The sequence below is a fragment of the Pseudomonas sp. WSY_20 genome, from assembly GCF_043104335.1.
In the GTDB taxonomy this organism is placed as follows: Bacteria; Pseudomonadota; Gammaproteobacteria; order Pseudomonadales; family Pseudomonadaceae; genus Aquipseudomonas; species Aquipseudomonas parafulva_B.
This window is the reverse complement of record NZ_JBICKP010000041.1, coordinates 1-57,671: the sequence shown is the minus strand read 5'-3', so window position 1 is coordinate 57,671 and position 57,671 is coordinate 1. Positions and strand designations below refer to the sequence as shown.

Genomic DNA, 57,671 nt, shown 5'->3' with positions numbered 1-57,671 from the left:
ATACTTCCGGCACACGCCTGGGCCTGGATGCGCAAGTCGTTGCTCAGCAAGGCGAAGGGTTGCTCGCCCGCCTGGCGGTTGAGCCACTGTTGCTGCGGTGAATGGGCCTGGGAGGCGTCATAACCAATGTACCGGCGTGCCGAACCGCTAGCTTGGTAATCGGCACTGGCATACAAACGATAGTCCAGGTGCCCGAGCAGGCTGACCACCAGGGTCGGCTCGGTGGGCCGTGACAGGACGATGCTGATGTCGGCCTCGCGCCTGGCCAGGGATGCCCGAGATTTGCTGCCCACCAGCCGCAGGCGCAGTTGGGGGTAGTGCTTGTAAAGGTCCCCCAGGCGCCTTGCGATGATGCTGCCCAGCAAGGCGGGCGGTGCCGAGATGATCACTTCACCTTCTACCGTTTGTTGACCGGCGCTGGCAAAGTGTTCGAGGGCGAAGGACGATGCGGCCATCTGACCGGCCAACTCGCCTACGCGCTCGCCATCCTCGGTGAGCACATAGGCCCGTGCGCGGCGGTCGACCAGCTTCAGGTTGAGCGAAGCCTCGAGGGATGCGATCCGCCGAGCGACGGTAGCGTGGTCGACTAACAGTACCCTGGCGGCGGCAGACAGCGACCCGGTCGCGCAGAAGGTCGAGAAATGGCGTAAGTCTTCCCAATCGAACATGAGCGGGCTCGGCAGTTATAGGTCTGAGAGGGCCAGACACCGTCTTGGATACCAGCCCGTGCGGGAATGTAGCCTTGGCTCAAGCGCCGCCTTTCATGCGCCGTGCGACAACATAGAGCCCCAGCCCCAGCAGCGCCATGGCAGCGCCGATGTAACCTGTACTGGTCCAGCCCAACCCCGCCGTGATCGCCATGCCTCCCAACCATGGGCCCAGGGCGTTGGCCAAGTTGAAGGCGGCATGGTTCGAGGCCGCTGCAAGGCTTGGGGCTTCGTGAGCGATGTCCATCAGGCGGATTTGCAAGGGCGCTGCCAGGGCGATCATGGTACCCACCAGGCCGATGCCCAGCAGCAGGCTCCACAGGTTCGCGGCGGCAAAGGTGAAGAACAGCAGGACCAACACCGACCACGCCAGCACCAGCCCCACGGCGCGGAACTGCAAGCGGTCGAACAATTTGCCGCCGACGATATTGCCGACAATGCCGCCCACGCCGAAGGCTGCCAGGCCGAACGGAATCCACTGCGGCGCCACGCGGGTCACTTCGAGCATGGTCGGGGCCAGGTAGCTGAACACGCAGAACATCCCGGCAAAGCCGATGGACGCAATGCCCAGCGCCATCCAGACCTGGGGCAAGGTGAAGGCCTTGAGCTCCTTGCGCGGGTCACTGCGCACCTCATCATGACGCTGGGGCACGAAGCGCCACACCATGGCGATGGTGCACACGGCAATCAGCCCGACCAGCACGAACGCCGAACGCCAGCCAAAGTACTGGCCCAGAAAGGTGGCGATCGGGTTGCCCAGCAACATGGCCAAGGTAAGCCCCATCATGACCCGAGCCACGGCGCCTGCGCGCTGGTTGTTGGCCACCATGCTCGAGGCCACGACTGCGGCAATGCCAAAGTACGCGCCGTGGGGCAGGCCGCTGATGAAGCGAAACGCGATCAGCCCGCCAAATGAAGGTGCGAAGGCGGTGGCCAAGTTACCCAGCGCATACAGGCCCATCAGCAACAGCAGCATGTGCTTGCGCAAAATCTTGGCGCCAAGGATGGCCAAGGTGGGTGCGCCCACCATGACCCCCAGCGCGTAGGCGCTGATGGCATGTCCGACCTGAGGTTCGCTCAGGTTCAGGTTACTGGCGATATCCGGCATCAGGCCCATGATGGCGAACTCACCGGTGCCAATGGCGAAGCTGCCCAGCGCCATGGCGGCTTCCATTTTTACGACCGTGCTTTTGCTGGGCAACGGGGAGGGTTCTAAAACTGACATCTGGCTCCTTGAAACATGCTGAAACGTTCAAGGGATGATAATGGCAACGCGAACGGTGCGTCGAGCCGCGCCGACTCGCTCGCCGACGCAACCAGCGGTCTTCTAACGGGCGCAAAAGTAGGGCGAATGCGAGGTGGAGTACAGATGTACTCCATAGCATTAGCGATCTAGATATTGACTCTGTCCGGCAAAGTCGATGAAGCGCTGGCTGGCCAGCGACAGGTACTCACCCGACCGCCAGCACAGCCGGAAACTCATCTGCTGGGCAGGCTCGAACGGCACACCGACGATACCTGGCGTTCGTAATTGCACGGAGCGCAGCAATGTGGCCACGCCCATGTTGTCCAGTGCAGCCTGGACCACCAACGAAACGAAATTGCTCTGCAATGCCACTTGGTAGGTAATGCCGTGTTCGGCAAAGAAGGCGTCGAGCAACTGGCGCTGCACGAATGTACGGTCGAACACCACCATGTCGGTGCTGCGCAGGTCTTCGGCAGTCAGGCTTGCCTTGCCGGCGTAGGGGTGATCCGGGTGCATGCAGGCCAGCATCTCGTCGCTGCCCAACAGGATCGATTCCTTATCCGCGGGCACGCGGCGGGACTCGAGCAGCGCCAGGTCGATTTCTCGTTGCTCTAGGCGCTGGCCAATGTCTTCGGCGCTGCCCTCGAACACGGTCATGGCGATGCCGGGATAAAGCCTGCGAAAGGCGTTCATCAACCCGGGCACATAGTGCAGGCCGAACATGGGCGGGATCCCCAGCCGCACTTCGCCGCGCTTGAGGTCGGCCATGTCACGCAGTGCCTGGCGGGCCACGTCCATCTCCCGCAAGGCTGATGCGATGCGGGGCAGAAATTGCTCGCCTTCCACGGTCAGTACCACCTTGCGCGTGGTGCGGTTGAACAAACTGACGCCCAGTTCTTCTTCAAGGCGGGTCACGGCCATGCTCAGCGCAGGCTGGGCGATATGCAGGTGCTGAGCGGCCTTGGTGAAGCTGCCTTGGCGGACGATTTCGACGCAACAACGCAGCGCCTTGAGATTCATTTAGGGCATTCCAGAATTGATAACGTTTTGTGATGCTCAGCATCATAACAATATATTTACTATTATTAACGCCAAGGCCTACGATGCGCGGCACTGAGACATCCTGCAACATCTCAGTCACGCAGCCAGCTGGCTGCATCCTCCCTGGATCTTGAGGTAGTACATTAAATGGCCAAGGCCGCCGATGTCGTTGTGCAATGCCTGGAAAACGAAGGTGTCGAGTATGTGTTCGGCATTCCCGGTGAAGAAAACCTCGACCTGCTCGAATCCCTGCGCAAGTCGAAGATCAAGCTGGTACTGACCCGCCATGAACAGTCTGCAGGCTTCATGGCTGCCACCTACGGTCGCCTGACCGGCAAGACCGGCGTCAGCCTCTCCACCCTGGGCCCTGGCGCCACCAACCTGGTCACCGCCAGCGCCTATGCCTACCTGGGCGGCATGCCGATGATGATGATCACCGGGCAGAAGCCGATCAAGAAGTCCAAGCAGGGCCGTTTCCAGATCATCGACGTGTGCGGCATGATGGACCCCATCACCAAGTACACCCACCAGTTCGCCTCGGCCGACAACATCCCGGCCCGCATGCGCGAAGCCTTCCGCCTGGCCGAGGAAGAAAAGCCGGGTGCCGTGCACCTGGAACTGCCTGAAGACATCGCCGCCGAGCAGACCGACGCCCTGCCTATTCCGCGCAGCCTGCACCGTCGTCCGCTGGCCGAGCACGTGGCCATCGAAGCGGCTGTGGAAAAACTGCAAAAGGCTCGCAGCCCGATTCTGGTGATCGGTGCCGGTGCCAACCGCAAGATGACGGCCAAGGTGCTCAAGCAGCTGATCGACAAGACCGGCATCCCGTTCATCACCACCCAGATGGGCAAGGGCGTGGTCGACGAGCGTCACCCGCGCTTCCTGGGCAACGCGGCGTTGTCGTCCGGTGATTTCGTGCACCGTGCGATCGAAGCGGCCGACCTGATCATCAACATCGGCCACGACGTGATCGAGAAGCCGCCGTTCTTCATGGTCCGTGGCGGCACCGAAGTCATCCACATCAGCTTCCGCTCCGCCGAAGTCGATGCCGTGTACTTCCCTCAGGTGGAAGTGATCGGCGACATCGCCAACGCCGTGTGGCAGATCAGCGAACAACTGACCGACACCGCGCACTGGGACTTCACCCGCCTGATGGCCATTCGTGAAGCCAACGAGGCGCAGATTGCCGAAGGCGGCGACGACGACCGCTTCCCGGTCTATCCACAGCGCCTGGTGGCCGATATCCGCCGTGTACTGCCTTCCGAGGGCATCGTGGCCCTGGACAACGGCATCTACAAGATCTGGTTTGCCCGCAACTACAAGGCGCACAAGCCCAACACCGTGCTGCTGGACAACGCCCTGGCGACCATGGGTGCCGGCTTGCCGTCGGCCATGGCCTCGCACCTGGTCTATCCGGACCGCCCGGTGATTTCGGTGTGCGGCGACGGCGGCTTCATGATGAACAGCCAGGAACTGGAAACCGCAGTGCGCCTGGGCATGCACATCACCGTGGTGATTCTGCGTGACGATGGCTACGGCATGATCCGCTGGAAGCAGGCCAACATGGGCTTCACCGACTTCGGCCTGGACTATGGCAACCCAGACTTCGTCAAGTACGCCGAAGCCTACGGCGCCACCGGCCACCGTGTCGAAAGCGCTGAGGGCCTGTTGCCACTGCTGGAGCACTGCATCACTACCCCAGGCGTTCATGTGATCGACTGCCCGGTCGACTACAGCGAAAACGACCGCATTCTCAACAGCGAGCTGCGTGAGCGAGCGCTGGCGATCTGAAGCGTACCCACACGCTGTGGCTGATCGCTGAGTCGTTCATCCTGTTGCATCGACCAGATGCAACAGGCGGTGAAGATGTAATCTCCCGCTGTATGCGGCGGCCGCAATGGCCGCCGTGCTTTGAGCGTCTTCAGTCCTGGGGTTCAAGCAGGCCACGAAGGCTCATCACGATGGTACTCATGTCATAGGGTTTGCGCGTGACCGGAATGTGCTTCAAGTGCGCGGGAATACTGATGCCATCGCCATAACCGGTTGCGAACAGGAAAGGGATGCGCCGACGTACCAATGCCTCGGCCACGGCAATGGACGTACCTCTTCCCAGGTTCACATCGAGAATGGCGGCGTCGGGTGAGTGCCGCTCCAATATCTGCAAGGCTTCCTGTTCGGAACTGGCCGTGATGACGTGCTCGATTTGGGCATCGTTGAGTATTTGCTCGAGGCCGATGGCAATGACCAACTGATCCTCCAGAATCATCACGCTCAGGCCAGGTCGTGCGGCGAATGCCTCTGTCGAATCGATCAGGGGCGAGGCAGCAGCAGGCGCAGGCTCGGATTCCGCGACCGCCAGGTGCCGGGCTGGCAGCGTGAACAAGCCCTGAACCCCTTCAGGGTAGTATTCCACGCTACTGGTACCGCCCAGATCGAACGGGATGCTGCGCTCGATGAGGACCGACCCGAAACCTCGACGCCTGGGCACCTGCACCGGCGGGCCACCGCTTTCCTGCCAGATAATGGCGCAGGCGCCCGCAGCGTCGATTGCCCAGCTGACGCACAGCCGCCCCCCTGGGCATGACAGCGCACCGTACTTGGCGGCGTTGGTCGCCAGTTCGTGCAGCACCAGGGCCATTACCGAGTAGGCCCTGGCATCGAGAATCACGTTGAGCCCTTGCATGACGATGTCGGCAATCGCCGTGCGATAAGGCGACAACTCGGCATCGAGCAACATCGCCAGGCGCCCACCACCGTCACCCCGCACGACCTGGTCGTGGGCCAGCGACAGGGCCTGGATGCGGCCTTGCAGGGTGTTCACGTAACCCTTGAGCGTCTGGCCCTCGGCCGTGGGATGGGCGACCAGTGCACCAATCAGTGACAGGATATTCTTGACCCTGTGGTTGAGCTCCTCATTGAGTACTCGCTGGCGAACCTCGGCCTTGGAGCGCTCGCTGGCCAGCAGTTCGCTGTTGTGCAGCAACACCTCGACGATGGCAGTCCGAATGGCGTCTCCGAACTGCCGATCCTGCTCCGACCAGGGCGCAGATTGCTGGTGCACGGTCTGTTTCCATATGGAAAAACTCGTGCGCGGCGTCAGCCGGTCGCCCATCGCGCCACTGGTATAGGTCTTGTTGGGGTCGCCCGCCCAGTCGAGGGTCTGCACCACTTCCTTGCGAAAGAACATGATGTAGTCCTGCGGGCGCTGCGAAATGGGGATGAGCAGCACGCCCGATACGTCGCTGAAGTAGGCCTGGGCCGCCGGATGGGCCTGGGACAGGCTATTCGATGCCCATGTTCTGGCCTCGGCCACGCTCTCGGCAAAGCGCAACAATTCAGGCACGCAGGTTCGGGGCGGAACGCTACCGGCACTCGACCAACGCCCTTGCAGCGAGATGCCGATGCCATCGCACGGGATCAGCGACATCAGCCTTGGCAGCCGGTCTTCGAAGAAGCTGTGCATGTCGGCGGCATGGTTGGCATCGCGCAGCATGAGGTCGAGCGTGTCGTGCACCTGCACGGCCGCTTCGAGTTGTTGCCGGCTGCGCAATGTTTCGATGTGCAGGGCAAAGAACTCGCCGAACATCTCGGCCGCCACTCGCCGGCCCATGGTCAGGTTGCGCGGTGAATAGTGGTGGCAGGCAATCAACCCCCACAGCGCGCCATTGACAATGATCGAGATGGACATGGTGGCACCCACGCCCATGTTCTGCAGGTATTCGCAGTGGATTGGGGAGACGCTGCGCAGGTGCGCATAGGACAGGTCCAATGGCTCGCCCGAAGGGTCCAGCACAGGCTCCAGGGCAACTGCCTCGAACTGCACGTCCGGGATGACCCGGATCGGGTTGCGCAGGTACAAGGCGCGTGCCTGCTGCGGGATGTCCGAAGCGGGAAAATACTGCCCCAGGAAGCTCTCCAGCGTACTGCGCTTGGCCTCGGCAATCACTTTGCCGGCGCCATCGGTGCCCAGTTGGTAGATCATCACCCGGTCGTAGCCCAGTACTGCACGGACAAACCGTGCGGCATCGCGGAACAGGCGGTCGGTCTGGTCGATTTCACGCAACTGCGCGATCAATGTGCGGGCGAGCTCGATGGGTTCCGCAACGTTTTGGCCGGCAGGCTCGAATTCCAGGATGGTGCTGCCCTTGAAGCGGTGCGCCGATACATCCACACGCCTGCCATCGGGCAGGGCGACTGCAAAGCTCAACGCCGGGCGCGAGCCTTCGCGTACCCGGGCCAGGGCATTGCGCAAGGTATGGGCGAGCTCCCCGCCAATCACGTCATCGAGTTTAAGGCCATTGAGTGGCAGCGCCGCCCCCAGTAACTGCGGCGCATTGACCGAGTGGCGCAAGATCACGGTTGCGGTGGCGTCGCAGGCCAGCAAGCAGCCATGGGGCTGGATGCTGCCAGGAATCTGAATGGGTTCGCGGTCGCAATTACTCAGGTTTACCTGTGGGTCGAGGGTCATTAGCCATGCCTGTAGATGATGTAGAGGCTGCCTGCGCGGCCGCCGCCGTCAGCCTAGCAGTACACCCGCGTACGGCAAAGCCGGTGAGTGCCCCGGATAGCAGTTTTGTGGGTGCCGGTCGTCTGCACCAGGTGCCCGCCCTTGTGCATGACAGGCTTCGGTGGTTTCATGCGCCCCATGATTGTGAAGGTAAACGCGCATGAGTCGTCCGCTTTTCATCGCTATGGATGGCCCCAAGGGCACTGGCAAGACCACGCTGCTCGAAGCACTGACCCAGGCGTTGCGAGCCCAGGGCAACAAGGTGGTCAGGCTGTGTGAGCGCAACAATGATCCACAGCGCGCGCAGACCATGGCGTTGGTCAATCAGCTGGCCAGGCAGCCTTCGCCAGCACTTGAGTGGCAGGTCTGCGAACAACTGGCCGAAAGTCGCGCCTGGATCACCCGGCACGTACTGCCGCGTCAACCTGGCGACAGCATTGTTCTGATCGACCGTTGGTACCCCTCGGACGCAGCGTTTCGCCGAACCGTGCCGTTCGATCAGGTTTTGCGGTTGAACATCGAACACGGCGTGCAGGTGCCTGACCTGAACATTGCGGTGCTCACCACAGCGCAAACGTCCTGGGCGAGGGCGGCGGCACGCCGCCGGGGCCTGGGCAGCACGGTGATGCATACCTTGCAGGAGCAGATCGCAAGCACCCAGGCGTTCAGCCGTGCTGCAAACAAGCACGGCTGGCTGCTCTGTCAGAATGACGGCACCGTGACGGCTGCAGTCGACCAGTTGATGGAGTCCATCACGCCGCTGTTGCACGCCTGAACGCGACCCTCGAGCCGCCGTGCTCAGAAGCCTTCCAACACAATCTTGCCCTTGGCCTTGCCGCTCTCGATGACCGCGTGCGCCCGTTTCAGGTTGCTCGCATTGATCGTCCCGAAGTGTTCACCCAACGTTGTCTTGAGCACACCGCTGTCGACCATCTCGCTGATACGACTGAGCAGTTGGTGCTGCTTGATCATGTCGGGCGTCTGATAGAGCGAGCGGGTGAACATCAGCTCCCAGTGCAGCGACAAGGATTTGCGCTTGAGTGGGACCACATCCAGCTGCGCCGGGTCATCGATCAAGGCAAGCTGCCCTTGCGGGCGCAGGACCTCGATCAGTTGCTCAAGGTAGGTGTCGGTATGGGTCAGGCTGATGACGTGATCGACCGCTTCAACACCGTGTGCGCTGAGCTGGGTGGCCAGCGGGGACGAGTGGTCGATGACCAGGTGTGCGCCCAGGTCCTTCACCCAGGCTTGGGTGTGGGCCCTGGATGCGGTAGCGATCACGGTCAACCCGGTCAATTGGCGAGCCAATTGCACCAGGATTGAACCCACCCCACCGGCAGCGCCGATGATCAGCAGGTGCTGACCCTGACCGCCGTTTTCTTCGAGGCGCAAGCGGTCGAACAGCAGCTCCCACGCCGTGATGGACGTCAGTGGCAGCGCGGCGGCGCTGGCAGCATCCAGGCTGGACGGCTTGCGCCCGACGATGCGCTCGTCTACCAGATGGAATTCGCTGTAGCAGCCGGGGCGGTCGATGGCGCCGGCGTAGAACACCTCATCCCCTGGCTGGAACAGCGTCACCTGCTCGCCCACCTCGCGGACAATACCGACCGCATCCCAGCCCAGCACTTGTGGCTGGTCACCGCCACGGCTGGCGCGAATCTTGGTATCGACCGGGTTGACTGCGATGGCCTTGACTTCGACCAGCAGGTCTCGCGCACCGGGGGACGGTTTGGGCAGGTCTGCATCATAGAGCGATTGAGGGTCTTGCAGCGGCAAGCCGGGCTGCGAGTAAACGACAGATTTCATGGGGCAGGGCCTTGAGTGAAAAGGTACCTGCCTAGGCTATTCCTATCGTTTGTGAAGAAAAACAGGCTTAGAGGATTAATACTTTCTTTTCAGGAGTGAAAACGGGAGGGTAGTCGATGCGCGAAGATTCAAACCTGAGGCCTGCATTGGCTCTAAGTTGTGAGGGGCCCGGCCTGACGGCGACGGGCTGCGAAGCAGCCCTGAAGCGGTGCATGGCACAACGCTTGCCGTAGGGGGCGGCAGGTCGTGCGACCTGCGCGGTCAGAAATCGACCGACGCACTTAGAGACAGCGTACGTGGCGCACCGAGTACCAGATAGTTCGAGCCTGGATACCCACCAGCGGAAGCCCAATAGTCACGACCGGCCACGTTGTCCAGACGCGCACGCAGGGTGACATCCTTCTCGTCGACCTTGAAGCCGTAGCGGGCCCCCAGGTCCAGCCGCGTCCATGAAGGGATCTCGAGGTTATTGGCATTGTTGATGTACTGACGGCCGGTGTAGACCACTCGGCTGGTCAGTGTCAGGCCGTTCACACCTGGCACGTCCCATTCGCCACCGATGTTGGCCTGGGTCTTGGGCACGCCGATGGCCTGGTTGCCGTCGTCCTGACCGTTCTGGGTCTTGGTGAGCTCAGCATCGAGGAGGGTGACGCCGCCAAGCAGACGCACGCCGGGCGTCGGCTCGCCGAACACCGACAACTCGATCCCGCGGTTGCGTTGTTCGCCGCCTTCTTTGAAGACGAGGTCCTCGACGATGCCGACAGGCTTGCGGGTTTCAAAGACTGCCAAGCTACCACCTAGACCACCGCCGTCGTATTTCACGCCTAGTTCCGTCTGCTTGGCAACGTAGGGCGCAAGGGAAGCTCCCGGATTGGATATTACGCCCTCGGAGCCATCGGGGAGTGTCGTCTTGGTGCCTGCAGTATCGCCTTTAGTCAAACCTTCAATGTAGTTGGCATAGATCGAGATCTGCTCATTCAGCTGGTAGACGATGCCAGCCACAGGAGTAGTCTCATAACGATTGTATTTTGACGTCTTATCGCCAGAATCATAGTCGTAACCCGTCACGTTTATCCCCTGACGACGTGCGCCAAGGGTGACCAACAACTGGTCATTGAAGAAGCCTAGCGTGTCGGCAATGGCCAGACTTTGGGTACGAGTCCTCGCAGTCACGTGCGGGTCGGACATATCGCCGCTGAACTGGTCGTTTTCGGGCTTGGCGATGTAGACCGGCTCATAGAGATCGCTGTTCAAACTACCGAAATTACTCGCCCAGGCATTGCGGTCCTTGTTGTCGAACATCGAGCCGGACAGCACCCACTGATGCGAGACCGGACCTGTTTGCAGGGTGTAGCGCATGCCCACCTCACCGGTGGACACGGTCTCTTCCCGGTAGTTGTCGAAGCGCGTCGAACGGGTCCCGCCATTGGCGTCGGAATAGGGGGTAGCCAGCACGTTCTTTTCCTCACCTTTGCGCATGCCGATGGCAGCCCAGGTGGTGAGTGCATCGGAGAGGTCATACTCGGCACGGAAGGTGCCGAATGTTTGCTTCTCCTTGGAGTACGTCCAGGGCAGGCCGTAGTTTTTGTCGGCGTCCGGTGGGCTGGGTGCGCGGCCTGTAGGGTATACGCTGGGCAGCGGGTTATCGATGAAATGGTACTGGTGGCCGATGTCGGCCGAAAGCCGCAGACGCTCGCCTTGGTAGTCCAGGCCCAGGGCGAACATGTCCAGGGAGCGGTCCTGGTCCTGTACCGCCGTCTCCCCGTCGCGCTTGGCCACGTTCACGCGAACGCCAAAACGGTCTTGCTCCCCGAAGCGCCGCGCCACGTCGGCCGAAACGGTACCGAAGCCCCGGTTTTCAACGCCAGCGGTCAGCCGGGTGAGGGGCTCGTTCGGGGCACGCTTGGGCAGGATGTTGATGGCGCCGCCGATGCCGGTGCCGCCGGGGGCAGCGCCGTTGAGGAAGGCATTGGCCCCGCGGAATACCTCGACCCGCTCGATGAACTCCGCCGCCACATATTGACGCGGCAGCAGGCCATAGAGGCCGTTGTAGGCGATGTCATCGGAATACAGCGGGAAGCCGCGCATGACATAGAGTTCCTGGAAGTTGCCGAAGCCACGGGCGACTCTCACGGAAGGATCGTTCTGCAGAATATCCGCGACGCTGTGCGCCTGCTGGTCCTGGATCAGTTGATTGGTATAGGAGGTGGATGTGAAGGGCGTCTCCATGTAGTCCTTGTTGCCCAGGATACCAACACGCCCACCGCGGGCTACTTGGCCCCCTTCATATTCAGGTACCAAGCCATCCCTGGAGGCGTCGGCGCTGGCCGAGACTGCGGTTTCTTCAAGCTCAAGAACCGTACCGGTGGTGCCGGCCGCATTGACGGGCTGTGCGACCGGCACCGGGATTTCCAGTGTGTTCTGGGCAAGTGTGAGCGGTGACGCCACGCTTGCGACCAACCCCAGGGGCAACCAGACGACAGTGTGCAACGCAGGCTTGCGGGCAAAATTTGGGAAGGGCATGTGAGAACCTGATGAAGGAATTGGAACGACAGGAAATGGCCTTGCAGCAAGGTGCAGAATTATAGCGAGTGGGAATCGTTATCGCTAAGCTTTTGTTTGCATCGCCGGGCCCAAGTTGTAACTCGATGGTTGCTTACGGGTCTCGTGGGTGCCGGCCACTAGCGGGTGCGGGTGGTCATCAGGGCGGGTGACCAACTGCGATGGCCACAGCGCGGGCAGGCAATGACGTCATGAAGTTGATGCTGTACCGGCAGACCACAACTGACGCAGCAATACAGGCCTGCTGCAGGTGGGGCGTCGTATTCCAGGCGGTGTTCAGGTGGCAGCACTGACAGTCCCGGCTGAGTGTCTTCGGCTTCGTAGAAGTAGAGGCTCAGTTCGCCGTCGGTCTCAAGCAAACCCAACCGCACCTGGCCCAGGTGCTCAACCCCTTGCTGGCGCAGCTCCATGAACAACTCGTTCGAGGAGATATTCAGGTTGCGCAACGAGTGGATTTCGTACTGCCCGTCCTTGACGACAGTGATCGGGAGGCCGTCGATCCAGGCTTCGCACGTCTTACTCCGGCGCATCAGGTAGATCGTACCGCGATACAGGAGCAGTAGCGTGACGAACACCAGGGCCACCGGCAGCAATGGCACATCTTCGTAGAAGGTCACATCGCCGGCGGCCGAACCCAGGGTGAGGATAACGACCAGTTCGAAGCGCGAAAGCTGCTTGATGCCACGCCGGCCGCTGAACTTCAGAAACAGAAACACGGCGAGAAAGGCCGCAACCACGCGCATCATCACTTCCATCAGAAACGTGACGGGCAAGTCACCCAGCAGCATCCTTTGCAGATCGAATGACTCCATCAAGCGCCCCCCATCGCCACCTTGTGATCAATTGACCTGAGGGTAATACCCACGGTTCAGCGTGGGCGTCGCCATGGGCTGAGCAAAGGAGGGTGGCATTTAAAGGAAGGGGATTTTCGAGCGGGCAAAAGAAAGCCCGCTGCTAGTCGGGCTTAAGTCTTTCTCATGGGGATGAGTTGATAATCCACTTGGCAACGTGAAAATTCGGTGAAATAAAAGTCCCCATTGTGTAGAGCGCTAATTTGAGCGGTAAAGCCGATGAACGGTCAGATTGTGAGATGACCCTTAAGGCAGTTGCGCCCGTGGCCATTCCAGATTCTGGACCAACGCCCGCAATCGCTGCCTGTCCTCATCCAACGGCAATGCCTGCTCGGCCCGCTTGAGCAACAAATCCACGTGCGCGATGCACGCTTGGCCAAAACGATCAGGCGCGATGTGCGCCAGGCTCGCCAGGGCCTTTACCAAGCGGATGTCCACTTCCAGCAAGCCGGCACCGTCCCGTGCAATCAGGGTGAAGAAGTCATCGAACATGTCGTCGACCGTTAAACCGCGCACATGCACGTTCTGAAACTGGCCATCGGTCGTTGTATCCGGCGCTTGCCGTGCCCATGTGGAAAAGCAGCGTACCCCACGGCCTATGACGTCGATGACCGTGCCAGAGTCATTGGTGGCGGGAGACAGTGCGCGGGATGCAATCTCTGCCAGCACCGAGAGCCCGAAGCGCGGGTCCTGGCCATAGGTGCGCCGTGCCCCGAGCGTCACTGCAGCCAGAATCTCAGCTTCAAGTTCTGCGGTATTGCCTGCCTGTACGCTGCACACGGCGCGTGCCAGTACCGTACCGTGATGCACGAAACTGCCCGGCAGCACTTCCAGGTAGATTACGGCACTGTACTTGTCGGCTGCGTGGGCGAGGGCGCTGACATCGACGTGTTGTACATAGCCGATGTCATCGCAGGGAATCGGTACTGCGTCCGGGTCAACCTGCGTAGCATCCGTGTAGGGCTGTGCCCCCAGGTAAGGCCACTGCGCGCGGCGCTTGAGCGCTGCAATGGCCGCGTCCTCCACGCGGTCGATGGTTTCCCCCACGCGGCCAAGCTTGGACAAGTGATCAATCCAGCGCAGCAGGGTGTACACGATCAGTACAATCATCACCAAGGTCACTGCAAACAACACTACACGGCCCTGAGCGCCATAAATGCCCGTACTCAGGGCGATGATGCCCACCAGGCTGAACAGAAAAGAGCCAATAAACGTCGCCAGGGCATTCTGTGTAGTGGCGTCCTCCATTACCAAGCTGGTCGCGCGAGGTGTCACGCCGCTGCTGGCGGCGCTGTAGGCCGACACCATGGTGCTGAGCGAAAACGTGGTCACCGCCAGCATGCTGGAGGCGATGATGCCCAGGATCTTGTCGACCGAGTCCGCCCCGACTTTCGCCGGCAACGACGCCGGCACCATGTCGCGCAAGGCAATGGCCAGCAGCGCGGTGAATACACCGATCAGGGAAAACAGGCTGGCGCGAAACCATAGCCTTTTCGTCGTTTGCGCAAGTGCCCAACGCCAGCGAGCGATCATGGTGGTCAATCTTCCTCAGTAGGTAGGCCGCAAGCAGGCTGAAGCTCTGCGGCATCGCCACGATTGAGTTCAAGTGGGTGCAGATAGTTTCGCGACCCGTGTTCGGGTTTTGCAAACGAGACGGAACGACGGCAGCGCTGCGGTATCCTTATACAAGGCGCTGGATTTGTATAAGTGCGAGCGCTCGACGTTATCCATCAAGCCCGATGCAGGCAGCGCCTGCCGGATGGAGTATTAGCCATGAACCTAGAGCAACTGAAGCAACTGGCCACTGCCGGCACCGTCAACGAACTCGAACTGCTGTCGCTCGAAGGCGGCTTTTACGTACTGCGTGCGTTGACGGCCGACGGTCCGCAGACGTTCAGCGATGCCCAGGGGCAGGCGGTGCGCCTGCGGTCGATGACGGAGCTGCGCGAGCTACTGGCCGATGTGCCGCCTGTGCCATGCATGCTGGTGCAGCATGTGGTGCATGACGAGATGTGCGGCCAGCGCGATGGTCCCCTGGCGCCGCTGCGCGTCCCCGTGACCCTGGCAGAGCAGTGGTAGCTCAGTCGGTGCAAACGATAGACGAGAGCCGCCTGCAAGCCTGGCAAGCCCTGTCGCAGTTCTTTCTGGACACCGAACTGACAGAGTCGAGCCTGGCGTGGGTGGCTAGGGCCGTGGCCCAGAGCCCCTACACGCTTGATCAATTGCACAGCATCCTGTGGCATGAACTATACCCGGCATTGCATTGGAACCTCAGGTCCGTGGCCGGTGAGTGGGCAGGCTGGACGGATGAGTTCTTGACCGAGCACGTTAAGGTGCGGCCGTTCGAGCCGGCAGTTGCGCGCTGCGGGGCGGTGGGTGATGAGATCGCACAGTGCTGGGAACGGACGGTAGCAAAGCTTTCCGTACAGGGGCTAGGCCGCGCCGAGTAACCGCAGCAACTGGGCGTGCTCCCAAGTGCTCATCAACGCAACCGGGTCGGTGCCGTAGTGGTGATGGGTGTTTAACGCGTAAACACGGCCGTCGGGGCTGAAACAGCTGATGAGGTGATCTAACGCGCCGGCTTCATTGCGCAAGGTGAGTATCCAGCCGTCTGCTTGCACGGTCATGGATCCACAGGCTATTTCTGTCCAGCTTGGTTCGCTTACGCGCTGTAAGTTCCGGATCCCGAGGGCGATATCGCGCAATATCTGGTAGACCTCACGAGTTGCCAGGGAAGGTGTTGTCACGCTGATGGTCCGTACTCGATTGGGTTGCAAGTCAGTTAGCCCATGGCACTTGAGCCAGCCATTAGGCTCAGAGACTACAACACCCATTATGTGCGCGTGGCCGTTTTTTGATAGCCTCCTATCGTTCTGGAGGAATTGTATGACAGCCGATAGCCGATCAAAACTTGCCGCCCGCTATGGTACCGAAGAGGTATCGCCGCTCACCCAATGCAATGCAGTGATCGAGCAGTTGCTCGACCATCGCAGCGTACGGGCATTTGCGGACCGATCGCTGCCTGATGGTACGTTGGAAGCTTTGGTTGCCGCTGCCCAGTCTGCGTCCACGTCTTCCAACCTTCAGGTCTGGAGCGTGGTGGCAGTTCAGGATCCCGGCCGCAAGCAACGGCTGTCGGTGCTGGCGGGCAATCAGGCTTATATCCACCAGGCACCCCTGTTTCTGGTCTGGCTTGCCGACTTGTCACGGGTGTCGCGCATTGGCGAGCAGCATGGTGTGGCACTAGAAGCATTGCCTTATCTTGAAAGCTTGTTGCTAGGCACCATCGATGCGGCACTCGCGGCGCAGAACGCGGTCATTGCCCTGGAGTCCCTGGGGCTGGGGAGCGTTTACATTGGCGGCATTCGTAACGACATCGAAGGTGTGGCCGCGGAGTTGGACTTGCCTGCTCATGTCTATCCCGTGTTTGGCTTGTGTGTCGGCTACCCCTCTGCGGATCGGCCCGCCAAGGTCAAGCCGCGGCTACCGCAGGAGGTCGTGTTGCACCATGAGACGTACTCGACCGCTCAGGAACAGAGCTTGCTGTCCCGTTACGACGAGCGCCTGGGGGCGTTCTACCACCGTGAAGGCATGAAAGCCTCGGGGTGGTCGGAACAGGTCGTCAGCCGGCTACGAAGCGTTGCCAGCTTGCATGGGCGGGAAGCGCTGTTTGATGAATTGAAGCGGATGGGGTTCGGGTTGCGGTGAGGCGGTATTCACCGACCGATCACAGCGCATCTTCGTTTGAGAGACCCTAATGAATAGCTATCTTCAGGAAGTTGTGGACTTGCACCACCTGATCGAAGCACGGTTTGCCCAAGGCGAGGGTTCGGTTGAAGCGATCATGCAGCACTCCATAGCTATGGCCCATAAGCTGATGGCCATGACCCCTCCGACCCAGGCGATGACACCGTCAAGATGACTAACGGCGACCTTCAAGTTGTCATCTGCAGGGTCCCGGACTACGAACTTGGATAGGCTACGCAGTTGCGCGTGACTCCAGCGTCCAGTGCTGTCGAGTTTGAGCAGGTACTCCACCAGTGAGCGGCTGGCGCTGATGCCAGAGGCCAGTCGAAACACTTCGATATCGAGCGCTTGATCCAGATATCGAGTAAGCTCGCCATTACCGGCCTCTGACCGCACGTTTTTGAGTCGATTCATGCGCTTGCGAACGAAATATTTGTCATGCCAATCCAAGGCTTTGGTGAGCTGATTAACCCATTTCGCACCTTGGTAAACTATCGTCGCAAGCGCGATATCAGAAGGAGGCATTGGCGCTGGTTTCCGATCTTGCCCGGCTACTTGAGCAGCTTGATCTAAGCAAGGGATATTCTCGTGGCGCTCAAGCAGACTGAGCGTTGGAGGGGCAGGTCGCACAAGCCCTGGCGGCAGATCCCGACTGACCTTTCACAAGGGCCAGCCATCGAATAATCAAGTACCGTTATTAAGGCGCGGCCATTGCTGTGATAATGCGGTCAATCATAGGGGTCCCTTCATGCTGACCATCTCCAATTCCGTACAACTGCCGGACGCTGAAGTGGAACTGACCTACGTGCGCGCCCAGGGCGCAGGCGGGCAGAATGTCAACAAGGTGTCGAGTGCCGTGCACTTGCGATTCGACATTCCCGCTTCTTCATTGCCTGAGTTCTACAAAGGGCGACTGTTGGCATTACGAGACAGCCGCATCACTGGGGACGGTGTGTTGATCATCAAGGCTCAGCAATACCGTACCCAGGAGCAGAACCGGGCTGACGCGCTGACGCGTCTGACCGAATTGATCGTGAGTGCAGGCAAGGTTGAAAAGAAGCGTCGGCCTACCAAGCCGACACTCGGTTCCAAAACGCGCCGCCTGGAGGGGAAGGCCAGGCGTAGCGGTATCAAGGCGGGCAGAGGGAAGGTGGAGTTCTAGCCGGGATCCATAATGCTCTCCAATATGCCTTATCTACTGCACCAATCGTGATTTAAGTGGAAAGCCCTAAAGTCCCGTATTTCATAGGCCAAATCGATCCCTTCGATAAATTAGTGGAATTATTTATGGTTTTTCCGCTGAATAAACAAAATAGATCGTGATATTCCACCGATTAATTTCTCCAGATTCGTGATTTTCCACTTATTAATTGAAGCGCCTTTTGACCCAATATGTGCGTAATTCTCACAAAATTTTCAGCTCGACGAATGGGGTCGAGCGTATCCGGTGACTCAGAAACTGAGTGGCGCCAGATCCCAAGCACTACGACCTCTTCGTCTTGCTTGAAGCCTTTGACCATTCGGGCTGGTTCGCCTAAATGCTGACCTCCAAACTGATGCCATTGGATGGGTTAATTGGATCGGCGTACACCAGGCCTGTCTTTAAGGGCGTATCGCACACTCTTGATACGGCCTTGGGTCGCAATAGGGGGCTGCAAAGTGTTCTGTGGCACACCGTGATAAGCGTGTCACTCCCTCAGGCGAAGAAATGAGGGACCGTATGCGTGCCTCTATCCTGTCCTGAAGAAGCAATCTCACATCAGGATCCGACTCTCCACCTGATCTGCTAATGATCCCCGCACTATCGTTCGTAGGTATTACCACCAGTGCTGATTTTGTAGATGGTTTCCGAATAGGGAAGACGTGCAATGATGGTCGTGACGTTCACCACACCCGCCATGGTCATCCCTCGGCACATCAGGCTGACATAGCCTTGGACAACACTATCGAAGGACGTGATCCGACTTCAGGCTAGGAAGGCGTTGGAATCAGGAGCGATCACCCAGGAAGAGTACGACCGCCTCATAGAAATGCTTGACGAAGTCAGCGCGCCGCCTCCTCCAGGTTCTGCAAACGTGAGTAAAAACAAACAAGGTTATTGAAAAAACATTCATGGCCAGGGGCACACTTAGTCACCTTCCTGACGGTAGTGTACCCTGGATTCTTGGCGTCAACCCCATTCATAAATCGCAACAATTTGCGTGGTGCGTTTTTCGCTCGGCCAGAAGCCTTTTTCAGGGAGGCAGATCATAATGTCGCCCCGCTTGAAGCCGCCGGCTCAACCGTTACCATCTCGCCCAAGGTCAGGATCCTAGATCCAAATTCAATTGCACTAAATCAAGGTGGTTCTAATGATCTGGTTTCTACAGGGTCAGGCTTCTCAGCGCGACATCATTCTGGGCGCCTTGGAGGCACTCCCAGCCGACGTGCGCGTATTCGCATCCCATGGGGGTGACCGGCCGGAGATCACCGGTTTGGCTCACGGCAGCTTTAAGGAGCCTGAAGACCGCGAAGATCGCATCGACTGGGTGCTCCGCACTGCAATCGAGAACTCGATTAAGGTGGTCTTAGCTGGTCGCGTTGGGGGCGCGTATGAGAGCCGTCGTGCGGATTTTGAGCGCGCAGGCATCACGCTTGTTACCGGCGGTATGAGCAAGCGCACTTTTGAGCTGGTTGACGACAAGGCCAATTTTACAGCCGAGGCAGAACGCGCTGGGTTGGCTTGCATCCCCGCTATCCCGGTTGAAAACCCAGACCAACTACGCGCTGCCTATGAAACCTTGAGTCCGACTTCAGAGGTTTGCATCAAGCCGGTTGTTGGCATCTATGGACAGGGATTCTGGCGGTTCAAGGCCGGGGTTGACCCATTCCGCTGCTTTGCGAACCCAGATGCTCGAGAAGTCGACTTCGAGACTTATCATCGGATCTACTCGGCCGGGCCAGCTCGTGAGCCGATGCTGGTAATGCCCTACCTCCCAGGGCCAGAGTGCTCCGTAGACATGGTTTGTGAGGGCGGCAAGGTAGTAGCGTATGTCGGTCGCCGGAAGGCCGGAGCGCACCAAACTTTCGAGCGAGACACGCCTGCAACCGATCTGGCTGTCGCCGCGGCTCAGCATTTCGGTTGTGACGGCATCATCAACGTCCAGACCCGCGATGGCGCCGATGGGATGCCAAGGCTTCTAGAGATCAACCCACGATATTCAGGTGGTGTTGGCTACACCCGTGAAGCTGGTGTCAACCTGGCGGGTATCTTCGCTGCGCGCCGGCTTGGCCTCCCAGAACCACAGATTTCTTGGAAGGAGGGGGTGCGAATTCGGGCGATCACTATTGCCGTTACGGCCCCAGCTGGGTGATAGAATGGCCATCATTCTGGTACCACGTGTACCAAATCTAGATTAAAGTTTCTGTCTACTCAGGGAGCGAGACATGCTGACGCCAGGCGCCAATGTTGCACTTTCTTCACAAAAAGCATCGTGGACGCTGGAGTCTTCGCAGCAGAATGCTTTTGGCTCGACCGCAGCTGTCGCGCTGATCCCTGTTGATGACAAACGATCCCCAAGGGGAGCTGCCGCTCTCTTTCATATTGAGCAGCCCGCTTGGATGCAATGGAGTGGCAGTCGGGAGCAGGTCGGCTGCTCGCTTCAGCTCGGGAGCCTGCCTGCCGGCAGTGATCGCGTTCTGCTGATCGTCTACAGATATTCCAACCTCGGGCCGGTTAGCTCTCTTGGCCACCTGAAGCTCAAGGTTGATCAAACGGTTTCATACAACCTAGATACCAGCGCGTTTGGCGAGAGCGCGTTGATATTGGGCGAGTTCTATTCCCGCGGTGGACAATGGAAATTTCGGGCCATGGCAGAAGGCTCAGCCTATGGCCTGGCGGCGTTTGGCCGCAGGCTCGGGGTGAAGATTGACGAAGCCAACCCTGACCATCCAGAGGTTGGGAGTCGTGACTCTCGCCCTAATGGCGGTGCAACGGCCGCCACTGGCACTGGCTTTGCTGTGTCCAGCAACGTGCTGCTGACCTGCGCCCATGTCATCGAGGGGATGTCGTCGATTGAGATCAGTTCCTTCAATGGTCGGTACCGAGCTGAGCCAGTGATGGTCGACACTTCAAACGACATTGCATTGCTCCGAGTAGATGGTGCGCCATTGACGCCCGTCCAGTTCGCCGCAACCGGCGGCTGCTCCCTGGGCGACGCAGTGACGGCGATTGGCTTCCCAATGTCGGGATTTGCTGGCGGTGGTGCGCATGTCACTCAGGGCGGCGTCTCCGCCCTGTTCGGACTGCGTAATGACTCGAGCCTCTTGCAGTTCACAGCGGCAATTCAGCCCGGATCGAGTGGTAGTCCACTGTTCGACTCGCGGGGGAGTGTGGTCGGCATGGTTACTTCAACCGTGCCTGATGCGCAGAACATGAACTTTGCAGTCAAGTCCCATTTGCTCGGCGCCTTCTTAGAAGCTTGCCATATCCACATCACAGTCAATGACTCTCATGCAGCACAGACACCTGCCGATATAGCGAGGGGTGTTCAACCGTCGCTTTGGAAAATCGAAGCGCGAAATTAAATGCTGCAGGCCATTGAAATTAAAAGTGCGCACGTTAGGTTCACTACTATCGTCCACGGAACTCCAAAATGGAGCATAGTATAGTGAATCAAGCGTCTACAAAGTTGAGCGCCACGCTGAAGCGCGGCATTCTCGAAGTTGATGTGCATCAGGCTTCCATTTCGCCTGAGTCTCTTTTTGGCTTTGCCGAGCGCCGCAATCCGAAACGAGCATTTTTGTTTGTTTCTCGGGTGCTGGGTAAGCACATTCCCGTCAAGCCATCGGTGATGCAGCAATCCTACAAGGCCTTGGCTGCACAAATCCCATCCGACCTGCCAGGCCCTGTACTGGTCATCGGTATGGCAGAGACAGCTGTCGGCCTGGGGGCGGGCGTTCATCGCGCCCTGAGCGAGTCACGGGCTGACACCATGTACATCGTCAGCACCCGCCACCCGGTAGGCGTTCAGATTTTTGCTCGTTTTGAAGAAGAGCACAGCCATGCCAGTGCACACTTGATTCATGAGCCTTCCGAACCTCAACTCTCGGAAATGATGCGCAGCGCCAAGTCGCTGGTGCTCGTTGATGATGAGGCCTCGACCGGTCGCACGTTCATCAATCTACACCGCGCACTCGTGGACGCTGGGCTCAACCAGATCGAGCGCGTTGTCACCTGCGTGCTGACTGATTGGTCTGCGGGCGCTGTGTCGAGCAGCATCGGCGAAGCGGCTGCACAGGTATCCCTGCTGAGTGGCGCTTACAGCTTCACCGAAGATCCTGAAGCTCCGCTTCCTGAAATGCCGGACACCGGCACTGTGGCCGCGGGGGATTGGGCTGTAAACCCCGAAAACGACTGGGGCCGACTGGGTACCCGTGGGGTAGCAGACACCCTGGGGCTCAACATCGCTGTCCAGCCGGGTGAGCGGGTCATCGTCCTCGGTACCGGTGAGTTCGTTTGGAAGCCCTTCCTGTTGGCTGAACGCCTTGAACGCGCTGGCGCCGATGTGCATTTCAGCTCGACTACCCGTTCGCCAATTGCACTTGGTCATTCGATTGGGCACGCGCTGAACTTCTCAGACAACTATGGTCTGGGCATCGTTAACTTCCTCTACAACGTGGCACCCGGGCAATTCGATCGAGTGCTGATCTGCAGCGAGACGGACGCACAGGCTGTGCCGGCTGCTTTGATTGAAGCTTTGAACGCGGAGGTGATCGTCGATGGCAAATAAGCGCCCGCTGGCTCTGGTCGACCTGGACGACACCCTCTTCCAAACCGCTCGAAAAATGCCTGAGGGCACTTCGCGCTATCCGGCGTCCTTTGACGTTAACGGTGAAGTGAGTGGTTACCAGACCGAGATGCAGAAGCAGTTCCTTGGGTGGCTTCTGGCAACGACTGATGTGGTACCCGTTACTGCGCGCAGTGCCGAGGCCTTCAACCGTGTTCGTCTGGATTTCACTGGCCCTGCTATTTGCTCCCATGGCGGCCTGATCCTGAATCCCGACCGCTCCGTCAATATGGACTGGCATGGCGTGATGAATGGAATTCTTTCGGCGTTCCAGGACCGCTTGCCCGTGCTGTGTGAGACGGCGTTGCGTATTGGGGACGAGCAAGGTGTATCGCTTCGTGGCTGGGTTGTGGAAGAGGCCGATCAGCGTCACTACGTTGTGGTCAAGCACAACAACGGTTCTGACGCTGACCTGATTCTGGTGCGCAATAAGCTGAGAGAAGCTGGCCTGATCGAAGGCATGCACACTCATTCCAACGGCAACAACCTTGCCCTGTTACCTGCAGGTCTGTCCAAGCGCGTCGCTGTTGAGCACTTCCTCAAGCAGGATCGTGAGTTGAACGGGGAGCGCCCTGTGCTCGGCTTCGGCGATAGCATCACCGATCTCGGCTACATGAACCTCTGCGATTTCTGGTCGACTCCGGCGCGGAGCCAGCTTGCCGCATTGGTGGAGGACAGCATCCATGCTTAACCCGATCCTGACCTCGATGACTGTTGGTAGCGGTAGCTACTTGCCTGAGGATGTTCATTTCCTTTTGCAGCCAGTGAACATCGGCCTGACCGATGTGCTGGAAAAGGAGCGGCTGATCCAGTCCAAGCAAAAGCACTACTCGGAAATGATCAGCCAGGAAGATGCGCCGTCACAGACTCACATGCAGTTGTTCGAGCGAGCGATGACTCAGAACGGCCTGCGCATGGCGGCGGACGTTCAATCCCTGGCTCTGGCCTTGGAAGAACGCTATCAGGGTCCGACGATTGCGCTCGTGTCCTTCGTTCGCGCCGGGCTTCCGCTTGGGGTTCTGTTACGCCGTGCATTGATTGACCTGGGCCGCGATGCACATCACTACGGCATCAGCATCGTCCGCGATCGTGGTATCGACACTGTTGCGCTTGAATCTATCATCGCTGCGCACGGCGCCGAGAACATCGTTTTCGTCGATGGGTGGACGGGCAAAGGCGCAATCTCTGGGGAGATCAAGCGCAGCCTTGCAGGAGACAGCCGTTTCCCTGAAGACCCCCGACTGGTCGTACTGGCAGATCCGTGCGGACGGGCCTGGCTGGCAGCCTCGGCTGAAGACTGGATCATCCCATCCGGTATTCTCGGTGCGACCGTCTCCGGTTTGGTTTCCCGTTCGATCTGGCCGAGTGATGGCGGGTTGCATGGTTGCGTCGTATACGACCACCTGCGAGAGCACGACGTGACCCGGGCTTTCATTGATCGGATCGAAGCAGCTCGAGCTGCCGTCGAGGTAAGTCCGGCCCTGCCGTGGACACCAGAAGAGGCAAAGAACCTGCAGAACGATGCACTTGATGTCGTCAGCCGTCTTGCTGACCGATTTGGTGTGACCAATTTGAATCGCATCAAGCCCGGTATCGCCGAAGCGACTCGCGCTGTGCTGCGCCGTGTCCCAGATCAGGTACTGGTGCGGGACCGCAGCGATGCAGATGTCCAACTGCTGATCCATCTGACTGACCGTGCCGGCATCCAGGTACAGGAAGCTGGTGAAGGCTTGGGGCCCTACCGTGCCGTTACTATCATCCGGGAGGTGAGCTAATGGACCGCATCTCCCCGTGGGCACTGGGCGCGACGCTCTACATGCCTGCAACTCGAGCCGATATCGTCGAGGTGATTTGCGCTGATAAGCAGCCTGGTCTTCGCTCGCTCGTTATCTGCCTAGAGGACGCGGTTGCCGCGACCGATGTTGAGCATGCTCTGGAGTCGCTGCGCGCGATCCTGACTGCTATCGGGCCCCGAGTTAATCGCTCTCCAAGAAGTCCACTGGTTTTCGTTCGACCGCGTGATTCGAGGATGGCGGCTGTACTCAATGAGTGGCCAGAAATCACCGCAGCGCATGGGTTCGTAGTGCCGAAACTGTCCCTTGCCACATTGGGCGAGTGGGTCCGAGCAGTTACCAACCCCGACCTGCTGTTGATGCCCACGCTTGAAACCAGCGACGTATACAACCCTGGGGCGATGGGCGAGTTGGGTTGCGCGCTTCGCGCAGAGCTGGGGGATCGAATCCTTGCGTTGCGCATCGGTGGAAATGATCTTATGAGTTGCCTGGGGTTGCGCCGAAACCCGGCAACGACCTTGTATCAGACCCCAATGGGGTACGTGATCCCAATGCTGTGCGGGGTCCTTGGGGCACAAGGTTTTGCTCTTACCGCGCCTGTCTTCGAGCAGCTCGCAACACCTCAGCTGCTCGCTGAGGAGCTGGACCTGGACATTGCCCATGGGCTGGTTGGTAAGACAGCGATCCACCCGACTCAGATTGCGCAGATTCATGACGGCTTCCGCGTTCCTCTTGAGGACTACAACTGCGCCAAGCTCATCGTCGATGGTTCTGCGCCCGCTGTCTTCAAGCACAACGATGCGATGGTTGAACCAGCGACCCACTACAACTGGGCCGTCAACATCATCGAACGGGTGAAATGGCACGGAGTGAAACCCGCAGAAGCAGGTATAGCGGAGCCAGTTCGCTTGGCTGAGGCAGTTCGATGACCCAGGAATTGATTGAAGCTGGCCCGGCCTCCGGCCAGGTCCTGTCGGTTTTTGACTTCGACGGCACCCTGACGCGGCGAGACACTTTCGTCCCATTCCTGCTGTTTGCGTTCGGTAAGCGGAAGTTCGCCGCACGGGTGATACGCATGCTTCCTGCGTGCATTCGCTACCTCGGCAAGGGAATGAGTCGCGACGAGCTTAAAGCTGTGCTTGTCGCCACCTTCCTGACTGGTGTTGAGGAGGCTTGGGTGAAGCGGAAGGCTGCGGAATTCAGGCGGGCGTTTTGGGTACGGCTCATGCGGCCGGCCGGCGTAGAATCCGTCGCGTCCGAGGTTGCAAGCGGTGCCCTGGTAACAATCTGTTCAGCTTCTCCGCGGATAGTGCTCATGCCATTCGCTCAGGAGCTGGGTATCAGCTTGATTGGGACTGAGCTTGAAGTAGTTGAAGGCAAGCTAACAGGCGCGCTTAGCGGGAGTAACTGCCGCTGCGAAGCAAAGGTACTTCGCCTGGAAGCTGTATATGGCCCGCTGGCCCAGTACAAGCTACGAGCTTGGGGTGACACCCGCGGGGATCAAGAGCTACTTGCTGCAGCGCAAGAGCCGCACTGGCGGCACTTTCACCCGCGCTGGCAACGTGGCCGGATGAAGATTGAGAAAATTGGTGCGCGTGTGAACTCGACGGACGCGACCACAAATTCAGTTACGGGTGTCTCCTCTGGCACCCAACAGCACGATGACCAACAAGGAGCGTAACGATGGCACTTACCCTTTCGAAGAATCAGTCCATTTCTCTGGAGAAGACCGCGGGCTCGGGTCTGTCCAAGGTAACCCTGGGTCTGGGCTGGGATCCTGTGAAAGCTACTGGTCTTTTCGGCAAGATTTTCGGTGGTGGCGGTGGAGAGATCGACCTCGACGCGTCGTGCATCATGCTGGATGGCGACCTGAAGCCGGTCGACTTGGTGTGGTTCCGCCAGTTGAAATCCAAAGATGGTTCGATACAGCATTCTGGTGACAACCGCACTGGTGAGGGTGAGGGTGATGATGAGTCGATTACCGTAAACCTGAGCAACGTTCCTGCATCGGTCAAGCACCTGGTGTTTACGACTAACAGCTTCACTGGGCAGAACTTCTCTCGCATCCAAAATGCGTACTGCCGCATCGTCAATGACGGCAATAAACAGGAATTGGCGCGTTTCAACCTCAGTGACCAGGGTGAGCACACTGGAGTGGTCATGGCCAACCTGTCGCGCGGCGCTTCTGGCTGGGAGTTCAAAGCTATCGGTAAGACTACCCATGGCCGTACTGCTGACGACTTGGTGAACCTGGCCGTTCAGGCGGTGCGCGCATGACAACCTTGGTCCCTGGTGGTAACGCACCGGTAGCGACCGGGAGCCTGCGGGTGGAGGTGGGCTATTCGCCCATTCCAGGTGCAGACATTGATGTGTCTGCATTTGCCCTGACCACAACTGGAAAGGTCCGTGGCGACAATGACATGTGCTTCTACGGCCAGCCCAGTGTACTGGGTGGGTCGGTGCAGCTGGTTGATACGGCTGCTGGCCGCGCCGTGTTCACCGTTGACCTCAGCCGGCTGGACGCAGCTATCGAAAAGGTCGCGCTGACGGCGACCATCTACGAGAACAAAGCCAGCTTCGACCGTGTACCCATGCTTGTGGTCACTGTGTCTGGCGGCATTGAGACCCAAATCCCGACTTCGGGTATGAAGGAAACCGCGCTCATTCTTGGCGAGTTTTACCGTCGCCAGGGTGCGTGGAAATTCCGATGTGTCGCTCAGGGCTTTGCTGGTGGCCTTGCACCACTGGCAACTCACTTTGGTGTCGACATTGCGGCCCCGACCCCAACGCCAGCTCCAAGTGCTGCGCCAGCACCTGCTCCAGCGCCTACCCCAGCACCGGCCCCTGCTCCAAAGTCGACTATCAGCCTGAGTAAGGTGACCCTCGACAAGACTCGTTCCTCGATCAGCCTGGAAAAGACAGCTGCTGGGTTCGGTGAAATCCGGGTGAACCTGAACTGGAACCAAGGAAAGTCCGGCGGCTTCTTCAATCGTAGTAAGTCTATTGACCTCGATGTTGGCTGCTTGTTTGAGTTGCAGGATGGCCACAAGGGCGTGGTCCAAGCCCTTGGCAACGCATTCGGCGCCCTTGAGCACGAGCCTTACATTCAACTCATGGGTGATGACCGAACTGGCTCCGTATCCGGCGGCGAGTGGATTTACATCAATGGGAAGAAGTGGAGTGAGATCAAGCGAATCCTGGTTTACGCCTTCATCTACGACGGTGCACCGAACTGGGGGCAGACTGATGGTGTGGTCACCATTTTCATCCCTGGCCAGCCAGAGATTGAAGTCCGTTTGAACGAGGAGGGTGGAAGTCTCGGTTGTTGCGCCATTGCTCTCCTTGAAAACGACAACGGCGCCGTTAAGGTGTCTCGTAGGGTCGACTTCCATAGAAACCAAGAGCCCATGGATAAGGCCTACCGTTGGGGTCTGCGCTGGAGCGTTGGTTCCAAGTAATCCACTTTCGGGCGGGGTTTCGGTCCCGCCACTTTGAGGTACGAACAATGCTCAGTTGGTTGAAAGCAAAAGGTGCGCAAGCACGCGAGGCCCTGACTGCCGAAGTAGGCAAGCACAAGAATCGCAAGTTCATGGAAGCAACCGCCAACGGCTGCGCCATGGTAGCTGTAGCGAGCAATGGCTCAGGTCCTGAAGAAAAGCAAAAGATGATCGGCTTCATCAACAACTCCCCAGAGTTGAAGGTGTTCAGCCTGACCGACGTACTCGCCGTGTTCAACGACGCGATGAGCAAGTTCGAATTTGACCCGCAGATCGGTCAAGCAGAAGCGTTGAAGGTCATCGGCAGAATCAAAGACAACGAAGGGGCTGCGCGCCTTCTCGTACGCGTTACCTGCTCCGTCGGCGCATCCGATGGTGACTTTGATGAAAAGGAAAAGGCGGCATGCCGTCTGATCTGCATGGAGCTGGGCCTCTCCCCAGCTGATTTCGAACTTTAAGGACTGACCCGTGGAAGTTACCCATATCGGTTTCCCCCCGTTGACCATGATGGTTTTCGTCGGCATCGCCTTAGGCGCTCTGCTGCTCGACATGGTTACGCATCGCGGCGATAAGCCGGTCTCGCTGGCAAAAGCGTCTGTCTGGTCCGTGTTCTGGATTGCCATATCCCTCGCGTTTGCAGGATTCCTGTACGTTCAGCACGGGCCTGAAGTCGCCAGCCTGTTCGTCACCGGTTACGCCCTTGAGAAGGTTCTCAGCGTCGATAACCTTTTCGTGTTCATGGCAATCTTTGCCTGGTTCAAAGTTCCTGATGGCCTGCGCCACCGCGTGCTCTACTGGGGCATCATCGGCGCTATCGTTTTCCGCGGCATTTTCGTTGCGATCGGTACCGGCCTTCTGGCGTTCGGCCCTTGGGTAGAAATCGTATTCGCACTGATCGTGGCCTGGACCGCCGTCATGATGCTTCGTAGCGGCGGTGATGATGAGGAGGAGGAAGACTACTCCAAGCACATCGCCTATCGATTCGCCAAGAAACTGTTCCCGGTCTGGCCAAGGCTGCACGGCAACCAGTTCTTCGTTAGCCGCAAGGTTCTCGAGGGCGAGTTGCTGAAACCTGAGAACAAAGGCATGAGCCTGGCGGCCAAAGGTGGTTTGTTTGCTACCCCGCTGTTCCTGTGCTTGGTTGTCGCTGAAGTATCGGATGTGCTGTTTGCCTTCGACTCCGTGCCGGCTGTGATCGCGGTGAGCCGTGAGCCTCTCATCGTTTACTCCGCTATGCTGTTCGCCATTCTGGGCTTGCGTACGATGTACTTCGTACTCGAGGCCCTGAAGCGCTACCTGGTACACCTGGAGAAAGCTGTCATTGCACTGCTGTTCTTCATCGCGGTAAAACTGGGCCTCAACGCCACAGACCATATGTTCCACCACGGCTTCAAGATCGATCCAAATACCAGCCTCCTCATCGTGATGGTGGTGTTGGTAATCGGCATCGTTGCAAGTGTGATCTTCCCCGAAAAGGAAGACACTCAAGCAGAATCCAACTGAATCACTCGTACCCTAACAAGGAGTTTAAGAAATGGCTTTGACCCTGCAGAAAGGCGGCAACCTGTCCCTGACCAAAACTGACCCGTCGCTGACCAAGATCATCGTCGGCCTGGGCTGGGACCCGCGTTCGACCGATGGCACCGAGTTCGACCTCGACGCCAGTGCATTCCTGCTGGCTGCCAATGGCAAGGTTCGCGGTGAAGCAGACTTCATCTTCTACAACCAGCTGAAGAGCCAAGACGGTTCGATCGAGCACACCGGCGACAACCGTACTGGCGCTGGCGACGGCGATGACGAAGTACTGAAGGTCGACCTGAGCCGCGTGCCAGCGGACATCGACAAGATCGCGTTCACCGTTACCATCCATGACGCCGATGTTCGCAAGCAGAACTTCGGTCAGGTCGGCGGTTCGTTCATCCGTATCGCCAACGATGTGACTGGTGCTGAGGTCGTTCGTTACGACCTGGCCGAAGATGCTTCGACTGAAACCGCGATGATCTTCGCTGAGCTGTACCGTAACAACGGCGAGTGGAAATTCCGCGCCGTTGGCCAAGGCTACGCCGGCGGCCTGAAGGCTCTTGCCAACTCGTACGGCCTGAATTTCTAAGGTCCGTTATCCGTCGTTAGCACCACACGGTGCTAAAGACCACTCCATCTATTTTCAAGGGATTATCCAATGGCTGTCTCGCTGACCAAAGGCTCCAACGTATCGCTTTCTAAAGAAGCTCCTGGCCTGTCCGAAGTGGTCGTTGGCCTGGGCTGGGACCCTCGTGTAACCGACGGTACCGAGTTTGACCTCGATGCATCCATCTTCATCACCGGTGAAAATGGCAAAGTCCTGAACGACAACAGCTTCATCTTCTACAACAACAAAACCTCGCAAGACGGTTCTGTTGAGCACTTGGGCGACAACCGCTCCGGCGCTGGTGAAGGCGACGACGAGCAGGTCAACATCAAGCTGACCGGCCTGGCTGCAGACGTCAAAAAACTGGTTTTCGCGGTCACCATCCACGAAGCCGAAGGACGCAAGCAGAGCTTCGGTCAGGTGGGCAACGCCTACATCCGCGTCGTTAACAAGGCAGACGGTAAAGAGCTGGCGCGCTACGACCTGAGCGAAGACGCTTCGACTGAAACCGCGATGATCTTCGGTGAGCTGTACCGTCACAACGACGAGTTCAAGTTCAAGGCGATCGGTCAAGGTTTCGCTGGCGGCCTGAAGCCACTGGCTGAAGCCCATGGCGTTTCCATCGGCTAATTCGAGCCTGTAGGAAAAGCCCCTGCTAACACGGCAGGGGCTTTTTTTTGTCAGGTGGTTCGTTCTGACCACCTAGCTTTGCGCGCACACGTGATGCGCATGGATTGCGGAGTTTCAAGTGATTGAGAGAATCTTGGTTTCCAGTGCTGTGGTCACCATGCTGGCCGGCTGCGGCCAGGCAGCGAATGACGTACGTCTTTCCCTGGCACTCAACGAGTTAAGGCAGAACTGCTTCGGTAATGACACGTATAGCTGCAGGAGCCAAACGATCGACTTTAACCAGAAAGCCCTGGAGCTAACCGACTTCAAAAATGACGTGGCCAAAGAGAACATCACCAAGCTTTTCGGCGATGAAGGATGGTCGCTGTACAAGGATGTCGCGGACGAGTTTGTTGACGCCGGCATCGACGCCCTTGAGGACATGCGACCGAACATTTTTGCGCGTATCTTCTTCGGTGACTCGCAACCGATGTCTCCTAAAGGATTTGTGATGACCTTCAACCCTGAGGACATGGGACGGGCTTTGGGCGAGATCCAAAAGGAGTTTTCTGTTCGTGCGAAGAAGGTTGGTCTGAAGCCAGACGATCAGGCACTTCGGAGTTACCAAATGATTGCCGATGCCGTGAACGGCAAAGGTAGCCCGAGCTCTGTCGAGCCGGAGCCGAATGCCGGCGCTGATACCTTGGCAGCAGGTCCGGCCGAGCCGCAATTGAATAACCCAATTGCCACCCCACCCGCAGTCGTGATGGCTCAATCTACTGTTGCAGCCCAGTCGTTCCCTGACTTGACTGGGGCTATCAATGCGTACATCGCGGGGCTCGATACCGACGGCGGTGTAGAGTACCCAGAAGGTCGCCAAATCATTCAGGTGGACCTGAATGGTGACGGTGAGTTGGATGCCGCAGTGCTCTATACCATCGAAGGCTCAGGCGGCTCACAGTCTGCCTATCACACCCTCGCAGCGTTCTACCACGCGCCAGAGGGTTGGCAGGCTCAAGGTGGCGATGCTGCAATTAGTGGAGCCGTTCGTGAGGCGCGCGATGTCGGCAGTCGCACCATCTTCATCGACGCCCTTGTTCAGGGAGATGATGATCCACGTTGCTGCCCGACGCAGCCATACGCTCAGCGCTTCCAGTGGAGTGGTGAGAAGTTCATCGAGCTCCCAGGCGCTTAAACGCTAGTTCTCAATCGGGCGCACGTTCAGACCTTCGTATCTGCCGTCATGCGTGCCAGAGGTGCAATGGCGGTTAGCGCCCAGTTCTATAATCATGAGTCAAGGAAAAGGCTATGGGGTGGAGGTTTAGTAAGCGGATCACGATTGTGCCGGGCGTAAGGCTTAATATCTCCCCCAGCGGATTGTCCGCTTCAGTTGGTCCGAGGGGCCTAAGCATGACAATGGGACGTAATGGCACGTTTCTAAACGCTGGCCTACCCGGGACCGGGTTGTCCTACCGCCAGCGTTTGGATGGTGCACGTCATTCCCCATCCAACTCCTCCGGTTCAGCGGGCTATTCAGGGCCGATCAAGATCAGCGTGCAGGATGACGGTACGCTATTGATTGTCGATGAGGCAGGAAGTCCGGTTCCTGCAGGAGTTGTGAGGCGCGTTAAGAGCGAACAGGCTGCAGAGATTGAAGCGCTGCTCACAAAAGCTGCAGAGAGTTTGAACCAGGATCTCAATGATTGCTTGAACGTCCACGTAGGCACCCCTCGGCCGGGTACTATGCCGGCATTACCGCCTCCTTTTTCGATGCCGATTCCGACGGCGCCGACGTCAGTTGAGCCTAGCTTCGTTGATAGGTTGTTCAGGTCTGGCAAGCTAGAGGCTGACCGCCTCACCAACGAGCAGATCTACCAGCAGGATCTATCGGAGTGGGAGGCAGCCCGTGACGCGCATGACAATGAGCGCTCGGAAGCTGAGAAGACCTTTCGCCTGGCTGCGAAGGGATTCAGTGCTCATATGGAGAAAGCGCTTGATTACGTGCTGAGCGGCATAGCCTGGCCCAAGGAAACGAATGTTGCCTATCAGTTCACCTACGATGCAGCCGGGATAGCATTGGATGTGGATCTACCTGACGAGGGTGATACCCCGCGGCGTACTGCCGAGGCAAAAGGCAATGGAAAACTCACCTTCAAGACACGAAGTGATGCCCAGGTGCGACGGGACTTTGTGGGATTGTGTTACGGCTCTTTGTTCAGGGTCGTTGGCGAGGTATTCGCGCTGCTGCCGGCAATCAATCGCTGCCTGGTGTCAGGGTATGTTCAGCGTAATGACCCCGCGACCGGTCGCCTAGAGGAGCCGTATATCTTGTCTGTAGTCGTGCGACGGGAAGACTGGGACCTTTTGGACTTTGGCCGCATTGAGCACATAGATCCTGTCGGCGCGCTGAATAGCTGGGGTGCTCGGGTCGACTTGGACCGTTCTGCGCGTTTCCGGGAGATCCAACCGTTCGACCTTAAGTATTTGGGCTGAGATTAACTGCGGCACCGTGGTGCCGCAGCTTTCAAGCACTTACTAGGTGATGATCCCTTTGGCACGCGCCTCGATCAGCCATCCTGGGAATTCTTCCATCAATTTTTCGTACAGAGCTTCTTCGGTGAGATCGTGGAGGTCATCCATAGCGAAGAAGCTACAGTTGTCGACAACGCGGCCGGGCATATCGTCAAGGCGCTCCAGGATGCCGTAACCGTTGCCGCCTAAGCCTACAAATTGCCAGAAGAACGGACTGCCTGAGGCCTCCATCATCAGCTGGGTGATCTCACGGTTTTTGTGCACGCCGCCGTCGCTGAGGAAAATGATGTAGACCGGTTCTGATCCACCCAAGCGGTTATAGAAATCTATAACCATCCTCATCGCGCGTGGTTCGTCATTTACGCGCTGGCCCACATCCCACTTCCGCCAACCGCCTTGCTCAGTGTCGATGTAGTCGCTGTAGTTGGATAGAGTGGCTGGCGAGAGCTGAACTGGTTTTGCCCCAAACCCAAAAACATCCAGCTCGCCGTCATCATCGAAGGCTACGGCGATTGGCATCAGCCGGTTCATGGCCTCTTGCACTCTGCCTCGGCTGTACTGGCCATTCATAGAACCACTCACATCGAGCACGAAGCCTAGCTTCGCTCTCACCTTGGTGAGGTTGTTTTTCTCCAGGCTGATCTGAGCTTTTTTTGCCAGGCTGAGTAATGCTGGCGCTTGGGCTGCGACCTTTTTCTCGAGAGATACCGTTGCCTGGACAAGAGGCGGCGTAGCAGGTGCTGGAGGCGCGGTCGCGGGTTCATCGCTCACCTCACCGCCGAAGTGGCGCACAAGCGCGCTCAAGCCTTCTTTGAAGCCCTGCAGGTTGGCAAGCATGCGCCACTCGCCACCCTTGCGGTAAATGTCGACAACCATGATCGCCTTCTCGACGGTGAACGTGCCCCCGTCAAACTCGCACGTGGCTGCGCTTGGTGCATCAGGGCCACTCACAACGAAGCGACTGGACGAGATGTCTTTCATGGCACCCGGACCGTCAATCGCCGCGGTGAATACCAATCGATCGATCGTTGCCGGCAATGCGCCCAGGTTGATTTCGAACTGGCCTTGTCCAATCAGCCGGATGGCATCACCAGGTGCGGAGGTTTGGTTGAAGAACACCATGAAGCGGTCGTCGGACAGCTTCGATTGCTGATCAAGCCCGAAACAGGCTACGTCGATCACATTGCTTGACTGAATGGAGACCGCAACCGTGAGGCGGTCAGAAATACCTATGCTGGACAGCGGCAGGCGCTGGCCCTGTGTGATTTGCATACTGCGTCCTTGAGAAGTCAGATCCGGCGGTTGAGAAGCCAGGACAGCGCCCTGGCGGTGCCCAACACAGCTTAACGTCCGGGGGAATAACGGCGAAGGTAAAGCCTACTGGTTCGGGACCATTGGCCTATGCCGGGCGCGCAGCTTTCGGCGGACGAGGAGGGTGATCACAAGCACAAGAATGAGCAGCCCGCCGAAAAAGAGGGTAACGAAAATTGGGAAAGGCTCGATGTTGCTGGTTGTGGCCTTGATGTCGGTGATGTTTGGGAACATCGAGAAGATCTGGAAGCGCCAGCCGTAATACCTGATGACCGCGAGCTGGTTCGCGTCACGCGAGTAGTCCTGGGCCTTAGCCTGCAGGTCGGCGCTATCGAATTTGAAGTACCACGGGAATCCCCAACCGGTATCCTCATTTCGATAGACCGCTACCTCACGATTTGCGTCGGTTGAAACAGTGTTGATGAAATAGACATCTCGGGTTGGACCATCAGCCGGGTTCTCAGCGCTGATCACGCCATCTGCATCCATGCGCTTCACCTCGACACCAGTCACATGAACGACCTCATGGCGCGGTAAGTAGAAGTGGAGGCATAAACCGATTGCCGTAACCAGCACCAAGCTGAGGATTCCAAGCGAACGTTTTACCCAGGGCATCAAAGTGATCACTCTTTTGAAATTGGCAATATGCAGGGAAAGTGAGGCACCTGCGCTGCAGAGTTGTTGCAAACCGCTTCAGGCCGGCGAGTATTGATGCTGCCATATCGGGGCGGGTGGGCCTAGCATTCTTCCACCCGCCATGATGCTCAGCTGACCCTTCTGGGCAAGTCGCGTGCGCCTGGTGGCGCACGGAATAGGGGGGCTTATGTCAGAGCAGGGACTCGGTTGAATTCCAGGCATTCGCTAACAGGGGCGAACTTAGGGTTACGGCACACCCATGCAGTGAGGGCGGTGTATGCCGCAGAGAGAGCCGTGATCAATGCCATGGTTGCCTTTCGCTCACGTCGATTGCGGGCATCGGCTCTTGCCTGGGATTCGCCCTTACGACGCGCACCACCGTTGAACAGCGAGGCAATCAGCAACCCGATGACGACATAGAAGACTGAAATCAGAGTCAGCTTCGCCACCAAGGTCAGGAAGATGCTTAAGCCACCCCTGTTGTTCTTCGCAGTCGAGTAAATCGCGTAGGCAATCGAGAGGACGAAACCAGCTACCACAGCGATAGCGGATACGACGCCTGGCATTTCAAGCCAGCGACAAATCGCGCCTGTAGCGATCCCGAGCGCAGGTAGTAGGTTCGTGATCAAAGCATCTGTGTAGTCGCTGTAGATGGTTGCAGACCCGCTATGGTGGCGCACAACAGCCCAGATGGAGAGGAGTAACCCCAGCACCAGGGTGTATTTCCAGCCAGGCCCATTGATGAACCACGAAGCCACGGGATTCTGTGCTTGCTGGGCGTGGGCGCTAGTCGGGTGTATTGCCTGCGTGGAAGATGCCGTTGGGGAGGGTGTGCGCTGTGTCGCTAGTGCTGCCTGGCGTTGCTGATTAGCCAGCGCGGTGGCTTGCCTTTCGCGCTCGGCCTCCACAGCTCTACGTTGTGCCGCATCCTGTTCGTCTCGCGCCTGCATTGCTTTTACGCGCTCGGCACTTGCGATACGTTCCAGTTCCTGAATTCGAGTCCCAAGCGCCTTATCCAGGCACTTCTGGTCTTGGCATTGATTTCGGGTTTGGAGCCACTCCCTTTGCGATTGGCGGAGCCCCTCTGGGTTTGAGGAGGCAGCGACGGCCTTCTTGTATGTACGATCGAGAACTACATCCACTCCGGATAGGTAGCCATCTCGGCAAATCTCAGTCTCTGCAAAGCCCGACGCTTTCGTGCAGTCGAAGCTTGCTGCTGAAGCGCTTCCTGCGATCAAACCCATAGCCAGTGCGATTGCGCCCTTTGTAAGCATTCTGAACTCCTTTGAAGACAGCTTTTCCTGACCCTCCATCTATTGGCTGGCGGGCGACGTAGTAAAGAGCCATCGTGGCATTTTGTCACTACAATTTATTGCCTTAGAAACTGTCTTCGAGCCTCGAACCAGCCGAGTTGGCTACAGGGCTTGGGTTTGTGTGCCGTGAGCATGCATTTCGACCCACGCTAGGCGGTCCCCGCCTGGGCATGCGGTTAAAATGGGCCGACTGGGCGGCAATTGATCTGCCGCCTGCACACGCACTCATGGTTGATGAAAGACCTGCAGACCAGGTGACCCCACTTATCCGGCGTAAGGCGACAAATGAGATTTCAACCTGAATTGAAGGGCAGCCCAAACGGCACCCTGTCTGATGAAGCTATTCACAAGCACGCTGCGTACTTGTCGTCTGAGACAGTCAATGTCACCCATGATGGTTTTATGAGTCGGGCTCCGATCCTGATCGAGTACTGGAGCGACGGGGATCAGTTTTCCTTCCGCTTCAGTCCGCCGGCGTTGAGGTTTCTTGAGGAGGCTGATGATCCACGCTTAGATTTGGTGGCTGACCTCTTCTCAGGCATCGATCTTCGGGCCGCACCTCCGGCTGTTGCGACCATTTCGGAAGCTCGCAAAGCGAGAGGGCTGGTCCATGCCATGCGACTACTTGCAGAAGTGACACGAACCGCACGGCTTGAGGATAGAGCCAAACTCCAAAAAATGGCTGGAGAGATGAGCGTGAGCTTGGAGATGCAGCGCCGCGGCGTGCGTTTTTTGCCCAAGCAGGTCATTCGAAGGGTGAGCCGAAATGCAGTCAGATCGTTTGGCACTATGCACAGCACTGAGCCTAGCCAACCGTAGCTCATGAATTGCACCTCGTGATCAAGGTGATTTTCACGAAGGTCTGTACACCCTCCGGCTTCCAAGAAGCGGGGCACCATTTAGTTTAGGTAGACCATGGCCACCAACGTATCTAGCGAAACGCTTACCAAGCTCTGCGAGATCCTTGTTGAAGAGCGCAAAGCCTCACCTCGTGGTGAGGGGCTGACGAGATTTGAGCGTGAGGTTCTGAAGGAGGGTGTAGCCAAGAACTTGGACATTGGCGACTACCTTATTACAACTGAGACGCGAGCCTTAGCAATCATCGAATACATTTTCGAAGACTTGCTCATGCCTTTTGGAATTGCTCAGCAGTCTGTTGGCCGCCGCCCGGTCGATCCTGAAGACGATATCACCCTCACTCAAGCCCTCACTGCATTCGACGCAACGGCCCTGATCATTGGTTTGGAGCGACTCGGCCTTCAAGTAGACCCCTCTCGGCTCGTTCGAGAACTGACAAAGGCACTTGAGGGCAGAGAGGTGCTCACAAGCAATGAGCTTGAAATAGTCCTTTATGATCACTACGCCGGCCGCCGCCGCACTGTGCTGAATGCAGCTCAAGGGCCGATACACCCTATGTGGACCGAGACGACCCACCAAGACGAAGCAGGATACCGTTTCACCATGAAATGGGACGGTGACGTCGTAGTCTGGCTTGAAGTCCTGGGCCCAAGGTATCGGAAGCCAGAGCCTCAGGAGCACACGGTATGCGAGTACTGCGGTCATTCGTACTACACGAACAACTCGCAGGAGACTCGCATCCATAGTGAGGTGCACAGTCGTAAGAAGCAGATGATTGATCCCCAGCCAGATGAGCAATTTGCAGAGCGATTGACCAACCTCGGTCGGGCTGGGGAACTCGTTGATCAGGACTCCCCCTTCTGGATGCACGGTGCAGTCTGCGATCGAGCTTTTGAGTTCAAGCGCGAGTTCAAGTACGACTTTGTACAGTGGGATGGTTCCTCGACTAGGCGTGCAGGGGAGGATTGGCAGGGATGGCTCTTTGCTGCATACGACATGGGTACGATTGCGGGTGCATGCGGATTCATGCGCCGCGACGGCGCCGTTGAGGGGCCTGAGTGGTCCTTGCAATGGATATGGGTAGCACCAAAATACAGGCGCGCCGGCCTTCTCGAGGCAAGGTGGCCATCGTTCCTGCAAGCCTATGGTGACTTCGACATAGAGCGGCCGCTTTCGCCAGCAATGCAGGCCTTCGTCCGAAAGCACGGTACCCAATCGCAAAAAGCCGCTCTGCCTCCTGAGTAAGCTCATCATGCGCCGCGCCGCCTTTGTGTAGTCGAACGGACATTTTGCGCCGCAAATTGTCCGTCCTCCTGAGTAGCAAGCCCGCCTAAGGCGGGATAGGCCGTGCGTCCGCAGTCCCTAAACAGCGCGACCCAATTCTGTACGCCCACTTTGGGATGACACACGCCCTGAAGCCGGTATCCTCCGGGTCTCTTTTAAGACCGCAGCGAGGGTTACTTGTCGCGTTAGAACGTAACAGCCGGCCTAGCGCACGTGGCGTACCCTGAAGGCATCCCATTTCTCATCCCGTTAGGGAAGTTCGACGCCGTCCTGGCTCTGGATGATGCAGAGCAGCGTGTGTGCTATCGAAGACGGACACGCTCATAGGGCCGTAATTCAGACCCATCACTGCTGTGAAGTCATTATGATATTGTCGTGGACAGCCTGAGAGCTTTTACTGCAGGGTAGGAACCTCTTGAAATCCGAAGATCGGCAGTTAGGTTCAGAGATAACGCTTAATTCTCACCTGATTCGGCACACTGCTTTTGGGTAATGCGTAGCTTCAGGCTTTCGGAGCTGCAGGTGCCGTTTCTATACACCAACACTGACAAGGAACCGTTGGATGCTCCTAGTTTTGCTCGCGTGCCTCAACGCTGTCTGTTTGCTAGCAGGCCTTCTTTTTAACGCTGAGCTCCTAAACGTCGCCGGCGCGGACATACCGCTGAAGAAACTGCAGGATCTCGAAATATACAGCCAGATCCTGGCGTCAGTAACCGTCTGCCTGACTGGTTGGCGAGTGTGCATCTGGGCTCATCACCGCTGGGGCGGAGAAAAGTACCTCTGGCACAGCGTGGGAGCAATGACATTGGTGGCCGCTCCTGCAACATGGTGGGTTCAGGGTGAGGCGCCAGATCTCATCGCTGAGAAATTCCCTCACACCCTTCGGGTATCCAGCCTCTACGCCTATGTCACTAAAAAGGGACTGCTCTACGATTCCATTCAAATCCCAGGGCTTCCCTATCAGGATTACCGGGAGCACGGCGAGGGCAAGGCATTCATTGCAAACCTCGGGATTTTGATGAGTGCGCAGGGGACCTATGTAGAGAAGATCGACGGGAATTTCCCAGCATTTGCTGAGGCCGTTTTCAAAGGTTACACGCGCCGCAACGGCGATGCGCTCTACGAGCGCCTCCAAGCTGAAGTGGTACCAACCACTCTGGATGTCATCCGCGCGTATGCTCAGCTAGAAGCACTCCGTGCTACTGGCATAGGCAATAGTGAGTGGAAACCCATCCGGCTGCCCAAGCCTGGCGAAGACCTCGGGTTTGAGCCAACAGTTGCTGAATACGCCCAGGCGATCAAGCCAGGCCTGCGTAGTCGGCCGCAGGTCGCTCAGTCTCCTGAGGTCCTGTACATGGCGAGTCAAGCGCTAGGGCCAATTTACGTGAAGGGGATGAATGTGCTTGCCAGTCGCGAGCAATTCGAGAAGTACCTTCCGCAGATCGCCCGCAACATGGCCACCGATGTTGCACACACCGACATCCGCGGTGAGCAAGGATTGAATGTGCTCAAAAACATGTGGTTCGTCCCCTGGTCGCTGTTGAGCGGACTCTTTCTGGGAGCACTCAACCTGGTTGGCCTGATCCTGTCCGCCTGCGAGCGGCGAGGACTGATTCGAGGCCGCCAGTGGCTGCTGCGTACCGTCTCCATCGCTGCAATCGTGGTTATCCCCCTAATGGCCGGCAATGCCCTGGTGCAATCTGAAGGGTACAAGAAGGCCTTCCGCAGCATCGATCGCGGCCCCACTTTGGTTGCGGGTGTTTTTCATTGGGCAATGACTGCTGAAGCAATGCTCTACAACCTCACCAAGCCACTGCTTAAAGCAGAGTGACTGTTCGTAAAAAGGAGTTTCAACGTGCGTAAGAAGTTTGTCGCCACTTGCTTGGCTATCGCCATCGCTAGCACGACCGGGTGCGCTCAACTGGGAATCAACAAACAGCAGGCCGGTACGATCATCGGCGGCCTGGCTGGCGCTGTCGCTGGGGCGGCAATGGGTAAGGGCACCGGCAAGATTGTGGCAATCATCATTGCCGGCAGCCTCGGCAGCTACCTTGGTAACCGTATCGGCGCCAGTCTCGATGAAAAGGACCAGCAAGCCTTGGCGCTGCGTACCCAGGAAATCCTCAACCAACCTGTAGCCCCCAACCGACCCACCACCTGGGCGTCGGACCATTCTGGGGCGACTGCTGAAATTGTGCAGGGCAAGGAGTTCACCCAGACCAAAGTCGTCGAGGTCAAGCGCGCCCCTACGGTTCAGGCCGTACCCTCGATGCGATTGATCAACGAGCCTTACGTGACCAAGTCGAGCGTGAATGTACGATCCGCCCCGAATTTGAAGGCTGGAAAGGTCGGCGGACTTGCTCCGAGCACAGAGTTCACCGCGGTAGGCTCCACGGGTGATTGGGTTTTGGTTGGTCGGAAAGGTGTCACTGTCGGATACGTGCACAAGTCCTACGTACAGCCGAAAGAGCAGGCCGTAGCTCAGCGGGCGGCACCAGCTGCCCACCTGGACGATATGGACGTGAAAGCGAGCAAAGAGACCCAGGCATTCGACCTGGACTCTATCCAGACTCTGCAGACCCAGCAGATCGCGGCAGAAACATCCTGCCGTCCGGTGACTGTGAGCCTAAAGTCCGCAAGTGGCCAGCCTGAGCAGCAGCAGAGCACCTTCTGCAAGCAGAACAACGGCACTTGGGAACTGATCTAAGGACAGCGATGAAATATAGCGCTCTCGCGCTGGCTGTGGTTGGAGCATTCGGTCTTGTGCCGGATGCCCTATCTCACGAGTTGGCATTTTCGAAGAAAGACCAGGTCATGGTTGAGGTCCCTGGTACCGCGGATACCTGGTGTAAACCGGACATTGAACTAACCATCTCGAGGGCCTCGTGGGACAACCAACAAACTCTTGAGCGTTTGGTTTCTGTGCTACCGGTCGTCCTCGGGAAAGATTGCCCGGCGGCTAAAGTAACGTGGAAAGCCGTCGACGCATCTGGCAAGCCATATGCGAGCGGTTTTGGTAACGCTGCGAACCTGGGTATCGTTTCCTTGGCGCAACCCCAACTACGCCAAGATGGCCCTACCACAGCTCTCTCCTCGGCCGCCTCAACAGTGGTACCTGAAGCCGCAGCTGGAACTCAAACAACGGCTGGCACTAAAGCGTCGACTGAAGGGGTGAATTCCCCAAAGGCGGAGGCAACAACACAGAGTGTTGCAACAGAGCCGGTACCGGCCCGGGCACAAGATGAGCTGGCAACTGTGACAGGGGACACAATCCCCGCGGCGGTTGTCGATGCTGTGGCTATCGACGGCTACCGGTCGGTTGTGCTCAGTAACACCCAGCTCGCACAAGTCGAGGACGGGGAAGAACGGGCTCAGGAAGCACGACGCCAGATGGAGCGCATGGCAAACCTGCACACTCGGGTGCTAGCGCGTTACGAGCAGCTCAAGGCCAGCCTGAAGGAGACCAGCGGGCACGAGAGTGAGGCGCTGGCACAGCTTGCAGGGATCAGGGCTCGATTTAGCTCCCCGTTGGCCATGATGGACCCGGGCAGTTCAATGAGAGCCAGCCCGATGATGGTTCACGTGACTGGCCATGAAGGTGATTACTATCAAATCGACTTCCCAGGCCCAGGCCGCTTGAAGTCCGATCGGAAGCTCGGGAATGGATGGTACGTCCTGCAGGCAGCGAACCTGACCCCGGTCGCTCCACTCGTGGGTGCTAAAGCCGTCCCGACATTCAAGATCTACTCGGCCGAGGAGCCGGAGCCTTGTAAGCAGGCGAGCTGCGCGGAGCGCGTTTCATTTGGCGCGGTGCTAGGCCGGGAGTTTCCCGATGCTGGAATCGATTTCAGATGGACCCCTAATGTATCCCAGCAGCACCTGAACGCCTGGAAGAACGCTTCCGCACAAATCCAATAAGGCATCACGATGACCATCTTGAAAAACAGAAAGGCCCAGCTGATTTGCGCTCTCTCCATGGTGGTGCTGGGCGGAGCTTCAATAGCCGGCATGATGAACACTGGCGGGAAGAAGGCCCTCGCTTACTACGAGGACTTCAAGCAACGGTTCTACCTCCAGGACGTCCTCGCTGAAGGTGACATCTCCTACAGCATTTTCTCTGGGAACCTGACCGTCGAGAACCCTGAGATTCGCCTAATTGCTGCCCGAACCAATGGAGCTGAGCAGTTCCTGCGTGGGCTGTACGGACTATTCGGTGCCTCCCTGGATGGGACCACAGAAGGTGGCCTGGCTGATTGGGCAAAATACCAGGTTGGATCAACAGTCGGCCGCGGCACTGCTGGCGCTTACATCCATGCTGATGAGTTGAAGCTCAGCCACAGTGGGGATAGTAAAAGCGGCAAGATTCGTATCCAGCTGTTGGGTGTGGACCAGAGCAACCAGTACCTGTCGCGCCTAGGGTCAGAAATGGTCTTGGTCTCCGATGTACCTGATGAGGTTCAGCCTGGTGATGAGGTGGGGCCGCATGGGGAAGTTGTGAAGCCCAAGTACTCGTGGGGTGCCAACATGGCAGTTCGATCATCGGTGACGGGTTCATTTCTGATTGCAGCCTCGGGGGAGTTCGGAACCAAGGTCGACTTGGATCTAACATTCACGCGCTCCGACGACGGAGAAGGGACCATGAGTTTTGTGGTCATTCACCGTATCGATGGGAACGAGGTGGGCCGGATCGTTCGCGAAGCTCGGTTCGCTGCCCTGCCTGAGCTGGATGCCGTCCAGGAAACGCTCAAAACAGGTCTGACCGCCTTCATCGTCGGCGCCTACGACAAAATCGCTAGCCAAGCCATCCTGACTGACGCTGCCGGCAGTTTCGCTCGTAAGGCCAAGGTTGAGAGCTATGCACTGACCTATAAGGGATTCGATTCGCTCAAGGTGCCTTACAGCCAGGCTGGCAATTCGGGCGGTGCGTTCTGTGATTCTGCAGGCCTCGCAACTTGGCAGAGCGATTTCGGTAGCAAGGGTAAGACGCACAGCGATTCGGAGTGTGGAATCGCGTTGGCCTTAGCGAAGAGCGGCTCGTTTGAGGAAACCTACACGTTCCGTCCTGAAAAGACCTTGTTTGCATCGCTTTTTGTCACCCCTGGATTTGACCTCCAGACCAATTAATCTGGCACCTGCGGCCCGGTATACTTGGGTTGCAGAAGGGTCACGTCGCGCATTTTTTCACGAGATTCATGGGCAGCACTAAAACAGAGGAATGTAATGGAATCGTTGGTTGTTGGTGCATGGGGCGTCGTGATACTTGTGGCGTGTGGGTCGGTGGTCTGGATGACAATGGTTACGGTTGACGTAGTCTTTGGCATCATGAGCCGAAGGAGCCTTCGCACAGACCTAATCAACGCTCTCAAGAAAGGCAGTCCTAGCTGGAGCCAAGTTTGTACCATGGCTGACACACGCCACGTAAACATGTCGTGCACTGAGTTTCTCATCAAGACGCTTATCCGGGATGTGGTAGCCAACAGGTTGACTGGCCTTGATGACAAGGTATCGGTTCTTGAGGCCCTTCAGGAGGAACACCAGAAACAGTTGCCCTTTGAGGGCCTACCTACACAAACCAGGTTCATGATGGATCGTTTGAGACTTCACCTAGCCCCCAATGGATCAGACCTTTATCCTTTGGCTAACCATGTCAGAGACCTTCTGAAGCACCAAGAACCAGCAAATCGACGGCAGCGTTTTTACACGTTTGGTGGCTTCATTGTAGGCATCGCTGGCATTGCATTCGGGGCATTCACATTCATCTTTCCTCCTGCAGCGGCACCTGCAAGTGCCGCGTGTCCAGCCCCGCCCGCAGTTTCCGTTCCTAAGGATGAACCAAAGCAGCACCCGTAATTGGACGGTTAGGCCGGGGCACCTTGCCCCGCACCCTTTGTCGACCTGAACAAACGCCAGCCCCTTTTTTGTCACCTCGAACATAGAACCTGCCATGGAACAGGCTCATGATCGGGAAAACACAAAAAGACCTGACCGATTGATCAAGGATTCCCAAAGATGAAAGTCGTCATTGCCCCCGATTCCTTCAAAGAAAGCCTTTCAGCTGAGGCAGTTGCTGCGGCCCTTGCGGAAGGGGTACGAAAGGCCTTACCCAACGCTGAGATTGTGACCGTTCCAATGGCTGATGGCGGGGAGGGTACTGTCGCAGCTGTTCTCGCCGCAGCCGGAGGCGAACTGCGATCCACCCAGGTCAACGGGCCACTTGGTACGGAGGTCACTGCTAGCTGGGGTTGGCTTGCAAATACGCGCACCGCAGTGATCGAGATGGCTGAAGCTAGCGGCCTCCACCTGGGGCCTGTCGGCCAGCGCGACGCAACGCGGACCTCCACCTATGGCACTGGCCAACTCGTTCAAGCGGCACTTCAGGCTGGGGTTCACCGGATAATCATGGGTTTTGGAGGAAGTGCTACCAACGATGGTGGGGTAGGGATGCTTCAGGCTCTTGGGGCCAAGTTCTTGTGCGATGCCGGTACCGAGTTGCAGCCTGGCGGTTTGCCCCTTCAGCAGCTGGCCCGCATCGATCTGTCAGGTATGGACCCACGTCTGCAGGGCATCCGATTCGAAGTGGCATGTGACGTTGACAACCCGCTCACCGGCGAGAGAGGCGCCTCGCATGTCTTCGGCCCACAGAAGGGTGCAACGTCTTCCCAGGTCCGAGAACTGGATTCGGCGCTGGGCGTTTATGCCGACATCGCTGCCAACTTACTGGGCAAGGACGTGCGCAATTCACCAGGAGCCGGCGCTGCGGGTAGAATAGGATTCGCAGCGAAAGCATTTCTTGACGCAAGCTTTCGCCCGGGTGTGCAACTAATCGCCGAGCTGTCCGGCCTGGCTGACGGGGTGAAGGGGGCCGACCTCGTAATCACCGGGGAAGGTAAATTGGATCAGCAAACCTACTACGGCAAAACCACTGCAGGTGTTGCAGCTGTTGCAAAAGCGGCGGGAGTACCGACGATCGCTATTGCCGGTACCCTTGGTGAGGGCTACCAGCTCCTGCGCGAGATTGGCATCTGCGCGGCGTTCTCTATCACCGCCGGGCCTATGACGCTCGAGCACGCCTGTAGCCACGCCGCGGAGCTGCTTCGTGATCGAGCGTTTGATGTGATGAATGTTTGGGCTCTCGGCGATGCGAACTCATAAGGAATCGACGAGCTAACTGCTCAGGTTTAGTCCACCTTGCTCTCGTGCCTTAGTGCGCGACTAGCAAGCGCGGTACCGAAGGCATAGGCCAAATGCTGGTCTAGAAGACCCCTTTTTGCCCGGCGCCTTTATTCCCCACGCGGGCAGCTTCAGCCCGCTCGTGATTTCCCTGCCGCATTCTGGCTTCCCTCTGACGGCCGGCTGGTTAAACTGGCCAGCAGACTGTCATTGCTTGAATGGGCAAGGACGTATGCAGCTGCCCGGCGGCCCCCGTCGGCATATCAATGGAATAGGCGACCAACTTTGACTCAATCCCTCAAGCCAGGTGAGAACACAAGGCTCAGCGTAGCTAACGGACTTGTGCAGGTAACCCATGCGGCTGGCGCAAATCTCGATGTGAACCTGACCGCTTTCTTGTTGACAGATGCTGGGCGCGTCGAGGATGACAGTGGCATGGTGTTCTTCAATGCCCCAGTGCACGCCTCTGGCTCAGCAACATTCACTCCACCGAGCAATCAGGCAGGCGTGGTACGGCACAGCATCAGTTTCGACCTGAGTCGACTCCCGGCCGGCATCAACAAGATCGCGATCACCCTGACGCAGGACGGCAGCGGCGGTGGTTTTGCACAGGTCAAGGACCTCAGTGCCCAGGTAGTAGTGGGCGACCAGGTGCTGGCGCTAACGCCTGATGCCTTCCAGGGTGAGACGGGCATCACTGTGCTTGAACTCTATGTGCGAAATGGTCAGGCGAAGGCCCGGGCTGTGTGGCAAGGATTCGCCTCGGGCCTGGCCGGCCTCTGCAACATGTATGGGGTGGAGGTCAGCGATGAACCTGCACTGGTCGAGCCAGTAGCTGCACAGTCCAAGCCGGTGAACATCACCAAGTCGGTCATCACCTTGGACAAGCCTGGAGCTGCCCACAAGGTCTCGCTGGAGAAGGGCGCTGCAGCGCCAAAGACGATCAAGGTAAGCGCTACCTGGGTGGACAATGGAGATGGTCGGGATAATGACGACCTTGATCTCCGTGTCGGCATACTTCGTCCTGACGGACGCATGTCAATCATCCAGGCCCCTGACAAGCGGGGGACGTTCGATTCTGACCCCTACGTTTTCCATACGGGCGATGTGGTAAGCGCGAGTTCTTCTGCCCCTGGGATAGAGAGCGTTGAGATCAATCCGGCTATCTCGCATCGCATGGGTGGGAGGGTGGCACTTGTTTGCAGCGTGTACTCTGCAGTCGACAACGGTGCTGTCTCGGTAGCCTCGCTGAAGCCCAAAATGCGCATGGAGTACGGCGATCAGATAGTGGAGTGCGCGTTCGAATTCAAGAGCGGATTCTTCAGCAGCATGGTGTACACCTATGTTCTTGGCATCATTGAGATCGATGGTGATGCCATCACGATAAGCCCGAGCGGCGTCACCTCAAGGTCGGGATCCGAAGCCACACCCTGGATGACCCGTAAGGGTGAAAAGGTCGAGTTAACCATGGATGGTCCACACGTATTCAAGGGCCGGCCGATCGAGCGAAGCGGCAGGAAACAGTACATTTGAGTTGGGGCCGGCACGCGTCTTTATCAGGAGTGTGCCAGCCACATCGTTCACTTGGGGGCGGCAAGCTGGCGGTTGACGACTGGGCAATCCAGGCTTAACCGCGGTCGCGCATGCCGATGCGCTTCACCGAATGCGCACGCTCCTGGTCATGCGCGTGATAATAGGTGTTCTGGGTCGTACTAAGGTTGCTGTGCCGCAGGTCTTCCTGCAGGTCCTTAGGATTGCGCAGCGGAGCGTCAAACGTGGCGGAGGTGTGACGCAGCCAGTGCGCAGAGGCACAGCGCAGACTCTCCATCTCATGGTGAGCGCGGCCTTCGCTGCGCATCTTGTCTACGGCTTTATCAAAAACAGCTTGGAGGAGGGCGCGGATTTGCCGATCAGACAAGCCTGCTCGACCCTTGAGTGTTTTGATCAGCGGCGTACTTTCCCCTGGATGAGGTAATTGGGAGAGTCCCAGGAATCGGCGGTAACGTTTTAGATAGCGCTCTTCGTAGATATCCCGCACGGCGATCTTGGCCGCCTTGTTGCCTTTACCCACCGCGAAGTACCACCAGTTGCCTTATTCGTTCATGCCGTTCCGGCTCGGTGTTCGCCATCTCCTCAACGGTGTCCAGGACAAAGTCCCATTGCAGGGGCGTGAGTGCCCGCGAAGACGCAACTTCAAGTTCTTGCGTAGAAAAGCGGTTGCCTTTCTTGAGGAGGCGAAACGGATTCGTTTGGGCGAAGCCGTCTTCAATGAGAAATTCATAGAACCGGCTGCAGACGGTAAACACTTGGTTTAACGTGCCATTCGCCGCTTGATAGTGCTGGGCACTGGGCAATTCTGTGGCCGTCGCCTTGCGAGACTTCATGTTGAAAGGATGCCATTTCGGATTAGGGATCCAGCCATCACGAGTACCCATCGCTCCGTATGACTGCGGTACGAGTTGAACGTCTGCGCGTTGTCGGAAAACGCGCGCAGGAATGCACGCACCGCAGCGTAGCCACGCTCAGGCTGCAAAGCCGCTTCACACTCATCCAAAAAGGAAGCGACGCAGGCGAGTGAGGAGCCCTGCAAACTGAAGTCTTGCTCGATGAATTTATCGTAGGTTTAGAACAAGGGAGTGGGTGCGCGCGCCATGGAATACCAGCCAGAGTTTCAAGACAATAGACTTCCACTTATGACAGTAATCGGAAGTACGAAGCTTTTAGGTGAATTTAGCCTCCTTATATCGATGGTAGCGACATGCTCCCTGAGGCGCAAGACTGACTGACGGACACCTAAAATGCAAAGGCTCGGCAATGCGTTATTGTTCAATTATGAGAAATTCCCGGAATTTTCTATGGCTATGTTTGCAGCGCCAGTGTGTCAGTCGGGGGTTTCTCATCAATAGGCAACATCCAGCCGGGAATTTCTCATAATTGCCGCAAAGAGCAAGCCTAACTATTACGGGCTTTCCGTAAGGGCACGCTAGACTCAAAGCGTTTTTCTCGCTTTAGCGAAATATTCGAGCGGGAATTTCTCCTTTTTAATGCAAGCCTATTTTCGGGAGTCATAGGCTCTGCCGAGGACCTGAATGACCCATGCACCCCGTTTGCAGGCTAACAATTCACCCGTTTTTTCTCATGTATTCGCAGTCGTCCTCTCGCCAAGGGAGCAATCATCAGCAATATCAATGGGTTAGGGGCGAAGCGAAGCGATTCTCATAATTTAGCGACGGGATCACTGGTTTCCGGGGGCTGGTGTGACCATCAGAGAAAAAGTGGAAATCCTCAAGCTGTTGATTTTAAATGCTTTTCCACCGATTAACTGTTAATGAGTGGAAAATTTTTCTTTGAATCGTGGGAAATTCCACTCATTAACGGTTATTGATGCCTCGGTCTTCACCACTTGCGCCTAGGCTCTGTACGAAAAGAGATGTCGCAAACACCGCATGGAACAAGCCAGTGAGACCATGGCGGCATAGCTTTTCGCGAGCTTGTCGAAGCGTGTCACGATGCGGCGGTTCCCTTTCAGCCAGCCAAACATCCGCTCGATGATGTTGCGCTGTCGGTATTTGGGCCGATCAAACAGTCTGGGTAAGCCAGGCTTGGGTTTGCGCTTCATCGGGCGCATCGGGGTGACGTGCTGCACTCGATATTGGTCGCAGTAGCGGCGTAGCGCTTCGGCGTCGTAGTCCTTGTCAGCAAGCAACCATTTGCAGCGTTTACGCGGGCGGCCAGGTTGGCTTGATGGAATGGACGTCGTCCAACAATGGCTGGGCATAGCTGATGTCACTGGCTTGACCGCCAGAAAGGAGGAAGCGCAACGGTGTCCCGATTGCATCGCAAAGCATGTGGATTTTGGTTGCCAGGCCACCGCGACTGCGACCTAGAGTGTGATCGGCAGGCTCGTCAGGCCCCCTTTTTTCCGAGCGCCAGATGAGGCTCGGGTTGCGCGTACGGCGGTTGAGTCGATCATCCAGGTTTGCAGATCGATCAAGCCTTGCTCATTCAATCTCAGGTGCAAGCGTTTGAACATCTGATCGAACGTCTTCTGATTTCGCCAGCCGCGAAACCGTTGATACACCCTTGACCATGGGCCAAAGCGCTCCGGCATATCTCGCCACGCAGCACCCGAGCAGAGCACCCATAGCAGGCCATCGAGCATCAGACGATCGCTCAGGTGCGGTCGCCCTCGACCATGAATTTCGATGAAGAGATCGGAGACCACATCCCTGGCCTCGTCCGAGAGCTCGTAACGCTTTGCCATCACAGAATTCCTTTCCGTCGATGGCGGGTAACTCTACAAAATCTCAGCGTTCAAGAGGCGGTGATTGGGTCGGGATTTCGCACAGAGCCTAGTGTTGGGATGTCGGAAACTGACATTTTTTTATTGTGCTGTCTAAGAATGCTTAATGCAAACCTTTCTAAATGAATGGGCTTTAAGTTGCGATCTAGCAGTAACCGTAGATAGTAAAGTGGTAATCGCTGTAAAGATTCGCTCAAGTCCAAGTCCTCAATCGATGGAATTGGTTTTCGTTTTAGGTTTTTGATTGGGGTTGCTGTAATCCCACAGTATGAAAACCAGTGGAAAGTTAATGAGTTGGCTGATATAGAGGGGTTGCGGGTTATCGAGAAGTCGCTGCGCAGACAAAGTTTTATTTTGTATGCTAAGTCGTGAATGGTTTCGCGTCGTGTGATGCCGGCAGCTATTATTATTCCCAGGTACACATCACTGCAAATTATTATTTGCGGGGTGAATGTGGCCATTTTGAATTGGTCGTAGACCGGGAAGCCTAGGTCTAAACAATTGATTCGAATATGTGTAAGCCTAACATTTGTCATGATGAAACCCTCGAAGAAAACTCTGGTAAGCAACACAATTCAGTATTTCGGAATAACTGTACAATCTTGTTGTGACGGCTGGATTAACCTCGCTCATTACCAATCTACTCAAGCTACCGATTGATTCGGGTGTAATAGGATAGTGGTAGCCGAAGCCGGTAATTCGGGCGGCAATAGGAGCGATTGATATTCGCGAAGCGTCTGAAGTGATAGCGTGAAACATAATAATTGCACACGCGCGCTCCAGCGCGTTGCTAATCACCGCACCGGTTTGAAAGCTGGACTGCCAACTGAAAGGCTGCCATTGGCTATTACGGGGTCTCGGGGCACTCATATAAAAAGACGCGATGCCTCCGGAGTCGGACTGTGCATGAAGGAATAACTCAAGTAGAAACCTGAAAGCACTGAATCGCTTCTGGGCGGCAGCGGGACATTCAAAATGCATTGTTTCAATCAAGTCTTCATATGTTTTGATAGCGGCGCAAGCAATCATCTGAAGTACATTTTCTGGTAAGGTAGTGCGCAGCGAGCTGGGCTTCAGTACTAGGAAATTCATTAAGTCGCTGTTTCTGGGCGGGAAAGAATCCAGCAATTTATTATGTGATTTACAAAAGGGCTGAGCTACTTGACGCCAGGCTTTCTTAAACCTCAAAGCGTGATGTTCCTTCAACGATGACGCCAAGCACTGCATGCAAACAAAATCAGAAACGGTGTGAGGAATTATCCAGCAGTCATGAGGCTTAACCCTGTCGTAAACAGCCGCAGAGCCTGATTGATTGTAAGTGTGATCGAAATCGGGATCGCCTTCGAGTGTGAAATCTTTGATTTCATCGTCGAAGGTGTGAACCAACGGGGCCTTAAAGACATCCCTCATTACCAATGAAGAAAAAGATTCATCGTCACATAGCGATTTCATAGAAGATCCTGGCATTGTCTTCAATCAATTCCTTTAGTTTTTTTGTGGCAAAAACTATTGTCATATCTGACTGATGATTTAGCATTAGATTTATAACGAGCTGCCGCAAGTGGCGGATCAAGTTTCCAGTGTTGCCATGGGAATGTTGATAGAGCTGGCTCTGGAATTCTTGCAGTTCCATTTTCAGACTATATTTCGTCAGTGCTAGATCGGAAAGTTGATTGAGGTAAAGGTCGAATGAGGGGCCTAGTGACCACTCATCTATATAGATTGATCTGTAGTTCGGGACGCCAGATAACCAAGTAGGTGTAAGGCGACCTGGATTTCCGAAAATTATCGATGTTTTCGGCATTGCATTTGCCACGTTAGTCCACTGGGCTAAATGCTTGGATATATCTTTTTTTTCAATAACTCCATTAAGAAAATCATCTAAAATAATAACCTCAGGTTCAGCCATAGCCAAAAGCTTGGTGATGTAATGAGGCAAATCGTATGATGAGCCGAGTCGCGCACTGTCGGCCGGTCTGAAGCCATAATGGTGGAGCAGCATTTGATACGGTGAGTAGAAGGCAAGATCTTGACGTTGCAATAGTACAACACCTGTGCTCGTTAATTCGAGTTGGTGAGCTGTTCGAGACATTACCGTCGAAATTCCGCTTCCAGAATTGCCGCACACTAAAACAGGCATGCGTTGGCGGCGCTTACTCTGAGACTTATGATGCAACTGGATTTCGTCTATGCACTGCATTACCTGCGGGGTTAAAAGGTGCACGTCGTCATGGATGGACTGCGTCAGCAAGCTGATTTCATTCATAAGCTTCCCCGAGCTCAGTGGGATTTCATTAGCGAGACTCCATAGTGTGGAGCAAGCCGGTGCACATGTTCTATGATTTCTGCGCTAATTTGTTCTTCTCCAGTACGTATTGCTTCCGCAGCCGCAACCTGAATAATTTTCGCAACATTGTCCATAATTCCTGAGGATGTTTTTAGTATCATTCGCGCAATTACCTCATCCCATATTCGTGATTGATTTTTTAGCGGTAAAGTGCGTTCATAAGCAAGAAGGAAGGACCGGAAGTTTTCGTCGAGTTCCCATTTTGCTAGAGGCCACTGTAGATAACGCCTTTCCAGTTGGGCGTCGAGTCGGAGTGCTTCGCTGGCTTTTTCTGTACCAGACGCAATCACGCTCAGATTGAATTGCTCTCCAGAAAGATTTTTAAGTAGCGATAAATTTGCGCGTTGCTGAAAAGGGGTCAGCGTGAGCGCGTCATGAATTTCGTCAATAACGATGCCTTTGATATTGTTATGAGCTACTGTGCGTGCGAACTCCTTCGAGGCATTAAAGCCACTAAATTTTTTGGTTAGGGGAATCCCGAACGCCTCAAGCAGGAGCTCGCGAAAGTTGTAATTTTCTGGCGTCTGCCGCATACTCATGAAAACAAGTTTATTGGTTTGCTCAACGTTTCTTTCCTTGATTTTCCTGATCAGGCTGGTTTTGCCATATCCGCCTTCACCCCATATTAGCATGCAGGGTGCTTGCACTTTGTTTTTTGACTGAAGCATGTAGTCTATTGATTTAAGAATCGAGTCTGCGATTGGGTAGTCGAGAAATACATCTTCTAAACAGATCGCCATTCGCTGCTCAGGTTCAAGTAGCAGCAAAGGTTTGCGCGACTCCCTTACATGTGCATCTGAATAACTGTTGCTAGCTTGATTTGCGAATGTTTCAGTCATATCGAATTCCCTGTTGATTGAATCTATGAGCACGCGATGGGTCGCTAACAACAAAGACAATCTAAAGTTAGAAGCCGCACGTGTATTTTTCACTGATCGAGTTGATCAGTCTGTCAAGTCGTAAAGCGTTGGCGGCAATGAGAAGTTTACGTTGCGCTGAGCAGAGTCTTGCGGATTTTCGATCGAGTCAGGAAAATGAGATTTAGGCAAACCGGATTTTATTGCGCGGTTGTGCTGACGCCTAGCTTCATCTGCATTGTTCATCGCGCTGGCAGCCCGAGTGCGCTTCCGGCTAATTTTAACAAGGTCATTATTTTTCAAGACCTGACGAAGAGCATCCGGATCAGTGATTGTGCCAGGCGGAGCAGACTTGTTAAATTTACGGTTGCATCGATAGCTTTCATAGTTTATGAAATCATGCTCGCCGGTTATTTTGGGTACTTGGACATAGTTATCGCCGACTTTAGCCCAAATCTGTTCTAGGTTGTAGGGATCGAACTTGATAGTGATTTTCCCCCGACCTTGAACTTTGTTGATACCCTGCGAATGGTATCTATTGCCATTAACATGGATGCCGCTATTATGCACCGGCCTCTGTAGCTCCGGCATAAAGTCGATAAAAAACTGCTGAGGGTTAGTAATCAGCTGTGGAGTTGCTCCTTTAGAGTTGAAATACCCATTCCAGGCGTCTTTAGGTGATTTCTTTAACGCTGAGTGCACCGTTCCATGATAGATCATTACCTGGCCAGCGAACCACGTGACAAACTCGCTGAAGGTCAGCGACGATAGTTTTTCGCTGTTATAATCGCCGCGATGTTGAGGATTAGAATATGTTGTACCAGGGAGGAAATGTACTGCAGTAGTCATGAACGTACCGATCAAGCGTTCGATGTGTCCTCCCATATGCTTTTTATACGGCTTCCTGTACTCTGGTTTAACGTTGTACTTGCTCATGGCTGCACGCAATGTCAGACATCTGAATTCTTTGGCGTTGTCCATGAGAACTATTTGGGGGAGCCCGTAATAAGGATACTCCACATAATCCAGATCGCTAACAAAGTAACCCATCTTTTTCGGAAGCGCGGCCATCCCTAAACTTTGCTGTACCGAAATTAGGGACGGAGGAAACATTGAGATGTAGTAGCCGAGAATAACACGGCTATATATGTCAATGATTAGCGTTACCCACGGGCGGCCGACAATTATGCTTCTGTCGTGCTCAGCACGCAAAAGTAGGTCCACCATTGTGTGATCTGTTTGAGCGATACTTAGTGGGGCACTTGCTTCAACGACTCCAGGCCTTGGCTCATATTTTTGGCGTGCTGCATCTTGTCCATTTTTTTTGAGCTCTCTTTCTTTTGGATCGTGCATCTTGATTAATCGGGTAACGGTCCCAAGACTTGGGCATTGCAGCCCTTCCTTGAAGCACTGCGCCTGAACCTGTCTCCAAACTGCTGAATAACTTGCTGCTGGCCCGTTGTAGTATTTATCAAAGCATTCGTCCACGATGCTGGATATATGCTTGCTGATTCGGGTAGAGCCAATTTTCGGTCCAGCGGTTTGGCGTACTATGCTAGATGGACCAAAGTCTTCGCTGTAGTTTTTGTTGAGTTTGTAAAATTGGCTTTTCTTTATACCGAGCAACTCGCCGCTTTGTTTAACGTTTAATTCGCCTCTCCTATACTTCATGATCACTTCTGCTCGCTCAGCAGCTTGCACTAAGGACTGTGCTGAAGCAGGATCTGTCGGGTCTAGTCGGAAGATCTCGGATTGTTTAGAGGATTTCGGAATCGCTCTGATATCACCTACATTCACTGTATATAACAAACCCGACTCGTGCTCTCTCACCTTCAGGTTTTCAGAGCCGATGAGTTCGGTAATAACAGCAATCACGCCGTTTACGATTACGTACTCACCAATTTCCAGAATCTGGTCCATTGCTCAATTCTCTTATCTCTCCACCTGGCAAGCTCCGCAGATCCGCATTGGGTCACGAACAGCGGTACACTGAAGCCGATGTGTACCATTCTAGGGGGGCAGGAATTGAGCAGTCACGAGGCAAAAAATCTGAATTTACGAACAAATAAAACGATAGAAATCAATGGTATATAAGATTTTTTATGCCGCGCATTGAGAATCGGTGCGAACCGTAGGGTCCCGATTTAGGAGTACGATGTGGCACGACCACGTAAGCAGCCCGTTGATTACCTGAGGGTGAAAGCGATGGCCATGACCATTGCAGACGAGGCGAGGATTGCTCGCACTGGCTACGCAATGGCGAGGTGGTTTGAGCAAATCCATGGTATGGAATCAGGGACTCTAGATCCAAAACCATGGAGATTGTTTTTGAGAGGGCATCAGCCTCAACACAGCACATTCAACCAATTACTGCTTGTATGCCCTCAAGCATCTGATGTGTATCACCATCCACTGTGGAAACTTCTAAAGGAAGACTGCGACTACCCGACACGAATTGATGTGCTCAATCGCTACGGAGCGGCATCTCGGTCGAGTGGCTATTACTCGCTTAAGGAACTGCAAAAACATAAAAGCTTCGATAGGCTAGCGATAATTATTGCTAGCACTTGTACTGCGATTGACTTACAAGGTGGGCAAGTTTATCAGGATTTTTTAGATGTGTTTGCTCAACTACTGATTGAGCGAAAGTGGACTATCCTGCAGGAGGAGTTCTCAAGCGTGGTGTTCGGCGCTGTAGGGGGAGCAGGGGGTGTTTTTTTTGATTCCGCATGCTATGAAGTGCGTGGGGTAATCAAATTTTGGGAGGCTGTTTATGAAGGGTATTACAGTCCCGGTGGGAGAGATTATTCAGATGTATGGCTAACGTGGCGTTGCGTCATTAGAGAAATGAACTGGCTAGAGCGAATAAATCTGGCAAAGTATTTAAGGGCGAGAGCGGAGGAAGGGAGCGCCGAGAATGTCGATGGGGAGAAACAGCTAAAACGTATACAGAGAAAGGTGTACAGATGTTGCCCGCGAACCATTACAGTTTAATGGATGCGCGCAGTGCCTCTAACGCTTGCTTTTGAGATGTGCGTAAAGCTTCGTTATTGGATTGACATATGGCCAGTTCGGTTTTTAAATGCTGTATAGTTAAGCACAGCTTGTTGACTATCAGTCGGGCCTCTCCCAGTGATTCTATACTTTCAACGATTGCAGAAGGCTCGTCTAATGAAAGGCTGGCAGTTGCTAATGAGCCATCAGTACCTGCAGGTAGAATATTTGAATAATTGGCAGATTCATTTTGCTCGCTAAGTGTTCGCACCATCCGTAAGATGGTCGTCTTAGATCCTTGATTTCCCAGTTCGGCTCTAATGGAATTGAGGGTTGGTTTCATCCCTTTGGTCTTTAAACGCTGAATTGCTCGTGCGACATCCATTTCGGTTATTTTGCTTTTCATCACTTGAAGCTCCGAAGCCTGCGACCCAAAATATTATGCCCAAACGTCTTTTTTAAGTCAATGCCAGAAGATTTAATAAAGCTTCGTTACTTTATGAAGACGCAGTGCTTGTCAGTTACTCTAGCTAGTCACAAATGCAAGTGCGGTTCGCTATAGTATTTCTTGATCAAAGCTTGCTCACATATTGATGTTAATGCAGGTGCTTTTTTTTGACTTCTTGTGGCGTCTTGCAGGGATCGCCCGAATTACTCATTTAAATGCTACGCATAATGCAACTTGTGCTGGCATTACACAGTTAGCACTCGGGATGTCTCATTAGAATATTTGCTTGGGCAGTACGCGAGATAGGATGTTTATGTCCAAAATGCTATTGGTAAACCCCGAACTTTACGCGCTGTAGATATGTTTCGATCAAGCGGTATGCATAGGGATTATGTATCACATCAAGTGGCACATCGCCGCCTAGGAAGCGGCACGGTAATCTCATCCATCGTTCAGCGAGTTCGCGCGTACCAAAAACATTAAGGGATAACTCAAAAATCTTGGCGTACATAAAGGCCACAGCACTCTGCTGGGAATTCAGACGTACTGGGAGACGTCCTGCGCGGAGCTTGGCAGAAGTAGGCTTGCCTAATATTCTGCCCAATGTTGAGCCGCACGAGCGTGGTGTAACGTCCAACAACATCTGTTGAACATCCAACAATGTGAATCCGGCGTTAATATGGTGATAAATCAGCACGGGGCTAAGTTCACCAATATTGGCATGGATCAAATATTCCGTTGCCCTGCGTGTGCCACTTTCACGAATCGGAACCATTGAATGTACTCCATTGGCATTCCACCAGCGTTTTGCGCTGTCGCTCAAGGGTACATCTTACACGTGGCCCTGAGGGTTGCCACCTGTTGACTATTGCCAACGTATGAAGACCGAGTCTGACGTTGCCGATACGCGTGATCGCCGGCGGATCGATCAGCATTTTGAGCGTCGTCTGCCGCCTGACGCTTTGCCACGTTACTTGAGGACCGCAACTGGCTAGTGCATAGCTCCAACGCAGATGGCAAAATGACGTCACCACCTACCTTGCTCTGCACAAAAAGCTGGAATTCATCTCGGGGGAGGCCGGGCGGTTATTAAAGTAATTTCGGCGTTCTCGAAAAAACTCGTGCGGCGTCGCGGTGTGTCGCTAGAAGCCCTGGAGGCCAAAATCGCTGAAAGCCTCAAAGAACGGCAGAGCTAGTTGAGGGTGACCGGGGGCAGAGCACACCTGGGCCGAAGACTGAGCTTGTGAGCGCCCGATCGGTGGAAATGCTGGCGGATACGAAAAAGCCCGCTTTTAG

Annotated in this window: 51 protein-coding genes and 1 pseudogene (1 of these 52 running past the window's edge); 30 read left to right on the top strand and 22 right to left on the bottom strand. The window is 56.2% G+C overall.

Annotation, left to right across the window (positions count from 1 at the left end):
• The 3 genes from ACF8E5_RS11015 to ACF8E5_RS11005 all read right to left on the bottom strand — a co-directional run.
• Positions 1 to 668 carry the 5' portion of a LysR family transcriptional regulator gene (locus ACF8E5_RS11015; protein ID WP_392475266.1) on the bottom strand. 184 nt of this gene lie to the left of the window's left edge, so the window shows 668 of its 852 coding nt (coding positions 1–668); it begins with the start codon at positions 666 to 668; its stop codon lies off the left edge, out of view.
• 79 nt (positions 669 to 747) lie between these two features.
• Complete coding sequence (locus tag ACF8E5_RS11010; protein WP_178091303.1) at positions 748 to 1,932, bottom strand: MFS transporter; 1,185 nt, start codon at positions 1,930 to 1,932, stop codon at positions 748 to 750.
• Positions 1,933 to 2,091: 159 nt separating this feature from the next.
• A complete protein-coding gene (locus ACF8E5_RS11005) occupies positions 2,092 to 2,973 on the bottom strand; it encodes a LysR family transcriptional regulator (RefSeq protein ID WP_058604991.1) in 882 nt (293 codons plus the stop codon).
• A gap of 168 nt (positions 2,974 to 3,141) precedes the next feature.
• On the opposite strand from ACF8E5_RS11005, the gene ACF8E5_RS11000 reads away from it, so the two are divergent.
• Complete coding sequence (locus tag ACF8E5_RS11000; RefSeq protein WP_058604990.1) at positions 3,142 to 4,785, top strand: acetolactate synthase large subunit; 1,644 nt, start codon at positions 3,142 to 3,144, stop codon at positions 4,783 to 4,785.
• Positions 4,786 to 4,915: 130 nt separating this feature from the next.
• On the opposite strand, the gene ACF8E5_RS10995 is transcribed toward ACF8E5_RS11000, so the two are convergent.
• Entirely contained in the window at positions 4,916 to 7,462 is a 2,547-nt protein-coding gene (locus ACF8E5_RS10995) for an HWE histidine kinase domain-containing protein (protein ID WP_392475265.1), read from the bottom strand.
• A 199-nt stretch (positions 7,463 to 7,661) separates the two neighbouring features.
• Here ACF8E5_RS10995 and ACF8E5_RS10990 point away from each other — a divergent pair, with 199 nt between their 5' ends.
• Positions 7,662 to 8,276 (top strand): thymidylate kinase, encoded by a 615-nt coding sequence (locus ACF8E5_RS10990; protein ID WP_058637732.1) that lies wholly within the window; start codon positions 7,662 to 7,664, stop codon positions 8,274 to 8,276.
• 23 nt (positions 8,277 to 8,299) lie between these two features.
• Here ACF8E5_RS10990 and ACF8E5_RS10985 read toward each other — a convergent pair whose 3' ends face one another.
• The 4 genes from ACF8E5_RS10985 to ACF8E5_RS10970 form a co-directional block, all read right to left on the bottom strand.
• Positions 8,300 to 9,307 carry a zinc-binding alcohol dehydrogenase family protein gene (locus ACF8E5_RS10985; RefSeq protein WP_078478608.1) on the bottom strand — a complete coding sequence of 336 codons (1,008 nt, stop codon included), beginning with the start codon at positions 9,305 to 9,307 and terminating at the stop codon, positions 8,300 to 8,302.
• 261 nt (positions 9,308 to 9,568) lie between these two features.
• Entirely contained in the window at positions 9,569 to 11,830 is a 2,262-nt protein-coding gene (locus ACF8E5_RS10980; RefSeq protein WP_326383476.1) for a TonB-dependent siderophore receptor, read from the bottom strand.
• Between the two features lie 158 nt (positions 11,831 to 11,988).
• The gene (locus tag ACF8E5_RS10975; protein WP_196127919.1) at positions 11,989 to 12,681 is read right to left on the bottom strand and encodes a DUF421 domain-containing protein; all 693 of its coding nucleotides are present in this window, start codon (positions 12,679 to 12,681) and stop codon (positions 11,989 to 11,991) included.
• A gap of 285 nt (positions 12,682 to 12,966) precedes the next feature.
• A complete protein-coding gene (locus ACF8E5_RS10970) occupies positions 12,967 to 14,253 on the bottom strand; it encodes a DUF2254 domain-containing protein (protein ID WP_392475264.1) in 1,287 nt (428 codons plus the stop codon).
• Between the two features lie 240 nt (positions 14,254 to 14,493).
• Here ACF8E5_RS10970 and ACF8E5_RS10965 point away from each other — a divergent pair, with 240 nt between their 5' ends.
• Positions 14,494 to 14,799 (top strand): DUF6482 family protein, encoded by a 306-nt coding sequence (locus ACF8E5_RS10965; protein ID WP_058604983.1) that lies wholly within the window; start codon positions 14,494 to 14,496, stop codon positions 14,797 to 14,799.
• Positions 14,800 to 14,807: 8 nt separating this feature from the next.
• On the top strand, positions 14,808 to 15,170 hold the full coding sequence (locus ACF8E5_RS10960; RefSeq protein WP_058637776.1) for a hypothetical protein: 363 nt from the start codon (positions 14,808 to 14,810) through the stop codon (positions 15,168 to 15,170).
• Here ACF8E5_RS10960 and ACF8E5_RS10955 read toward each other — a convergent pair.
• Positions 15,153 to 15,467 (bottom strand): hypothetical protein, encoded by a 315-nt coding sequence (locus ACF8E5_RS10955; protein WP_058637775.1) that lies wholly within the window; start codon positions 15,465 to 15,467, stop codon positions 15,153 to 15,155. The two genes, ACF8E5_RS10960 and ACF8E5_RS10955, sit on opposite strands and share 18 nt — an antisense overlap.
• Positions 15,468 to 15,606: 139 nt before the next feature.
• Here ACF8E5_RS10955 and ACF8E5_RS10950 point away from each other — a divergent pair, with 139 nt between their 5' ends.
• Positions 15,607 to 16,428, top strand: a complete 822-nt coding sequence (locus tag ACF8E5_RS10950) for an NADPH-dependent oxidoreductase (RefSeq protein WP_392475263.1) — start codon at positions 15,607 to 15,609, stop codon at positions 16,426 to 16,428.
• 63 nt (positions 16,429 to 16,491) lie between these two features.
• Here ACF8E5_RS10950 and ACF8E5_RS10945 read toward each other — a convergent pair whose 3' ends face one another.
• Positions 16,492 to 16,992, bottom strand: a complete 501-nt coding sequence (locus ACF8E5_RS10945) for a hypothetical protein (RefSeq protein WP_196185865.1) — start codon at positions 16,990 to 16,992, stop codon at positions 16,492 to 16,494.
• A gap of 223 nt (positions 16,993 to 17,215) precedes the next feature.
• Here ACF8E5_RS10945 and arfB point away from each other — a divergent pair, with 223 nt between their 5' ends.
• The 16 genes from arfB to ACF8E5_RS10865 all read left to right on the top strand — a co-directional run bounded on the left by arfB (position 17,216) and on the right by ACF8E5_RS10865 (position 32,815).
• Positions 17,216 to 17,629, top strand: a complete 414-nt coding sequence (gene arfB, locus ACF8E5_RS10940; protein WP_058604619.1) for an alternative ribosome rescue aminoacyl-tRNA hydrolase ArfB — start codon at positions 17,216 to 17,218, stop codon at positions 17,627 to 17,629.
• Between the two features lie 1,189 nt (positions 17,630 to 18,818).
• On the top strand, positions 18,819 to 19,820 hold the full coding sequence (locus ACF8E5_RS10935; RefSeq protein ID WP_197844487.1) for an ATP-grasp domain-containing protein: 1,002 nt from the start codon (positions 18,819 to 18,821) through the stop codon (positions 19,818 to 19,820).
• A 73-nt stretch (positions 19,821 to 19,893) separates the two neighbouring features.
• Positions 19,894 to 21,033: a trypsin-like peptidase domain-containing protein gene (locus ACF8E5_RS10930; protein WP_197844486.1), complete on the top strand. Its 1,140-nt coding sequence runs from the start codon at positions 19,894 to 19,896 to the stop codon at positions 21,031 to 21,033.
• Positions 21,034 to 21,101: 68 nt separating this feature from the next.
• The gene (locus tag ACF8E5_RS10925; RefSeq protein ID WP_196185868.1) at positions 21,102 to 22,238 is read left to right on the top strand and encodes a phosphoribosyltransferase domain-containing protein; all 1,137 of its coding nucleotides are present in this window, start codon (positions 21,102 to 21,104) and stop codon (positions 22,236 to 22,238) included.
• A complete protein-coding gene (locus tag ACF8E5_RS10920) occupies positions 22,228 to 22,986 on the top strand; it encodes a trehalose phosphatase (protein WP_196185869.1) in 759 nt (252 codons plus the stop codon). Before ACF8E5_RS10925 ends, ACF8E5_RS10920 begins: the two co-directional genes overlap by 11 nt.
• Positions 22,979 to 24,070 (top strand): cysteine protease StiP domain-containing protein, encoded by a 1,092-nt coding sequence (locus ACF8E5_RS10915; protein WP_197844483.1) that lies wholly within the window; start codon positions 22,979 to 22,981, stop codon positions 24,068 to 24,070. The genes ACF8E5_RS10920 and ACF8E5_RS10915 overlap by 8 nt, the downstream gene beginning before the upstream one ends.
• Positions 24,070 to 25,017 (top strand): HpcH/HpaI aldolase/citrate lyase family protein, encoded by a 948-nt coding sequence (locus ACF8E5_RS10910; protein WP_197844482.1) that lies wholly within the window; start codon positions 24,070 to 24,072, stop codon positions 25,015 to 25,017. Before ACF8E5_RS10915 ends, ACF8E5_RS10910 begins: the two co-directional genes overlap by 1 nt.
• On the top strand, positions 25,014 to 25,769 hold the full coding sequence (locus ACF8E5_RS10905) for an HAD-IB family hydrolase (RefSeq protein ID WP_196185872.1): 756 nt from the start codon (positions 25,014 to 25,016) through the stop codon (positions 25,767 to 25,769). The genes ACF8E5_RS10910 and ACF8E5_RS10905 overlap by 4 nt, the downstream gene beginning before the upstream one ends.
• A 2-nt stretch (positions 25,770 to 25,771) precedes the next feature.
• On the top strand, positions 25,772 to 26,365 hold the full coding sequence (locus ACF8E5_RS10900) for a TerD family protein (RefSeq protein WP_014753726.1): 594 nt from the start codon (positions 25,772 to 25,774) through the stop codon (positions 26,363 to 26,365).
• Positions 26,362 to 27,546, top strand: coding sequence for a TerD family protein (locus ACF8E5_RS10895; RefSeq protein WP_196185873.1), 1,185 nt, complete (start codon positions 26,362 to 26,364; stop codon positions 27,544 to 27,546). Before ACF8E5_RS10900 ends, ACF8E5_RS10895 begins: the two co-directional genes overlap by 4 nt.
• A 47-nt stretch (positions 27,547 to 27,593) precedes the next feature.
• A complete protein-coding gene (locus ACF8E5_RS10890; RefSeq protein WP_196185874.1) occupies positions 27,594 to 28,043 on the top strand; it encodes a tellurite resistance TerB family protein in 450 nt (149 codons plus the stop codon).
• Positions 28,044 to 28,053: 10 nt separating this feature from the next.
• Complete coding sequence (locus tag ACF8E5_RS10885; RefSeq protein ID WP_196185875.1) at positions 28,054 to 29,088, top strand: TerC/Alx family metal homeostasis membrane protein; 1,035 nt, start codon at positions 28,054 to 28,056, stop codon at positions 29,086 to 29,088.
• A gap of 31 nt (positions 29,089 to 29,119) precedes the next feature.
• The gene (locus ACF8E5_RS10880; protein WP_014753722.1) at positions 29,120 to 29,695 is read left to right on the top strand and encodes a TerD family protein; all 576 of its coding nucleotides are present in this window, start codon (positions 29,120 to 29,122) and stop codon (positions 29,693 to 29,695) included.
• A 69-nt stretch (positions 29,696 to 29,764) separates the two neighbouring features.
• Positions 29,765 to 30,343: a TerD family protein gene (locus tag ACF8E5_RS10875; RefSeq protein WP_196185876.1), complete on the top strand. Its 579-nt coding sequence runs from the start codon at positions 29,765 to 29,767 to the stop codon at positions 30,341 to 30,343.
• A 118-nt stretch (positions 30,344 to 30,461) separates the two neighbouring features.
• Positions 30,462 to 31,517 (top strand): hypothetical protein, encoded by a 1,056-nt coding sequence (locus ACF8E5_RS10870; RefSeq protein WP_196185877.1) that lies wholly within the window; start codon positions 30,462 to 30,464, stop codon positions 31,515 to 31,517.
• Positions 31,518 to 31,630: 113 nt separating this feature from the next.
• On the top strand, positions 31,631 to 32,815 hold the full coding sequence (locus ACF8E5_RS10865) for a DUF4236 domain-containing protein (RefSeq protein WP_196185878.1): 1,185 nt from the start codon (positions 31,631 to 31,633) through the stop codon (positions 32,813 to 32,815).
• A gap of 42 nt (positions 32,816 to 32,857) precedes the next feature.
• On the opposite strand, the gene ACF8E5_RS10860 is transcribed toward ACF8E5_RS10865, so the two are convergent.
• The 3 genes from ACF8E5_RS10860 to ACF8E5_RS10850 all read right to left on the bottom strand — a co-directional run bounded on the left by ACF8E5_RS10860 (position 32,858) and on the right by ACF8E5_RS10850 (position 36,075).
• Positions 32,858 to 34,126 (bottom strand): VWA domain-containing protein, encoded by a 1,269-nt coding sequence (locus tag ACF8E5_RS10860; protein WP_392475262.1) that lies wholly within the window; start codon positions 34,124 to 34,126, stop codon positions 32,858 to 32,860.
• 105 nt (positions 34,127 to 34,231) lie between these two features.
• Positions 34,232 to 34,780 carry a DUF1523 family protein gene (locus ACF8E5_RS10855; RefSeq protein ID WP_197844493.1) on the bottom strand — a complete coding sequence of 183 codons (549 nt, stop codon included), beginning with the start codon at positions 34,778 to 34,780 and terminating at the stop codon, positions 34,232 to 34,234.
• A 206-nt stretch (positions 34,781 to 34,986) separates the two neighbouring features.
• The gene (locus tag ACF8E5_RS10850) at positions 34,987 to 36,075 is read right to left on the bottom strand and encodes a lysozyme inhibitor LprI family protein (protein ID WP_196185881.1); all 1,089 of its coding nucleotides are present in this window, start codon (positions 36,073 to 36,075) and stop codon (positions 34,987 to 34,989) included.
• A 324-nt stretch (positions 36,076 to 36,399) separates the two neighbouring features.
• On the opposite strand from ACF8E5_RS10850, the gene ACF8E5_RS10845 reads away from it, so the two are divergent.
• From ACF8E5_RS10845 to ACF8E5_RS10810, 8 genes are all read left to right on the top strand, one after another.
• Complete coding sequence (locus ACF8E5_RS10845) at positions 36,400 to 36,933, top strand: hypothetical protein (protein ID WP_196185882.1); 534 nt, start codon at positions 36,400 to 36,402, stop codon at positions 36,931 to 36,933.
• A 96-nt stretch (positions 36,934 to 37,029) separates the two neighbouring features.
• Positions 37,030 to 38,217: a GNAT family N-acetyltransferase gene (locus ACF8E5_RS10840; RefSeq protein WP_197844479.1), complete on the top strand. Its 1,188-nt coding sequence runs from the start codon at positions 37,030 to 37,032 to the stop codon at positions 38,215 to 38,217.
• Positions 38,218 to 38,818: 601 nt separating this feature from the next.
• Positions 38,819 to 40,087, top strand: a complete 1,269-nt coding sequence (locus ACF8E5_RS10835; protein ID WP_196185884.1) for a hypothetical protein — start codon at positions 38,819 to 38,821, stop codon at positions 40,085 to 40,087.
• A 24-nt stretch (positions 40,088 to 40,111) separates the two neighbouring features.
• Positions 40,112 to 40,963: an SH3 domain-containing protein gene (locus ACF8E5_RS10830; protein WP_196185885.1), complete on the top strand. Its 852-nt coding sequence runs from the start codon at positions 40,112 to 40,114 to the stop codon at positions 40,961 to 40,963.
• Positions 40,964 to 40,971: 8 nt separating this feature from the next.
• Positions 40,972 to 42,174, top strand: a complete 1,203-nt coding sequence (locus ACF8E5_RS10825; RefSeq protein ID WP_196185886.1) for a hypothetical protein — start codon at positions 40,972 to 40,974, stop codon at positions 42,172 to 42,174.
• A 9-nt stretch (positions 42,175 to 42,183) separates the two neighbouring features.
• Positions 42,184 to 43,380, top strand: coding sequence for a hypothetical protein (locus ACF8E5_RS10820; RefSeq protein WP_196185887.1), 1,197 nt, complete (start codon positions 42,184 to 42,186; stop codon positions 43,378 to 43,380).
• 885 nt (positions 43,381 to 44,265) lie between these two features.
• On the top strand, positions 44,266 to 45,408 hold the full coding sequence (locus tag ACF8E5_RS10815) for a glycerate kinase (protein WP_196185888.1): 1,143 nt from the start codon (positions 44,266 to 44,268) through the stop codon (positions 45,406 to 45,408).
• 303 nt (positions 45,409 to 45,711) lie between these two features.
• Entirely contained in the window at positions 45,712 to 46,959 is a 1,248-nt protein-coding gene (locus ACF8E5_RS10810; RefSeq protein ID WP_196185889.1) for a TerD family protein, read from the top strand.
• 94 nt (positions 46,960 to 47,053) lie between these two features.
• Here ACF8E5_RS10810 and ACF8E5_RS10805 read toward each other — a convergent pair whose 3' ends face one another.
• The 7 genes and pseudogenes from ACF8E5_RS10805 to ACF8E5_RS10775 all read right to left on the bottom strand — a co-directional run bounded on the left by ACF8E5_RS10805 (position 47,054) and on the right by ACF8E5_RS10775 (position 54,853).
• Positions 47,054 to 47,497 (bottom strand): hypothetical protein, encoded by a 444-nt coding sequence (locus ACF8E5_RS10805; protein WP_392475261.1) that lies wholly within the window; start codon positions 47,495 to 47,497, stop codon positions 47,054 to 47,056.
• Positions 47,490 to 47,810 (bottom strand): hypothetical protein, encoded by a 321-nt coding sequence (locus tag ACF8E5_RS10800; RefSeq protein ID WP_392475260.1) that lies wholly within the window; start codon positions 47,808 to 47,810, stop codon positions 47,490 to 47,492. The genes ACF8E5_RS10805 and ACF8E5_RS10800 overlap by 8 nt, the downstream gene beginning before the upstream one ends.
• Before the next feature lie 1,025 nt (positions 47,811 to 48,835).
• Positions 48,836 to 49,690: pseudogene (locus ACF8E5_RS10795) on the bottom strand (IS5 family transposase).
• Positions 49,691 to 50,251: 561 nt separating this feature from the next.
• Positions 50,252 to 51,181: a hypothetical protein gene (locus tag ACF8E5_RS10790; RefSeq protein ID WP_392475259.1), complete on the bottom strand. Its 930-nt coding sequence runs from the start codon at positions 51,179 to 51,181 to the stop codon at positions 50,252 to 50,254.
• Positions 51,165 to 51,995: a hypothetical protein gene (locus tag ACF8E5_RS10785; RefSeq protein WP_392475258.1), complete on the bottom strand. Its 831-nt coding sequence runs from the start codon at positions 51,993 to 51,995 to the stop codon at positions 51,165 to 51,167. Before ACF8E5_RS10785 ends, ACF8E5_RS10790 begins: the two co-directional genes overlap by 17 nt.
• Before the next feature lie 14 nt (positions 51,996 to 52,009).
• The gene (locus tag ACF8E5_RS10780; protein WP_392475256.1) at positions 52,010 to 52,915 is read right to left on the bottom strand and encodes a TniB family NTP-binding protein; all 906 of its coding nucleotides are present in this window, start codon (positions 52,913 to 52,915) and stop codon (positions 52,010 to 52,012) included.
• A gap of 105 nt (positions 52,916 to 53,020) precedes the next feature.
• Entirely contained in the window at positions 53,021 to 54,853 is a 1,833-nt protein-coding gene (locus tag ACF8E5_RS10775) for a Mu transposase C-terminal domain-containing protein (protein ID WP_392475255.1), read from the bottom strand.
• 285 nt (positions 54,854 to 55,138) lie between these two features.
• Between ACF8E5_RS10775 and ACF8E5_RS10770 the strand changes: the two genes are divergently transcribed.
• Complete coding sequence (locus tag ACF8E5_RS10770) at positions 55,139 to 55,927, top strand: hypothetical protein (protein ID WP_392475254.1); 789 nt, start codon at positions 55,139 to 55,141, stop codon at positions 55,925 to 55,927.
• On the opposite strand, the gene ACF8E5_RS10765 is transcribed toward ACF8E5_RS10770, so the two are convergent.
• Both ACF8E5_RS10765 and ACF8E5_RS10760 read right to left on the bottom strand, forming a co-directional pair.
• A complete protein-coding gene (locus ACF8E5_RS10765) occupies positions 55,917 to 56,333 on the bottom strand; it encodes a DNA-binding protein (protein ID WP_392475253.1) in 417 nt (138 codons plus the stop codon). The genes ACF8E5_RS10770 and ACF8E5_RS10765 overlap by 11 nt on opposite strands.
• Before the next feature lie 367 nt (positions 56,334 to 56,700).
• Entirely contained in the window at positions 56,701 to 57,150 is a 450-nt protein-coding gene (locus ACF8E5_RS10760) for an antitoxin Xre/MbcA/ParS toxin-binding domain-containing protein (protein WP_392475252.1), read from the bottom strand.
• Between the last annotated feature and the right edge of the window lie 521 nt (positions 57,151 to 57,671).

Coding starts and splice junctions, on each gene's coding strand:
- arfB (WP_058604619.1), top strand. CDS start 17,216: ATGCTGACCATCTCCAATTCCGTACAACTGCCGGACGCTGAAGTGGAA.
- ACF8E5_RS10875 (WP_196185876.1), top strand. CDS start 29,765: ATGGCTGTCTCGCTGACCAAAGGCTCCAACGTATCGCTTTCTAAAGAA.
- ACF8E5_RS11010 (WP_178091303.1), bottom strand. CDS start 1,932: ATGTCAGTTTTAGAACCCTCCCCGTTGCCCAGCAAAAGCACGGTCGTA.
- ACF8E5_RS10865 (WP_196185878.1), top strand. CDS start 31,631: ATGGGGTGGAGGTTTAGTAAGCGGATCACGATTGTGCCGGGCGTAAGG.
- ACF8E5_RS10935 (WP_197844487.1), top strand. CDS start 18,819: ATGATCTGGTTTCTACAGGGTCAGGCTTCTCAGCGCGACATCATTCTG.
- ACF8E5_RS10860 (WP_392475262.1), bottom strand. CDS start 34,126: ATGCAAATCACACAGGGCCAGCGCCTGCCGCTGTCCAGCATAGGTATT.
- ACF8E5_RS10945 (WP_196185865.1), bottom strand. CDS start 16,992: ATGCCTCCTTCTGATATCGCGCTTGCGACGATAGTTTACCAAGGTGCG.
- ACF8E5_RS10900 (WP_014753726.1), top strand. CDS start 25,772: ATGGCACTTACCCTTTCGAAGAATCAGTCCATTTCTCTGGAGAAGACC.
- ACF8E5_RS10825 (WP_196185886.1), top strand. CDS start 40,972: ATGAAATATAGCGCTCTCGCGCTGGCTGTGGTTGGAGCATTCGGTCTT.
- ACF8E5_RS10905 (WP_196185872.1), top strand. CDS start 25,014: ATGACCCAGGAATTGATTGAAGCTGGCCCGGCCTCCGGCCAGGTCCTG.
- ACF8E5_RS10790 (WP_392475259.1), bottom strand. CDS start 51,181: ATGAAATCGCTATGTGACGATGAATCTTTTTCTTCATTGGTAATGAGG.
- ACF8E5_RS10975 (WP_196127919.1), bottom strand. CDS start 12,681: ATGGAGTCATTCGATCTGCAAAGGATGCTGCTGGGTGACTTGCCCGTC.
- ACF8E5_RS10925 (WP_196185868.1), top strand. CDS start 21,102: ATGGAGCATAGTATAGTGAATCAAGCGTCTACAAAGTTGAGCGCCACG.
- ACF8E5_RS10920 (WP_196185869.1), top strand. CDS start 22,228: ATGGCAAATAAGCGCCCGCTGGCTCTGGTCGACCTGGACGACACCCTC.
- ACF8E5_RS11005 (WP_058604991.1), bottom strand. CDS start 2,973: ATGAATCTCAAGGCGCTGCGTTGTTGCGTCGAAATCGTCCGCCAAGGC.
- ACF8E5_RS10780 (WP_392475256.1), bottom strand. CDS start 52,915: ATGACTGAAACATTCGCAAATCAAGCTAGCAACAGTTATTCAGATGCA.
- ACF8E5_RS10995 (WP_392475265.1), bottom strand. CDS start 7,462: ATGACCCTCGACCCACAGGTAAACCTGAGTAATTGCGACCGCGAACCC.
- ACF8E5_RS10835 (WP_196185884.1), top strand. CDS start 38,819: ATGCTCCTAGTTTTGCTCGCGTGCCTCAACGCTGTCTGTTTGCTAGCA.
- ACF8E5_RS10985 (WP_078478608.1), bottom strand. CDS start 9,307: ATGAAATCTGTCGTTTACTCGCAGCCCGGCTTGCCGCTGCAAGACCCT.
- ACF8E5_RS10950 (WP_392475263.1), top strand. CDS start 15,607: ATGACAGCCGATAGCCGATCAAAACTTGCCGCCCGCTATGGTACCGAA.
- ACF8E5_RS10880 (WP_014753722.1), top strand. CDS start 29,120: ATGGCTTTGACCCTGCAGAAAGGCGGCAACCTGTCCCTGACCAAAACT.
- ACF8E5_RS10770 (WP_392475254.1), top strand. CDS start 55,139: ATGGCCATGACCATTGCAGACGAGGCGAGGATTGCTCGCACTGGCTAC.
- ACF8E5_RS10965 (WP_058604983.1), top strand. CDS start 14,494: ATGAACCTAGAGCAACTGAAGCAACTGGCCACTGCCGGCACCGTCAAC.
- ACF8E5_RS10895 (WP_196185873.1), top strand. CDS start 26,362: ATGACAACCTTGGTCCCTGGTGGTAACGCACCGGTAGCGACCGGGAGC.
- ACF8E5_RS10760 (WP_392475252.1), bottom strand. CDS start 57,150: ATGGTTCCGATTCGTGAAAGTGGCACACGCAGGGCAACGGAATATTTG.
- ACF8E5_RS10855 (WP_197844493.1), bottom strand. CDS start 34,780: ATGCCCTGGGTAAAACGTTCGCTTGGAATCCTCAGCTTGGTGCTGGTT.
- ACF8E5_RS10890 (WP_196185874.1), top strand. CDS start 27,594: ATGCTCAGTTGGTTGAAAGCAAAAGGTGCGCAAGCACGCGAGGCCCTG.
- ACF8E5_RS10910 (WP_197844482.1), top strand. CDS start 24,070: ATGGACCGCATCTCCCCGTGGGCACTGGGCGCGACGCTCTACATGCCT.
- ACF8E5_RS10990 (WP_058637732.1), top strand. CDS start 7,662: ATGAGTCGTCCGCTTTTCATCGCTATGGATGGCCCCAAGGGCACTGGC.
- ACF8E5_RS10815 (WP_196185888.1), top strand. CDS start 44,266: ATGAAAGTCGTCATTGCCCCCGATTCCTTCAAAGAAAGCCTTTCAGCT.
- ACF8E5_RS10845 (WP_196185882.1), top strand. CDS start 36,400: ATGAGATTTCAACCTGAATTGAAGGGCAGCCCAAACGGCACCCTGTCT.
- ACF8E5_RS11000 (WP_058604990.1), top strand. CDS start 3,142: ATGGCCAAGGCCGCCGATGTCGTTGTGCAATGCCTGGAAAACGAAGGT.
- ACF8E5_RS10765 (WP_392475253.1), bottom strand. CDS start 56,333: ATGAAAAGCAAAATAACCGAAATGGATGTCGCACGAGCAATTCAGCGT.
- ACF8E5_RS10915 (WP_197844483.1), top strand. CDS start 22,979: ATGCTTAACCCGATCCTGACCTCGATGACTGTTGGTAGCGGTAGCTAC.
- ACF8E5_RS10800 (WP_392475260.1), bottom strand. CDS start 47,810: ATGAAGTCTCGCAAGGCGACGGCCACAGAATTGCCCAGTGCCCAGCAC.
- ACF8E5_RS10850 (WP_196185881.1), bottom strand. CDS start 36,075: ATGCTTACAAAGGGCGCAATCGCACTGGCTATGGGTTTGATCGCAGGA.
- ACF8E5_RS10820 (WP_196185887.1), top strand. CDS start 42,184: ATGACCATCTTGAAAAACAGAAAGGCCCAGCTGATTTGCGCTCTCTCC.
- ACF8E5_RS10970 (WP_392475264.1), bottom strand. CDS start 14,253: ATGATCGCTCGCTGGCGTTGGGCACTTGCGCAAACGACGAAAAGGCTA.
- ACF8E5_RS10840 (WP_197844479.1), top strand. CDS start 37,030: ATGGCCACCAACGTATCTAGCGAAACGCTTACCAAGCTCTGCGAGATC.
- ACF8E5_RS10930 (WP_197844486.1), top strand. CDS start 19,894: ATGCTGACGCCAGGCGCCAATGTTGCACTTTCTTCACAAAAAGCATCG.
- ACF8E5_RS10980 (WP_326383476.1), bottom strand. CDS start 11,830: ATGCCCTTCCCAAATTTTGCCCGCAAGCCTGCGTTGCACACTGTCGTC.
- ACF8E5_RS10775 (WP_392475255.1), bottom strand. CDS start 54,853: ATGGACCAGATTCTGGAAATTGGTGAGTACGTAATCGTAAACGGCGTG.
- ACF8E5_RS10785 (WP_392475258.1), bottom strand. CDS start 51,995: ATGAATGAAATCAGCTTGCTGACGCAGTCCATCCATGACGACGTGCAC.